This is a genomic window from Nostoc paludosum FACHB-159 (genome assembly GCF_014698835.1).
Lineage (GTDB): Bacteria > Cyanobacteriota > Cyanobacteriia > Cyanobacteriales > Nostocaceae > Nostoc > Nostoc paludosum.
In genome coordinates, this window is record NZ_JACJTU010000034.1 from 1 (window position 1) to 57,671 (window position 57,671).

44 protein-coding genes are annotated in these 57,671 nt (G+C 41.4%); 17 read left to right on the forward strand and 27 right to left on the reverse strand.

Features of this window, described 5'->3' with window-relative positions:
- A partial coding sequence (locus H6H03_RS27015; RefSeq protein ID WP_190958137.1) for a Uma2 family endonuclease occupies nt 1–781 on the reverse strand: 781 nt, incomplete at its 3' end.
- A 398-nt stretch (nt 782–1,179) separates the two neighbouring features.
- On the opposite strand from H6H03_RS27015, the gene recA reads away from it, so the two are divergent.
- Nucleotides 1,180–2,259: a recombinase RecA gene (gene recA / locus H6H03_RS27020; RefSeq protein ID WP_190958138.1), complete on the forward strand. Its 1,080-nt coding sequence runs from the start codon at nt 1,180–1,182 to the stop codon at nt 2,257–2,259.
- Between the two features lie 218 nt (nt 2,260–2,477).
- Here recA and H6H03_RS27025 read toward each other — a convergent pair whose 3' ends face one another.
- The 4 genes from H6H03_RS27025 to H6H03_RS27040 form a co-directional block, all read right to left on the reverse strand.
- Nucleotides 2,478–3,212, reverse strand: coding sequence for an FHA domain-containing protein (locus tag H6H03_RS27025; RefSeq protein ID WP_190958139.1), 735 nt, complete (start codon nt 3,210–3,212; stop codon nt 2,478–2,480).
- Between the two features lie 604 nt (nt 3,213–3,816).
- Nucleotides 3,817–5,403, reverse strand: a complete 1,587-nt coding sequence (locus H6H03_RS27030) for a serine/threonine-protein kinase (protein WP_190958140.1) — start codon at nt 5,401–5,403, stop codon at nt 3,817–3,819.
- A 554-nt stretch (nt 5,404–5,957) separates the two neighbouring features.
- Nucleotides 5,958–6,788: a squalene/phytoene synthase family protein gene (locus H6H03_RS27035; protein WP_190958141.1), complete on the reverse strand. Its 831-nt coding sequence runs from the start codon at nt 6,786–6,788 to the stop codon at nt 5,958–5,960.
- A 1,075-nt stretch (nt 6,789–7,863) separates the two neighbouring features.
- The gene (locus tag H6H03_RS27040; RefSeq protein ID WP_190958142.1) at nt 7,864–9,393 is read right to left on the reverse strand and encodes an FAD-dependent oxidoreductase; all 1,530 of its coding nucleotides are present in this window, start codon (nt 9,391–9,393) and stop codon (nt 7,864–7,866) included.
- A gap of 824 nt (nt 9,394–10,217) precedes the next feature.
- Between H6H03_RS27040 and H6H03_RS27045 the strand changes: the two genes are divergently transcribed.
- Entirely contained in the window at nt 10,218–14,594 is a 4,377-nt protein-coding gene (locus H6H03_RS27045) for a PAS domain-containing hybrid sensor histidine kinase/response regulator (protein ID WP_190958143.1), read from the forward strand.
- A 175-nt stretch (nt 14,595–14,769) separates the two neighbouring features.
- On the opposite strand, the gene H6H03_RS27050 is transcribed toward H6H03_RS27045, so the two are convergent.
- From H6H03_RS27050 to H6H03_RS27060, 3 genes are all read right to left on the reverse strand, one after another.
- The gene (locus tag H6H03_RS27050) at nt 14,770–15,036 is read right to left on the reverse strand and encodes a DUF2934 domain-containing protein (protein ID WP_199339106.1); all 267 of its coding nucleotides are present in this window, start codon (nt 15,034–15,036) and stop codon (nt 14,770–14,772) included.
- A 310-nt stretch (nt 15,037–15,346) separates the two neighbouring features.
- Nucleotides 15,347–15,775, reverse strand: coding sequence for a type II toxin-antitoxin system VapC family toxin (locus tag H6H03_RS27055; protein WP_190958144.1), 429 nt, complete (start codon nt 15,773–15,775; stop codon nt 15,347–15,349).
- Nucleotides 15,776–15,777: 2 nt separating this feature from the next.
- Nucleotides 15,778–15,990, reverse strand: coding sequence for a transferase hexapeptide repeat containing protein (locus tag H6H03_RS27060; protein WP_190958145.1), 213 nt, complete (start codon nt 15,988–15,990; stop codon nt 15,778–15,780).
- A gap of 442 nt (nt 15,991–16,432) precedes the next feature.
- Here H6H03_RS27060 and H6H03_RS41475 point away from each other — a divergent pair, with 442 nt between their 5' ends.
- The 3 genes from H6H03_RS41475 to H6H03_RS27070 all read left to right on the forward strand — a co-directional run bounded on the left by H6H03_RS41475 (nt 16,433) and on the right by H6H03_RS27070 (nt 22,611).
- Nucleotides 16,433–16,555 (forward strand): hypothetical protein, encoded by a 123-nt coding sequence (locus tag H6H03_RS41475; RefSeq protein WP_277926185.1) that lies wholly within the window; start codon nt 16,433–16,435, stop codon nt 16,553–16,555.
- Between the two features lie 8 nt (nt 16,556–16,563).
- Complete coding sequence (locus H6H03_RS27065) at nt 16,564–18,792, forward strand: COR domain-containing protein (protein WP_190958146.1); 2,229 nt, start codon at nt 16,564–16,566, stop codon at nt 18,790–18,792.
- A 627-nt stretch (nt 18,793–19,419) separates the two neighbouring features.
- Nucleotides 19,420–22,611: a leucine-rich repeat domain-containing protein gene (locus H6H03_RS27070; protein WP_190958147.1), complete on the forward strand. Its 3,192-nt coding sequence runs from the start codon at nt 19,420–19,422 to the stop codon at nt 22,609–22,611.
- Between the two features lie 15 nt (nt 22,612–22,626).
- On the opposite strand, the gene H6H03_RS27075 is transcribed toward H6H03_RS27070, so the two are convergent.
- The 4 genes from H6H03_RS27075 to H6H03_RS27090 form a co-directional block, all read right to left on the reverse strand.
- The gene (locus tag H6H03_RS27075) at nt 22,627–23,007 is read right to left on the reverse strand and encodes a hypothetical protein (protein ID WP_313931930.1); all 381 of its coding nucleotides are present in this window, start codon (nt 23,005–23,007) and stop codon (nt 22,627–22,629) included.
- Between the two features lie 7 nt (nt 23,008–23,014).
- Nucleotides 23,015–24,730 carry an RluA family pseudouridine synthase gene (locus tag H6H03_RS27080; RefSeq protein ID WP_190958148.1) on the reverse strand — a complete coding sequence of 572 codons (1,716 nt, stop codon included), beginning with the start codon at nt 24,728–24,730 and terminating at the stop codon, nt 23,015–23,017.
- Between the two features lie 228 nt (nt 24,731–24,958).
- Nucleotides 24,959–26,311 (reverse strand): hypothetical protein, encoded by a 1,353-nt coding sequence (locus tag H6H03_RS27085; RefSeq protein WP_190958149.1) that lies wholly within the window; start codon nt 26,309–26,311, stop codon nt 24,959–24,961.
- Between the two features lie 373 nt (nt 26,312–26,684).
- Nucleotides 26,685–27,524 carry an SDR family oxidoreductase gene (locus H6H03_RS27090; protein ID WP_190958150.1) on the reverse strand — a complete coding sequence of 280 codons (840 nt, stop codon included), beginning with the start codon at nt 27,522–27,524 and terminating at the stop codon, nt 26,685–26,687.
- Nucleotides 27,525–27,615: 91 nt separating this feature from the next.
- On the opposite strand from H6H03_RS27090, the gene H6H03_RS27095 reads away from it, so the two are divergent.
- Together H6H03_RS27095 and pip are read left to right on the forward strand one after the other, a co-directional pair.
- Complete coding sequence (locus tag H6H03_RS27095; RefSeq protein WP_190958151.1) at nt 27,616–27,969, forward strand: MerR family transcriptional regulator; 354 nt, start codon at nt 27,616–27,618, stop codon at nt 27,967–27,969.
- Nucleotides 27,970–28,170: 201 nt separating this feature from the next.
- Nucleotides 28,171–29,121 carry a prolyl aminopeptidase gene (gene pip / locus H6H03_RS27100; protein WP_190958152.1) on the forward strand — a complete coding sequence of 317 codons (951 nt, stop codon included), beginning with the start codon at nt 28,171–28,173 and terminating at the stop codon, nt 29,119–29,121.
- 218 nt (nt 29,122–29,339) lie between these two features.
- Here pip and H6H03_RS27105 read toward each other — a convergent pair whose 3' ends face one another.
- A complete protein-coding gene (locus H6H03_RS27105) occupies nt 29,340–29,780 on the reverse strand; it encodes an NUDIX hydrolase (RefSeq protein ID WP_190958153.1) in 441 nt (146 codons plus the stop codon).
- Between the two features lie 289 nt (nt 29,781–30,069).
- On the reverse strand, nt 30,070–30,972 hold the full coding sequence (locus tag H6H03_RS27110) for an AraC family transcriptional regulator (RefSeq protein ID WP_190958154.1): 903 nt from the start codon (nt 30,970–30,972) through the stop codon (nt 30,070–30,072).
- 265 nt (nt 30,973–31,237) lie between these two features.
- Between H6H03_RS27110 and H6H03_RS27115 the strand changes: the two genes are divergently transcribed.
- Nucleotides 31,238–31,945: an SDR family oxidoreductase gene (locus H6H03_RS27115; RefSeq protein WP_242058009.1), complete on the forward strand. Its 708-nt coding sequence runs from the start codon at nt 31,238–31,240 to the stop codon at nt 31,943–31,945.
- Between the two features lie 169 nt (nt 31,946–32,114).
- Here H6H03_RS27115 and H6H03_RS27120 read toward each other — a convergent pair whose 3' ends face one another.
- From H6H03_RS27120 to murG, 7 genes are all read right to left on the reverse strand, one after another.
- Nucleotides 32,115–33,284, reverse strand: a complete 1,170-nt coding sequence (locus H6H03_RS27120; protein ID WP_190958156.1) for a zinc-dependent alcohol dehydrogenase — start codon at nt 33,282–33,284, stop codon at nt 32,115–32,117.
- Nucleotides 33,285–33,327: 43 nt separating this feature from the next.
- Complete coding sequence (locus H6H03_RS27125) at nt 33,328–34,497, reverse strand: zinc-dependent alcohol dehydrogenase (RefSeq protein ID WP_190958157.1); 1,170 nt, start codon at nt 34,495–34,497, stop codon at nt 33,328–33,330.
- A 6-nt stretch (nt 34,498–34,503) separates the two neighbouring features.
- Nucleotides 34,504–35,007, reverse strand: coding sequence for an SRPBCC family protein (locus H6H03_RS27130; protein ID WP_190958158.1), 504 nt, complete (start codon nt 35,005–35,007; stop codon nt 34,504–34,506).
- Between the two features lie 672 nt (nt 35,008–35,679).
- A complete protein-coding gene (locus H6H03_RS27135; RefSeq protein WP_190958159.1) occupies nt 35,680–36,036 on the reverse strand; it encodes a DOPA 4,5-dioxygenase family protein in 357 nt (118 codons plus the stop codon).
- Between the two features lie 275 nt (nt 36,037–36,311).
- Nucleotides 36,312–36,848, reverse strand: a complete 537-nt coding sequence (locus H6H03_RS27140) for a universal stress protein (RefSeq protein WP_190958160.1) — start codon at nt 36,846–36,848, stop codon at nt 36,312–36,314.
- A gap of 683 nt (nt 36,849–37,531) precedes the next feature.
- Nucleotides 37,532–38,839 carry a hypothetical protein gene (locus H6H03_RS27145; protein WP_190958161.1) on the reverse strand — a complete coding sequence of 436 codons (1,308 nt, stop codon included), beginning with the start codon at nt 38,837–38,839 and terminating at the stop codon, nt 37,532–37,534.
- Between the two features lie 250 nt (nt 38,840–39,089).
- Nucleotides 39,090–40,163, reverse strand: coding sequence for an undecaprenyldiphospho-muramoylpentapeptide beta-N-acetylglucosaminyltransferase (murG, locus tag H6H03_RS27150; RefSeq protein WP_190958162.1), 1,074 nt, complete (start codon nt 40,161–40,163; stop codon nt 39,090–39,092).
- Between the two features lie 84 nt (nt 40,164–40,247).
- Here murG and H6H03_RS27155 point away from each other — a divergent pair, with 84 nt between their 5' ends.
- A complete protein-coding gene (locus tag H6H03_RS27155; protein ID WP_190958163.1) occupies nt 40,248–41,078 on the forward strand; it encodes a nuclear transport factor 2 family protein in 831 nt (276 codons plus the stop codon).
- A 60-nt stretch (nt 41,079–41,138) separates the two neighbouring features.
- On the opposite strand, the gene H6H03_RS27160 is transcribed toward H6H03_RS27155, so the two are convergent.
- Nucleotides 41,139–41,282, reverse strand: coding sequence for a hypothetical protein (locus tag H6H03_RS27160; RefSeq protein ID WP_190958164.1), 144 nt, complete (start codon nt 41,280–41,282; stop codon nt 41,139–41,141).
- Nucleotides 41,283–41,364: 82 nt separating this feature from the next.
- Here H6H03_RS27160 and fni point away from each other — a divergent pair, with 82 nt between their 5' ends.
- From fni to purU, 6 genes are all read left to right on the forward strand, one after another.
- The gene (gene fni, locus H6H03_RS27165) at nt 41,365–42,414 is read left to right on the forward strand and encodes a type 2 isopentenyl-diphosphate Delta-isomerase (RefSeq protein WP_190958165.1); all 1,050 of its coding nucleotides are present in this window, start codon (nt 41,365–41,367) and stop codon (nt 42,412–42,414) included.
- A 94-nt stretch (nt 42,415–42,508) separates the two neighbouring features.
- Entirely contained in the window at nt 42,509–43,495 is a 987-nt protein-coding gene (locus H6H03_RS27170; RefSeq protein WP_190958166.1) for an ABC transporter ATP-binding protein, read from the forward strand.
- Nucleotides 43,496–44,305, forward strand: coding sequence for an ABC transporter permease (locus H6H03_RS27175; protein ID WP_190958167.1), 810 nt, complete (start codon nt 43,496–43,498; stop codon nt 44,303–44,305). It begins immediately after the preceding gene.
- A gap of 190 nt (nt 44,306–44,495) precedes the next feature.
- Nucleotides 44,496–46,232 carry a GldG family protein gene (locus tag H6H03_RS27180; RefSeq protein WP_190958168.1) on the forward strand — a complete coding sequence of 579 codons (1,737 nt, stop codon included), beginning with the start codon at nt 44,496–44,498 and terminating at the stop codon, nt 46,230–46,232.
- A 135-nt stretch (nt 46,233–46,367) separates the two neighbouring features.
- Nucleotides 46,368–46,994, forward strand: coding sequence for a DUF4340 domain-containing protein (locus H6H03_RS27185; RefSeq protein ID WP_190958169.1), 627 nt, complete (start codon nt 46,368–46,370; stop codon nt 46,992–46,994).
- 193 nt (nt 46,995–47,187) lie between these two features.
- Complete coding sequence (purU, locus tag H6H03_RS27190) at nt 47,188–48,042, forward strand: formyltetrahydrofolate deformylase (RefSeq protein WP_190958170.1); 855 nt, start codon at nt 47,188–47,190, stop codon at nt 48,040–48,042.
- Between the two features lie 43 nt (nt 48,043–48,085).
- Here the strand turns inward: purU and H6H03_RS27195 are convergent, their stop codons facing one another.
- The 3 genes from H6H03_RS27195 to H6H03_RS27205 form a co-directional block, all read right to left on the reverse strand.
- The gene (locus H6H03_RS27195) at nt 48,086–48,412 is read right to left on the reverse strand and encodes a DUF3140 domain-containing protein (RefSeq protein ID WP_190958171.1); all 327 of its coding nucleotides are present in this window, start codon (nt 48,410–48,412) and stop codon (nt 48,086–48,088) included.
- A 9-nt stretch (nt 48,413–48,421) separates the two neighbouring features.
- Nucleotides 48,422–48,637 (reverse strand): hypervirulence associated TUDOR domain-containing protein, encoded by a 216-nt coding sequence (locus H6H03_RS27200; protein WP_190958172.1) that lies wholly within the window; start codon nt 48,635–48,637, stop codon nt 48,422–48,424.
- Nucleotides 48,638–48,859: 222 nt separating this feature from the next.
- Entirely contained in the window at nt 48,860–50,503 is a 1,644-nt protein-coding gene (locus H6H03_RS27205) for a lipoxygenase family protein (protein ID WP_190958173.1), read from the reverse strand.
- A gap of 773 nt (nt 50,504–51,276) precedes the next feature.
- Between H6H03_RS27205 and H6H03_RS27210 the strand changes: the two genes are divergently transcribed.
- Complete coding sequence (locus tag H6H03_RS27210) at nt 51,277–51,960, forward strand: ATP-dependent Zn protease (protein WP_190958174.1); 684 nt, start codon at nt 51,277–51,279, stop codon at nt 51,958–51,960.
- Between the two features lie 87 nt (nt 51,961–52,047).
- On the opposite strand, the gene H6H03_RS27215 is transcribed toward H6H03_RS27210, so the two are convergent.
- Entirely contained in the window at nt 52,048–53,073 is a 1,026-nt protein-coding gene (locus tag H6H03_RS27215; protein ID WP_190958175.1) for a diguanylate cyclase, read from the reverse strand.
- 1,336 nt (nt 53,074–54,409) lie between these two features.
- Nucleotides 54,410–54,610 (reverse strand): heavy-metal-associated domain-containing protein, encoded by a 201-nt coding sequence (locus H6H03_RS27220; protein ID WP_190958176.1) that lies wholly within the window; start codon nt 54,608–54,610, stop codon nt 54,410–54,412.
- Between the two features lie 326 nt (nt 54,611–54,936).
- Here H6H03_RS27220 and alaS point away from each other — a divergent pair, with 326 nt between their 5' ends.
- The gene (gene alaS, locus H6H03_RS27225) at nt 54,937–57,639 is read left to right on the forward strand and encodes an alanine--tRNA ligase (protein WP_190958177.1); all 2,703 of its coding nucleotides are present in this window, start codon (nt 54,937–54,939) and stop codon (nt 57,637–57,639) included.
- Nucleotides 57,640–57,671: the final 32 nt, after the last annotated feature.

Here is a 57,671-nt window from a genome sequence, read left to right on the forward strand (position 1 = left end):
CCAATACCAATTCAATATTGAAGCCTGATTCCATTAACTCTGTAATGATTTCCGATGCTAACTCTATTTTAGTTTTGTATTTATCTGACTCCTTTAATGTTCCTTTTATCGTTGATATTATCCCCAGGTGTAAATATTTGAAGCACTCATAATTCCTTACTTCTTTAAATAACTCTTTATACTCTGCACAATATTCATCTACGATCGCAACTGTTGGGTGGGCGTCTCTAGCCAAATGTTTCAGGATTTGTAATTCTACATCCATGCCCTGCTTACCTTCCAGAGTTTTTTCTTTTAATCCTTTTATTAAGAATACTCGGAAAGTGACAGAAGAGGGGTAGTGCTTGACTTTTGTTTGTCGGTCTTCCTTGCGATAACGGGGAGAAACTACTTCAATAATCAACGAAGGACGCACCCCTTCTTCAGATACAACAAACTCAGTATGGTTCTGTTCTTTATTTTGAATTCCAAAAACGACAAAAGTATCTGGACAATGATTTTTCAAATTGGGAATTCCCCATTGAATAATCAAATCGCGGAAGACTCCTGCGGTGGAATCATTGGCGTAACGACGAGTCAGCATATCTTTGGTATCACCCGCCGCATCGTCATGAAAGGTACTATTAGGCAAGTGATATCCTTCTTGTGGATGGAGAAACTCTTCCGAAGTTAAGGGAATTTTTACGTAATCAATACTACCATCAGGCTGGGTGACAATTTCAGTTCGCCAGCCCCGTTCAGCTAATTCATCTGATAAATTCTGGGATGTCGTGGCTGTCATTGCTAAGACTGACCTTTTGTTTCTACTGCTGTCAGGCTAACATACTCAATCTGACTTACGAACTTAGCATCAGGGTTCTCGTCTTACCATCTATGTAACTAATTGTTAAAACAGGTTGAATGCGATCGCTCTGCTAGAATTACCTCAATATAGCTTTATAGCAATCCTATTTAAGTTGTGAAAAATACCAGTGGTGACAATCAACAGTCAACTCTGAATCCAAGTTGGTATCATTGGGCAGGACTACCCCAATCAGATAGCGATCGAGTTACGATCTTGTCACAGTTCATTTTTAATTTGAGAAGTCCTATTCCAGAAATTTCTGGTTAAAATAGTATATCTGTTCTACTCAACATCTAAACCCACACTCCTGAAAATCCATATACTTAGAGGCTCTAATGGCTATCAATACCGATACTTCTGGCAAGCAAAAAGCGTTAAATATAGTACTCAACCAGATTGAGCGCAGCTTCGGTAAAGGAGCAATCATGCGCCTGGGGGATGCTACCCGGATGCGGGTGGAGACAATTTCCAGCGGGGCACTGACCTTGGATTTGGCATTGGGAGGCGGTTTACCCAAAGGGAGGGTAATTGAGATTTATGGGCCGGAAAGTTCCGGGAAAACCACAGTAGCCTTACATGCGCTCGCGGAAGTGCAAAGAGAAGGTGGCATTGCTGCGTTTGTTGATGCCGAACATGCCCTTGACCCCACCTACGCTGCGGCATTAGGTGTAGATATTGACAATTTGCTGGTTTCCCAACCTGATACAGGAGAAGCCGCCTTGGAAATTGTCGATCAGCTGGTTCGTTCTGCTGCGGTTGATATTGTAGTTATTGACTCGGTAGCAGCATTAGTTCCCCGCGCTGAAATTGAAGGCGATATGGGTGATGCTCACGTTGGTCTCCAAGCGAGGTTAATGAGCCAAGCTTTGCGTAAAATTACTGGCAATATTGGTAAATCTGGTTGCACAGTGATTTTCATTAACCAGTTGCGGCAAAAAATCGGTGTTACCTACGGAAGTCCAGAAACCACAACTGGCGGTAATGCATTGAAGTTTTATGCTTCTGTACGCTTGGATATTCGTCGGATTCAAACCTTGAAAAAAGGTACAGATGAATTTGGTAACCGCGTCAAAGTCAAAGTTGCGAAAAATAAAGTAGCGCCACCTTTTAGAGTTGCGGAATTTGACATTATTTTTGGTAAAGGTATTTCTATCCTGGGTTGCCTTGTGGATTTGGCAGAAGAAACTGGCATCATTATTCGCAAAGGAGCTTGGTACAGCTACAACGGCGATAACATCTCTCAAGGACGAGACAATGCCATTAAGTATCTAGAAGAAAAGCCAGAATTTGCTGAACAAATTAAGCAACTAGTACGGGAAAAACTAGATAAAGGTGCTGTTGTTTCTGCTAACTCTGTATCAAAGTCTAATGAAGATGAAGATGAAGATGAAATTGAATTAGAGGAAGAAGAATAAGCAATTTTGGCCTAAATGATTTCATGTATGAAAACAATTCTGCATGATATCAAAACTCTTGTAGAGACGCTGCAATTGCAACGTCTCTAAATATAATAAATTCATAACTAAAATTGGGCAATAGCGCAATTTTCAATTATATGGTGCGTTATGAAGAGACATAAGGCACCTTTTACATAATAGTAATACGTTACCCTTGCTGTTTGCTTTTGAATTTTTTAGCTAGGATTATACGGTTTTTGTCTGCTAAAAAGACGGTCTAAAATTTCTGACTTCTGTTCTGAACTGAAGTTTTCATACCAATGGTCAATTTTATCAGCTAGTCCGGAATTTCTGAAAATCTCTAAATTGTCATTTGGGCTGTCAATTAGAATTTTTGGTCGATCGCGAGGATAAGTCAGTATTTCTGCTTTGCTATCGCTCTTTCGATTCATCAGCTGCATCAATAACTCTATTGCTACAGTTGGTAGAACGCGGCACTTATCCTCGACAAAAAAACTAAAACTTAGGCTACCTAAACGAATGCGATCGCCATCTTTGAGTTTGATCGGTTCAACAGCACGTTGCTCATTCACAAATGAGCCGTTGGTACTGTTAAAATCAATCAAGTAGAAGCCTTCCTCCTCAATATGTTGAATCGCAGCGTGGCGACGAGACATATAACTATCAGGAACGCAAATGCCACTGCTGCGACCACGACCTATTGTCCAGATCTGCTGTGGTTGTCGTAAACTTTGGGTCTGATTGTCGCACAAATTAGTCATCAAATAAACGGCAGCAGTATCGACTATCCCGTTTACATAATATGTTTTCACCCTCTTCAACGAGGGTTGATATAGGTTTTCTAGCTGAAGAATCTCGTCTAAGAGACCGCTGTGGTGTTCATATAATTTCAGAAATACTTGATATAAAGTTAATCTCCGTTCTATTTCCGTTTGTGCAAAGTCAGCCATGATATATAAACCTTCTATGACCTGATTTCGGTTGTGAATATTTTGCTTCAGCCTACAATCAGGGATAATTGTTTTTTAATTTCCGCTGCCATCTCAGAAGTTGATTGGCTTAGGAGGGTTAAATTTGGCAAATTCTGGGTGTGAAATTCCCTGTTGTTTATAGCCATAAAAATTATGGCAATCTTTATAAAAAATTATGTGATGCTTTATTTTTTATTGTAAATAATACTTTGTTATTTTTAACAGATAAAAACTATAAAGATTTCATGAAGATTGATAAAATGCCTACGTATTTTTACGCGGTAATTTTATTTAAAAAACTGCGATTACAAATACGTTAAAAAATCCCATTTTTAGGTAAAATTTACAGCATATTTTATCTCAATGAGGTACACAATGAGTGGGAAAACATCGTACAATATTTATTATATTAAAATGTTTATTTCACTTACTTGTAAAGTACTGTAGAAAGTTTTTCACAGCAATTGTGCCACTAATAAGGAAATACCGTTAAGTTAAAGATTATTTATGAATATTTGATGCGATCGCAAAAGTTTCTTTAACTGGAAGCCCCTAACTTCTGTAGTGAATGCGAACTTTCAAATCACAATAAGCCTCGTTTGCCGTTGGGGCGCACGGTCATCCAATTTGTTTTTGCTAGTGCTAGCTGTTCATCAGAAATTTTGGCATTTGTGAGATTGGCACCACATAAATTAGCTCCTCGGAGGTTGGCATTGGTGAGATAAGCATGGCTGAGGTCTGCACCTCGTAGGTCTGCCCCTTCTAGATCGGTATGGTTAAAGTATGCTTTGCTCAAATTAGCATCTTTGAGATTAGCTCTAGTGAGACTTGCTCTGCCAAAGTCACTGTTGTGGAGATTAGCTCCTTGGAGATTGGTTTTTTGTAATTGAGCCGAATGAAAATTTGTTCCTGATAAGTCAGCACCTTGCAGGTTTAGCAAACTTAAGTTGTGTAGGGCAAAATCCCGTCTTCCTTTGATATAGGCTGTTAGTAAACTTTGGGTATCTAATTTGCGCTCAACTTTAGAATTTGGAATTTGGGAACCATTACTGTTGCTGTTAGCGAAAGTTGTTGATTTGCCGATTCCAGCGGCTTCAGCCTTGGCTCGTCTAGCACGAATTGCTGCTGCTACCTGTGCTACTCCTGCGCTAGTAACAGCTGGAGAAGCATTGCTACATAAAACAGCAGAATCTTCCATACGGTTGTATGTTCGCCCTTTAACTCCAGCATCGGGAGATTTAGCCAGCAACCCCTGTGCTAAACTATCTAAGTATGGTTCTATCTCTAAGGCTCTGAGAACGTCTGCTGCTGATTGATAACGATTACGTACTGATACATCTAACATTTTCCGCAATACGTTGGTCAAGTGGTCGCTCACTTGCACTAGCTGTTCCCACATCATCTCGCCAGTTGTGGGATTGTAATCTAAATCTTTAGGAGTTTTACTAGTTAGCAAATAAATACATGTCACGCCCAGTGCGTAGATATCACTAGCATAGACTGGACGCATGGCCATTTGTTCTGGAGGTGCAAAACCAGGAGTACCAATAGCATATGCAGTTAACGCCGTCTGTCCCGATTGAGTCGCTGCACCTTGAGTAACTTGATTTTTGACAGCACCAAAGTCAATGAGTACCATTCTGGCATCTTGACTGCGGCGAATTAAGTTAGCTGGCTTGATATCTCGGTGAATTACCTTTTGCTCGTGGATGTATTGCAGCAATGGCAAAATCTCACTCAAGAATTGCTTGACTCCAGTTTCGGTTAATACACCGTTGAGTTTCACCTCTTCTTGCAAGGTATCACCGCTGATGTATTCTTGAACTAAGTAAAATTGTTCGTGTTCTTCAAAATAGTCCAGCAATCGTGGTACTTGGGGATGATTGCCTATCTTACCTAGAGTTTTGGCTTCTCGCTCAAAGAGTTCTCTGGCCATCTGTAAAACATGTGGCGAGTTGCCAGAGGGTCGTAGTTGCTTGATTACACAACTAGGTTCTCCTGGTAAAACTCGATCCTGGGCTAGGAAAGTTGCTCCAAAGCCACCTTGGCCTAATGGCTTGACTACCTGATAGCGATCGCGCAACAGTAGTCGCGAGCCACAAGACTGACACCTTTGGCTATTTACCAAATTTTCTGGATTGCGACAGGTAGGATTTAAGCAGTAGCTCATGCACTGTCAACTCGCTGCACGAAGAATCATAGGGAGTTTTTTATACTCTCCTTCAATTATTTAGATCTTAATCAAGACTTACCAGGTAATTTTTGCTGGAAATCCTTTGAAGAGTTTCTAAAGTTTAAATAAGATTACGTACAGCGATCGCTAAAACAAAATTCTTTATTATACCTACATTCTTACATAATACTTGAATAGCTTTATACTAATTTGTATTTGAGAATGTCTAATTTTAGATGATGCTATGTATAGCCTTGTTTTGCGCGAAATATACTATATAATGTGTGGTTAATTAGTTTTTTTCCAACATCTGTGCAGAAAGCGGGAAAGCTTCCTCTATGCTTACTAAAGTCTTAAAGAGCAGTCTTTAGCCAGATGCCATATTAGAGTATTGGAGGGCAGTGCCCAACACCAGTTGTGGGAAAACACGCCAGTTACTCGACTTGGGGAAACCCCAAGACTGAACTGGCTCTCCTACAGAAAATCCTGTAGGATTTTGGATGCCCATATTGGAGACAATTTAGGATCGGCTCCATTAGTTGAAGAAACTATTAGCTAGCTTTCATGTTCACACCAATCAGCTGTTCAAGAAGTGCTAAAACATCGCTGCGGCTGAGTTTTTCTTTACCATTAGCCAGGGCATCAAGGGTTCCATGTGCCAAGGTCAAGGGAATTTGGCAAAAGTCTAAGGCTGGGCCTGTGGGAAGATTTTTGGTGTAAGCTTCTGCCAAGCCTAGATTGCGCCGCGCATACTCTTGCATATTTGCTGCATTCCAACCTTCTGGAAAAAAGTCTACCCCACGTCTGAGATCTTCAGTATGATTACGCAGAATATTAACTGCTTGTAAACTCCGGCCAAACCCAATGGCTTGGGTACGATTTGTTTGTGTTCCATCGTACCAAGTCCATAAGTCCGAAAGTAATAATCCCACTGTACCTGCAACCGCAAAGGTATAACGGTCTAAATCAGATTCGGTGTAAATTTTCCAGTTGATTTCTGCCCAGTAAGCCATCCGGTCTGCCATTGCAGCAGTGGCATCCCAAATTCGAGGTGCAATGGTTTCAGGTGCTAGCAGCGACCATTCTCGAATTCTAAGAGTAACTTCTTCTAAGGAATTCTCATACTCACTAAATCCTGCTTTGAAGGCGTCTAGCGCGAAGCCATCAACTCCTGCCTGTAATGTCAGACTGATTGTGCGTAAGAGTTTTGCCTTAGTAGGGTTGTCTAGTTCTGGATGATCTTCAATTTCATCAATAGCACGCATACACAAATATGCTGATGCTACTGCTTCTTGCAATCCTGGCGGTAAAAGACTAATTGGAATATAAAAAGTTCGGCTAGTTTCTTTAAGGATTTGCAGAGCATCTCTACGTAAATTCATGTTTTCACTCCCCGCTTGATTTTTACACCACATGAAGTTTGCAGTTTTTTGATGATACTGGATATAGTTTTGACTAAACTTTAAAAACTATAGACTATAAGATACGCTAGTATTTCATCTGAAAATTAATAGTTTTTGGTGTTGCAATTAACAAAACTCTCAAATTTATTAAAGTCTAGTCTAGTATATAGGGTTTTGGTTGCAAAAAAGGTTCAGGTATAGTTCTATATAGACATCATGAAGTTTTTAGCGTAAATATAAACAATCATGCTAAGCACTAAAAGATTAAGTGGGAATCGCTACTAAAGTTTCTTGTGTTTGTACAGCTTTGATACCTCAACTTACTAGTTTATTTTTCTCAATTAGATATGCAGTGGCGTCAGCATAAAAAACGAGTACTATCTTCTGGTATCAGGCTTAACATTATCTCTCCTGATAATTAATTAGTTTTATTTATAATTATTTACAAGCAAGTTATAAATAAAACTGTATAGCTGAATACAGTTAAAGTCGCAATAACAACTACTTGGCACTACCGTCTGAGAGCATCGAGGGTATTTAATTTCAAAATTCATTGGTCTTAAAAGTGTTGCGATCGCACTGTAGATTTTTTAAATAGCTGTATTATTTAATCATAAATAATATAAGTAGATAAAAACTCCTAGCTGGCAATGAATTATAAAATAAGCTTATAAATTAAGCAGCATAGACCAACCAAAATTAGCTACACAGACTCAAATATACTGAGTGTTTGATTCTTTACAAAAACAATTTTTATTGGGAAGATTAGTGCTTAGAGGTTAATTTACCCTAAATCTGCGTTAATTTAACTACTCATAGTTTGTATATATAATTACAATTATTATTGGGAATAATAGCAACTTTAGATACCTTTAGATGCAAAAGTTACTTTGCCAAAGAGTTATGGTGGATTAAATTAGAGGCATACTGGAGCGATCACTGTTTATAAGTAGTTTTTGGTACTAAGAAATAGAGTATATTTACTGAATAATAATAAAAAAGGTGGGTGAATATCCCACTTCAGAAAACATTTGTGAATGTTTAATGAAACTTTTTACTTATCTTCCGCTGCTGCCAACCCATTAATCGCTGGGCCATTAATTACTCTTCCCTGAGTATCAAACCGCGAACCGTGACAGGGACAATCCCAGGTTTTTTCTGAGGAATTCCAGGCGACGATACAATTGAGGTGAGTACAGATTGCTGAATGTTGGTGTAGTGTGCCGTTTTCGTCTCGATAAGCTGCGACTTTTGTCAAACCACGCCGTACCACTGCACCCGTATCGGGGGCGAGTTTTTCCACAGAATCAATATCTCCTGGTGTCACCCAATTTAAATATTGGCTAGCAACGTTGAGATTTTCAGAGATAAAATCGCTTACTCCTCCGATTCTCACACGCGACGGGTCATAAAGCTCTGCCCAGGTATTTTTTCGTCCTAAAATCAAATCAGTTAACAGTATACCTGCAATTGTACCGTGGGTCATGCCTATGCCTGTATCACCGGTGACAATGTAAACGTTTTGTTCATCAAAGGGATTTTTGCCTATGTAAGCAATACCATCATCAGAATTCATTACCTGACCTGACCAACGAAATAAAACTTCCTGTACCATCGGAAAACGTTCTTGCGTCCATGTCTGGAGTTTGGCATACCGGGCATTGGCGTCGTCTGCTTGTCCAGTTTTATGGTCTTCACCGCCAACTATTAATACATCGTACTCAGAATCGAGTTTCTGTAATCTTACGTAGTGGTAAGGGTCGAGGGTATCCCAATAAAGGGCTTTGTAAACTGAATCGTGAGGGACTTTCAGACCGATGACAAAAGTCATGTATGGAGCCTGCTTAAAGTGCATAGTAGCTAAATTACTGATGGGCGAATTGGTTGCTACTACCACAGCGTCGGCTGTGACAACTTGACCACTGCTGGTTTCAACGCGGGCGGGTAAACCACCTTTGATTTTTTCTACGTGGGTTCTGGTAAAAATTCGGCCACCACGACGTTGAATGGCTTCTGCAAGTCCGGCGAGATACTTCAGGGGGTCGAATTGCCCTTGTTGGGGAAAGCGTAGACATACACCTGTATCAAAATCAGTTAATGGTGCTTTTTTGAGAATTTCTACATTAGTGAGTCCGACTCGGTGTGCAGCTTCTAACTCTTGCTGAATTTCATCCAATGAGTTCACATCCGGTGGAAACAAATAGCCATCAAGCCGCTCAAAATCGCAGTTAATATTTTCTTGGGTAGCGATCGCTTCTATAGTATTAATTGCTGTTGTATGACTTTGGGCAATAAGTTTTGCGCCTTCTTTACCGTGTATTTGCTCAAGTTCGTAGTAACGTTCGGTTAGTACATTTGATAGGTGTGCTGTTGTCCGTGCAGTTTGGCCGCCACCAATCACACCATCATCCAGCACGACTACAGACTTACCTTGGCGGGTTAAAATATAAGCAGTTGACATCCCCGCTATGCCAGCACCCACGACGCACACATCTGCATAAATATTTTCTGTAAGCGCGGCTTGTTCTGGAACTTTTGCGCTTGCCATCCAAATAGAAATAGTTTTACCAGAGTCGTTTTGCATTTTTTTGTAGAGTCTCATACCTAATTTATTTGCTGTAAATAGCTAGATCGATCTCCGAGTGACAGGAAAATCAAAACTGACAAATAACAAAAAATATTTTGATATTTTTCCTATTTAGCTTGGAGTTATGTCTATCTTTGACTCTTGTCAAGAATCAAGCTAAAGTTTATATTCCAGCTTATTCTTGTGCAAGTTTAGACTATTTTTTATAAATATTGCATCTCCACGATGGTAGACAGAAAAATATACTTTATTGAGGATGAAATTATAAAAAAATGTATTTCTTTAAAGATTAAATTATGCTGTAATTATCGGACTCAATATCGTCCAGCGACAAGTAGGAGAAAGTAGGAGATTAAACTAATGAATAGCATTGGAAAAATCTTACTGAGTATTATTGCCACTATTAACGGCTTTTTGGATGATGCTATAGTTTAGCTGAACCCTTAAAAATTTAGTTGCTCTTGCCGTTTGCTATTCCCTGGACAAAACTTAGGGATTTAGACGAGCTAAAATTAGGGTAAATTAAAGTTCAAAAGGGGCTGTGGACACCTTCAATGTCTGAAGTAATGGAATTGTTTGTGTTACTCAACAGCGCTCTTAAGACAATGGCAGCTAACATCACTTGCTATTGGGAGATCGTGAAAAAGCTTGATTTTTGAAGCACCTTTATTTCTTACTCTAAATTGTGCAATAAAAAATATGCATAGGGGTAGATGAAAAGCAACTCAAGGGGTAGCATACAATACAATGGACATAAATGATTAACCCGTAAGAAATACGGTGATTTATGACGCTAGATAGATGCGGTTAGAGAACACTCAATGTTAAAGGTTAACCGCTTGCGACTGCAAGATATATTTCAGATTCCAGCAAATTCATTTGTGGCAAAAATCGCAAGTGCGATACCCGTTTTGGTTGGTAGTTTGGTACTAGTTGGTTGGTGGTTGGGAATTGATCTTCTCAAGCGTGGTTTTCCTGGTAGTCCTGCGACGATGAAATTCAACACAGCCCTGTGCTTTGTGCTGTCTGGGATATCGCTGTGGCTATTTTTAACAAGAAGGAGAACAAAAACAACGCAGGAAAGAACAGTTAAAAATTACCTGCATTTCCCTAGTCTCCTACTTGCCAAAGTTTGTGCAATAGCGGTTACCACAATTTCTGTACTCACACTGTGTCAATATCTGTTCGGCTGGAATTTTGGTATTGATGAACTGGTGTTTCGCGACTCACCGACTAGTTTGGTGATATCACATCCAGGGCGAATGGGGGCAAACACGGCAGTGAATTTTATACTGGTCAGTGTCGCCTTACACTTTCTAATTTATCAAAGAAATCACCGCAGTTATTGGTATGCCCAAATTCTGGCTTTGTTAGCTACTTTGATTTCCTTTCAAGCGCTGATGGGCTATGCCTACAAAGTCAAAGTTCTTTATGGCATTGCCCCTTATACAACATCAATGGCGTTACACACAGCGCTGTTATTCAACATACTAGGTATAGGTATTTTGTGGGCGCGGCCAGAACAGGGGTTAATGAAAGTAGTCACGAGTGATAACTATGGCGGCTTACTTGCGCGTCGGTTATTGGTTGCGGCGATCGCAGTACCTTTTATATTAGGGTGGATAATTGTTGAAGGTCAACGCGCAGAACAATACGACCCAGCTTTTGCAGTATCAGTGTTTGCCATCGTCCTGATTGTAATTTTTACGGTTTTGATTTGGCAAAGTGCGAGGGTTATCGAACACCTCAGCCATGAACGCGATATCTCCGATAGCCTACGTTTACGTGCCCAAGAAGCACTAAGAGCCTACGAAGATAAACTGGCAAGTTTTGTAGATGCTAACGTTATCGGCATAGTCTTTGCTGACGTTTATGGCGGTATCCACCAGGCAAATGACGAATATTTGAGGATAATTGGTTACACCCAAGAAGATCTGTTGGCACGCAGATTAAGTTGGACAGAAATCACACCTCCAGAGCATCGATATTTAGACCAACAAGGTATTGCCGAAGCCAAAGCAAATCCCAAAGGTGCTTGTACGCCATACAAGAAAGAATACATTCGCAAAGATGGTAGCCGAATTCCGGTTTTAGTTGGTTACGTGCTATTGGGAGAAACACGGGACGAGTCAGTAGCTTTTATCCTCGATTTGAGCGAACGCCAGCAAGCAGAAGCAGAACAACAAAAGTTAGTATCGTTGGTAGAAAATAGCTCTGACTTTATTGGTATCGCCACACTTGAGGGGCAATTACTCTATATAAATGATGCAGGTCAAAAGTTAGTAGGGCTTGCAAGCTTAGAAGAAGTGAAGCAAAAGGCCGTATTAGATTACGTCATGCCCGAAGACAAAGATTATTTTCAACAGCGTATACTGCCGACTGTGCGATCGCAAGGGCGTTGGCAGGGAGAATTCCGCTTTCGACATCTGCAAACAGGCAAAGCGATACCAGTTGATTACAACATCTTCACCGTTACAGAGAACAACACAGGTCAACCAATTGCTTTGGCTACTGTGACTCGCAACATCAGCGAACAAAAACAGGCCAAGGAACAAATCTTACAATTAAATAAGGATCTACAACGCCGGATCGCTGAATTACAAACTTTGCTGGAGGTAATTCCCATTGGTATTGGCATTGCTGAAGATCCACAATGCCAAAGTATCAAGGTCAACCCTGCTTTTGCTAAGCAGTTGGGCATATCACCAGATGCAAATGCTTCTTTGAGCGCTCCCTTGGGTGAAAAACCGACTAACTTTAAAGTTTACCGCCAGGGAAGGGAATTGTCACCAGAAGAACTTCCCATGCAGTACTCTGCTGCTCATGGGGTCGAAGTTTTAGATTTTGAGGTTGATATAATACATGAAGACGGAAAAATAGTCAAGCTTTTAGAGCATGTTGCACCTTTGTTTGACGAAGATGGCAAGACTAGAGGGTGCGTTGGGGCATTTTTGGATATTACAGAAAGCAAGCAGGTAGAAGAAGCACTCCGCAACCAGCAAAAATGGCTGGAAGATGTGTTAAATCTAATGCCAAGACCGATGTTGTTTATTGAACCAGGAACAGCACGGGTAATTTTTGCCAATCGCTCTGCTGACGAATTGGCCGGGGGCGAATTTCCTAAAGGTGTAGCAGCAGCGGAATATCACACAGTTTACCACTATACGGATGCGGCAGGAAATGGCATTCCCAATGAGCAAATGCCAGGAGTGCGGGTGGCCCTTGGCGAACGTCTTAATGGGTTGGAGGTGGACTGGCATACTAGCTGTGGCGTGCGCTCTTTACTGATATTTGCGGATACTTTGCCAGCGATGCACGGTCATCCAGCTATCTGTATTTTGGTGTTCCAAGATATTAGCAACCTCAAGCAGGCAGAAAAAGCGCTTTCCTTGAATTACCAAAGGCTAAAGTTACTTTTTGAGACAGCTAACGATCTGCTATCGAGCCAGCAACCAGTAGAACTAATCGATAGCGTTTTCCGAAAACTCTCGGAGCAAATTGGTTTAGATGTTTACTTCAACTATTTGGTTGAGGATAACTCTGAGGTAATGCGGTTGGAGTCTTACAGTGGCATTTCCCCAGAACTGGCAAAGGAAATTCAGTGGTTGGCATTTGGTCAGGCGGTTTGTGGTACTGTAGCCCAGCAACGCCGCCCCATACCTGTAGAGAATGTGCAGCAATCAACTGACCCGAAAACAGATTTAATTCGTTCTTTAGGTATTACTGCTTATTATTGTTACCCGTTAATGACACAGGGACGGCTTTTGGGTACTCTTTCTTTTGGTAGTCGGACTCGGTTGAGCTTCACCGAAAATCAAAAAGCGATGATGCAGGCAGTTTGCGACCAAATAGCGATCGCAATGGAACGAGCTAGTTTAATTGCATCTTTGCAACAGCAGACTGAGCAGTTACAACAAGCCAACCGGATGAAAGATGAGTTTCTGGGCATATTATCCCACGAATTGCGATCGCCCCTGAATGCCATCCTTGGCTGGGCACAACTATTGCAACGCAGCAAGCTCAGCGAAACCCAAATCGCTAAAGGTATGGAGACAATTGAGCGCAACGCTAAGGCGCAAACGCAGCTAATTGAAGACTTGCTCGATATATCGCGGATGAACAGAGGTAAATTACGCCTCAATGTCCGTAGTTGTAATTTGGTGTCGATAATTGAGTCCAGCCTAGAGACTGTTAGCTTAGCCGCCCAATCTAAAGAAATCGATTTGAGATTTTCCGTCGTTCCTTCCTCAGAAACCGCATCAAAAGAAGCAGAATTCCGAAATAATCAGCATCCAAACGGCAACTGCAAAGCCGAAGATCCAATATTCTTAGTTTCAGGAGATTTCGAGCGTTTGCAGCAAATTATCTGGAATTTGCTATCCAACGCCATCAAATTCACAGCCGCAGGCGGACGAGTAGAGGTGCGATTGTCTGTAGTTACTGACATCAGCGCTTCAAGGTCTAATTTAGGGCAATCCCTTGGGCAATCCCCCAGCTTAGAACCACAGACAACCGACAAATATGCAAAAATTCAAGTAATTGACACAGGTATTGGCATCAGTGCTGATTTTCTGCCTTACGTCTTTGAACGTTTTCGTCAAGCTGATAGTTCTAGCACCAGAACCTATGGAGGATTGGGGCTGGGATTAGCGATCGTGCGTCATTTAGTAGAATTGCATGGTGGTATCATCTACGCAGATAGTCCCGGCGAACAACAAGGCGCGACATTTACAGTCAAGCTACCACTTCTCAAGAGTCCGCCTCTCAATTCCTGTGCCCCTGTGCCCCTTTGCTCCTGTGCCCCTGTGCCCCCCTCCCTGCTTAGTGTACGAGTACTGGTTGTAGATGACCAAGTTGATAGCCGTGAATTTGTCACCACAGTACTCGAACAGTACCAAGCGGAAGTTCGAGCAGTAGCATCAGTTCGAGAAGCATTGCAAGTAATTCCAGAGTGGAAACCAGATGTGTTAGTTAGCGATATCGGTATGCCTCAAGAGGATGGTTACTCATTGATTCGCAAACTGCGATCGCAGCCAGCAGAATTAGGGGGAAATATTCCCGCCGCAGCACTGACAGCTTATGCTAGGGCTGAGGATCGGATGCGAGCCATACAAGAAGGTTATCAGCTGCATTTGCCTAAACCTGTTGAGCCGGCTGAGTTAGCGACAGTAGTCGCCAGTCTGGTTGGGCGGACTTGAAAAATCAGAATTCAGAATTCAGAAGTCAGAATTCAGGAGTAAAGCCAAAGAAGCTCCTGAATTGTGTTTTGAGAAAATTATGGCAATTGAAGCATAGTTTACGACATAAACAGATCGTAAAACCACAGCATCAAAAGACTTTCTTTGCCTGTTGCCTGCTAGAAATTTTGAACTACTATATCAATTCCTTTTCAGCTTGCAGCCAATGTTCTAGAGACTTACCATCTGGATAGCCGTTTTGCTGCCAGATTTCATAAGCTCTTAAACGGATTTTATTTTCATTTGGGCGATTACTAATAAAGTCTTTGCAAGAATTAGTAGTGAAATTATAGGGAGCTTGTACAAAAAAGTTCTGACGACCGAGAATTTCACGTGTAAAACGGTAACAATTTTGTTTGATTGGGCAATTTTCTCCCGGACATAGAGTCATGTCGTAAGGCATATACACTAATCCTCTTTAATTTTTGAATTTAGTTGTAGCCTATTGGAGACATCGCTGTTTTAAGGCTAGTCGCGATCGGCAAATCATAATATAAGCGGCTCTATATCTAAGTGGGAGCGTTGGTTTCTGTAAATATACAATGCACTAAAATTACTAGCGATCGCATCCTCAACAACAGGCGATGCCTGCGGCAAGCTTCGCCAACGCTTTTTTACTCGACAGTTCGCGTTCTAAGCTGCAAGCTTCAAGTTCAAAAATTCAACAGTGAGGGTTAAAGATAAGTTTTTGACTGTTTAGTTCGCTTTGAAGTTTACACCGTCCAATCCTGTGTCATCAAGTTTGGAACTTTATTAAAGTCGCTAGTATTGCGAGTCAATAATACTAAGCCCCGTGAAAGTGCAATCGCAGCTATTCTTAAATCCATCGTGGCTATGCGAACTCTTTGCGCTCGTAATCCTTCAAATATAGCTACTGCTCCAGCATCAAATGGTAAAATTGGTGCTGCGGAAAACCCTTGAATGATTTCCATTAGCAGAGTATATCCCCGAACGACATCAGCAGATGTTTGGGAACGAGTAATAAAGGTATGAGCGCCAATTACTTGCTCGTGGAAACTAACGATAGAAAAAGCAAAATCTGTAGGTTGATGCTGGGCAATACGAGCAGCTAATATTAAAAATTCTGCTCCTGAACGTCGTTGAAGAAAACTAATATGGTCGGTGTCGAATAGATATCTCACAGTTACTCGCTAGTTTCATCTGTAGATATGTCAGCGTGGCGTAATGACCGACCATACTCTAAAGCTTTCAAAAATGCTGGTTCATCAGAGATTGAGCCAATAATCTTCTCAAGCCAATTACTAGAGGTAGGTGCATCTATAACTCGACGTTTGAGTTCCGCAACTGTTTGTTCAAGAGTCGCTAAACGTTGTTCGAGATTCGTTTCATCTAACATAATTTTCTTGGAGACTTTAGTTCTAATGATAGTGTGTCTCAATGCCTAGACACCAAGATTAACAGCGATCGCATTCTTAACAACAGGCGATCGCTTTTTTTGCTAGACAATTGGTGTTCCAAGATGCTACTTCCGAGTTCATAAGTTGGGCACTCGGTGTTTTTGCTCTACAATTTGTGTTTTCAAATGCAAGTTTTCAGTTCAGAAGTTGAATGAAGAACAAAGGTGCAAGTTCGAGGATAAAAGGTGCAAGTTCGAGGATAAAAGGTGCAACTTCGAGGATAAAAGGTGCAACTTCGAGAATAAAAGGTGCAACTTCGGGGATAAAAGGTGCAACTTCGGGGATAAAAGGTGTAACTTCGGGGATAAAAGGTGCAAGCTCCGAGTTCAGAGGTGGAACGATGAGGTTTTGAGGTTGAGTTTAGACGCGCAGGAGTCGGCGATGTTTACAACGGGCTATGTCTACGCACTAATGCAATCCTTGATACAGGCTACATTATTAATTAACTCAATTTCTCTGCTGCGCGTTCAAGCAGAAACTCGTCGTCAGACATCAACTTTATAAAACCCCAAATGACTAACGAAGAACTGCTGCAAATTATTGAACAAGCTGCCAAAGACAAGGTGACAGAATTAGACCTTTCTGGCAAAGGCTTAATAACACTGCCAGCGGAAATTGGACAACTCACTAACCTACAAACACTCAACCTCAGCGACAACCAACTGAGCAGTCTGCCAAGGGAAATCAGAGAACTGCCAAAGCTAAAAAAACTGGATCTTCGTAGAAATCCAGTCCCCATTCCAGCTGAAATTTTAGGATCGAAGAACTTAAATGAAGATCCCGGCGATATAAATGAAATTCTTAATTTCTATTTCATGATGCCAGATCCAACCGACGCTGAACCCTTCTACGAGGCAAAATTAATCATTGTTGGTGAAGAGGGAGCAGGTAGAACTTCTTTGGCGAACAAAATCAAGGATAAAACCTACCAACTCCGGCCAGATGAGGAATCAACCGCAGGCATAGAAGTCATCCAGTGGCACTTTACACTGCCCAATGGCAAAAATTTTCGCGTTAATATCTGGGATTTTGGCGTTCGGGAAATCCGCCACCAAACCCATCAGTTTTTCCTCAGTAAGTGTTCTCTCTATGCTTTAGTTGCCGATACTCGCAAAGAAAATACTGCTTTTTACTGGTGGCTGAAGGTTGTCCAACTCTTGAGCGACAAAAGTCCAGTTTTTATTATCAAAAATGAACAACAAGAGCGTCAGTGCGAAATCGATGGGGGACAGTTACGAGGAGAATTTGACAACCTCAAGGAAATTTTGGCAACCAATTTAGCTGATAATCGCGGTTTGGCAGAGATTACAAAGGCTATTCAAGTTTACATCAGCAATCTCAAGCATGTTGGTACACCTATACCAAAACTCTGGCTAAGAGTTAGAGCTGCCTTAGAGAACGGTTCACGAAATTATATCAGCTTTCATGAATACTGTACCCTTTGCCGAATTAATAATTTAACTGACCGTAAAGACATACTGCGCTTGAGCAGCTATCTCCACGACATTGGCGTTTGTCTTCACTTTCAAGAAGATTCTACACTCAAACACTACGTCATCCTCAAACCAGAATGGTTGACAACTGCGGTTTACAAAGTTTTGGATAATCAAACTGTCAAGGAAAATCTCGGTTGTTTTACCAAAGACGACCTCAAAGCTATTTGGAAAAACGACGAATATACTGATATGATAGACGAACTTCTGCAATTAATGATGCAGTTCAAACTTTGCTACAAAATTCCCAGTCCTCGTGACATTTATATTGCTCCGCAACTTCTTCCTATTGAAAAAGCTGATTATACTTGGAACGATTGCCACAACCTTATTGTCCGCTATACTTATACATTCATGCCCAAAGGCATCCTCAACCGCTTTATTGTCGAAATGTATTCTTTCATTGAAGAACAAAAACTAGTTTGGAAAAGCGGTGTTGTTCTCAACAAAAATCAAGCTCGTGCAGAAGTTATTGAAAACTACAATCAACAGGAAATAACAATCCGTATAGCCGGTAACCGCAAAAAAGAATTCATGGCAGTCATCACCCATAAACTCGATGAAATCCTCGAACATTACAAACCTTTGCAATATCAAATCCTAGTTCCATGTAACTGCAAAGAATGTCAATTAAGCAAAACTCCTTATAGTTATTTTCTAAAAGAACTGTATGAATTTCTAACTTTTAATGATTACGAAATTCAATGTAGGAAAAGCCGTAAAATGGTAAATGTAATAAGATTAATTGATGATGTTATGTTGTTGGAACCTAATAGTTTGAAAACAATAATAAGAAATCAAGTTTTCATTAGCTACAGCCATCAAGATAAAAAGTGGCTTACCGACCTTCAGAAACACCTCAAACCATATATTCGCAAACAACAAAATTTGAAACAAGATTTAGTTATATGGGACGATACTAAAATTCAACCTGGTGCAAAGTGGCGTGAAGAAATTAAAAATGCTTTAGCAGCAGCAAAAGTGGCAGTATTATTAGTTAGCCCTGACTTTCTAGACTCAGACTTTATTGCTGAGAATGAGTTACCGCCATTATTGGATGCCGCTGAAGCCGAAGGACTGACTATTATTTGGATACCGTTGAGTACTAGTAGCTATCAAGAAACAGAAATTGAAAAGTATCAGTCAGCCCACCCTCCGAATCAACCTTTAGATAGCCTGGACGAAGCACAACAAAATAAAGCTTGGGTGGAAATCTGTAAGGAGATCAAAGCAGCAGTCCTTAAGTAAAAGATAAAGAAGATTTCCTCCTGGTAGTAATGTATTAAAATACGAGCTTTCCTCTTAGATGCAAAGTTTATTTTGAGTAAGCTCAAATTATAATCACTAACTAAAAAGCAATTAAATTATAAGACTTGAGAAAATAGAAGCTGCTATTCTTAAGCTTCCGCCTGATGAATTTCAAAAACTTCTCGAATAGTTTTTGATTTGGATAATCAGCGGTAGAATGAACAGTTAGAGAAAAACATTGAAGGATGAGAAGTAAGAAGATTTAGCTCAACAAGCGTAGGCCCAGCGCGTCGAAGACATCAGTGATTTTGGCGCTAGTCGCTATTGGCTAATCTAATATAAGCTGCTACAAATTGAACTTGCATAATTAGGGTAAGTAAGATGACCATCCCACAAGAGTTTGATTAATAGCAATCGCCCTTTTTACTCAATAATTGGTGTTTTAACGTGCAAGCTTCGAGTTCAAAGATGGAATGATAAGGTTTTGAGGTAGAGTTTAGATGCACAGCAGGGGGCGATCACGCTAATGCAATCTTTGATACAGGCTACATTATTAATTAGCTCAATTTCTCTGCTGCGCGTCCAAGCAGAAACTCGCTGTCAGACCTCAACTTTATAAAACCCCAAATGACTAACGAAGAACTGCTGCAAATTATTGAACAAGCTGCCAAAGACAAGGTGACAGAATTAGACCTTTCTGGCAAAGGCTTAACAACACTGCCAGCGGAAATTGGACGGCTTACTGAGCTGCAATGGCTCGACCTCTACGACAATCAACTGAGCAGCCTGCCAGGGGAAATTGGACAACTCACCAACCTGCGGTCGCTCAACCTCTTCAACAATAAACTGAGCAGTCTGCCAGCGGAAATTGTCCAATTCACCAACCTGTACGACCTCCACCTCAGCTTCAATCAACTGAGCAGTGTGCCAGCGGAAATTGTCCAACTCACCAACCTGCAATCCCTCGACCTCAGCGGTAATCAACTGAGCAGTGTGCCAGCAGAAATTGTCCAACTCACCAACTTGCAATCCCTCGACCTCCGCAGTAATCAACTGAACAGTCTACCAGTGGAAATTGGACAACTCACCAACCTGCAATCCCTCTACCTCGGCTTCAATCAACTGAGCAGTCTGCCAGCAGAAATTGTCCAACTCACCAACTTGCAATCCCTCGACCTCTGCGACAATCAACTGAGCAGTCTACCAGTGGAAATTGGACAACTCACCAACCTGCAATCCCTCTACCTCAACGATAATCAACTGAGCAGTATGGCAAGGGAAATTGGACAACTCACCAACCTGCAATATCTCTACCTCAACGATAATCAACTGAGCAGTCTGCCAGCGGAAATTGGACAACTTACCAACCTGCAATCCCTCGACCTCAGCTTCAATCAACTGAGCATTCTGCCAGAGGAATTTGGACAACTCACCAACCTGCAATATCTCAACCTCAACGTTAATCAACTGAGCACTTTGCCAGCAGAAATTGTCCAACTCACCAACTTGCAATCCCTCTACCTCAGCTTCAATCAACTGAGCAGTCTGCCAGAGGAATTTGGACAACTCACTAACCTGCAATATCTCAACCTCAGCGTTAATCAACTGAGCAGTCTGCCAGCGGAAATTGCCCAACTCACCAACTTGCAATCCCTCGACCTCAACGATAATCAACTGAGCAGTCTGCCAGAGGAATTTGGACAACTCACCAACTTGCAATCCCTCGACCTCCGCGAGAATCAACTGAGCAGTCTGCCAAGGAAAATCAGGCAACTGCCAAACCTCAAAAAACTGGATCTTCGTAGAAATCCAGTCCCCATTCCACCTGAGATCTTGGGATCGAAGAACTTAAATCAAGGCCCAGGCGATGTGAATGAAATTCTCGATTTCTATTTCAGAGTGCAAGATCCAACCGAAACCGAACCATTCTACGAGGCAAAATTGTTGATTGTTGGCGAAGGGGGAGCAGGTAAAACCTCTTTAGCCAAGAAAATCAACCATGAAACCTACCAACTCGAGCCAGGAGAAAAATCAACCGCAGGTATTGATATTATCCAGTGGAAATTCACACTGCCTACTGGACAAGATTTTCGTGTCAATATTTGGGACTTTGGCGGACAAGAAATTTACCACCAGACGCACCAGTTTTTCCTTACCGAACGTTCTCTATATGCTTTAGTTGCTGATACTCGCAAAGAAAACACAGATTTTTACTGGTGGTTAAAGGTTGTGGAACTCTTGAGTGACAATAGCCCTGTCCTGATTATCAAAAATGAAAAACAAGATCGTCAGTGCGAAGTCAATGAACGGCAATTGCGGGGAGAATTTACTAACCTCAAGGAAACTCTTGCAACTAACCTAGCCAGCAATCGAGGTTTAGCCGAGATAAAAGACACTATTAGGCAATACATCAGTAAGCTTCCCCACGTCGGTACTCCTTTACCAAAACTCTGGGTGAGAGTTCGAGCCGCCCTAGAAAACTATTCCCGCAATTACATAAGCCTCGAAGAATATTACAGCCTTTGCCGAGTCAATAGTTTAACTGACCGTAAAGAGATGCTGCGACTGAGCCGCTATCTACACGATCTTGGAGTTTGTCTGCACTTTCAGGGCGATGTACTTTTAAAAAATACTGTCATTCTCAAACCGGAATGGGGCACCAGTGCCGTCTACAAAGTTCTGGATAATAAGCAAGTCATAAAAAACAAAGGTCGTTTTTCTAAGAAGGATCTTGCAGATATTTGGCAAGAGGTAGAGTATGCCGATATGCAAGACGAACTGCTACATTTGATGATGCGATTTAAACTGTGCTATGAAATTCCAGGTAATCCCGAAAATTATATTGCACCTCACCTACTTTCTACCAATCAGCCTGATTATAACTGGGATGAATCTAACAATCTAATCCTGCGCTACACTTATGATTTCATGCCGAAAGGTATTATTACTAGCTTTATCGTCGAAATGCATTCTTTAATTGAACAACAAACCCTCGTTTGGAAAACAGGTGTTGTTCTCAGTAAAGACCAAACTCGTGCAGAAGTTATTGAACAATATAATCAACGAGAAATAAAAGTCCGCGTCGCAGGAAAACGTAAGAAAGAACTGCTAACAGTTATTACCCATGAAATGGACAAAATCCATAAATCTTACGAACGTCTACAATATCAAACACTTGTTCCCTGTAACTGTGATAAATGTAAAGATAGTCAAATGCCTTATTCCTACCCTCTAAACGAACTTTACGAGTTCCGGGATGCTGGTGATTACCAAATCCAATGCCGTAAAGGTCGTCTGATGGTAGATGTTCGGAGATTAATTGATGATGTTTTCTTGACTTCACAAAATCCCCAAATACTTATGTCTGAACCTATAACCAGAAATCAAGTTTTCATCAGCTATAGTCATCAAGATCAACACTGGCTTACCAAACTTCAAAAACACCTCAAACCAATGATTCGCAACCAAACTTTTGTTGCCTGGGACGATAGTAAAATTCAACCTGGTGCAAACTGGCGCGAAGAAATTGAAAAAGCTTTAGCCGCAGCAAAAGTGGCAGTATTGTTAGTTAGCCCCGATTTTTTAGCATCAGATTTTATTGCTGATAATGAGTTACCACCATTATTAGATGCGGCTGAAGCTGAAGGACTAACAATTATTTGGATACCTTTGACTTATAGCGGCTATGAAGAAACAGAAATTGAAAAGTATCAGTCAGCGCACCCTCCGAATCATCCTTTAAACAGCCTGAACTCTGCACAAGAGGATCAAGCTTGGGTGAACATTTGTAAGGAGATTAAAGCAGCAATCCTTCGATAAAATTATGAATTTATCTCACGCAAAGACGCAAAGGCGCAAAGGTGCAAAGGTGCAAAGAATCAAGAAAGGTAATACTAATTTTAAAAAAAGAATACAACAAATAGACCACTTGTAGAGACCTGGCAAACTCATGGTGATGGGCGTAAATGAATCGTATCTTTGCTCTAAACGATCCAGCAAAACCTTAGCAATATCCGCTAACAAAGCGACATCTCTTCCATGTTCTGGTAGCGGTGCCATTAGCAAAATTTCTCCTGTTCGATATTTAATCCGAGGGATGGCCCGATCGCCAAGTTGCTCAGTTAATGCTTGATAATCTTCCCAAGATCCCAACATCCTTACGACTGTGCCAGCTTGGAGTTCGATTTTTTCTCGTGTAATTACGGTATTGAACATGATAAATTTAAAACGGCGTTTCTACTTCTAAATGCATTTGTCCTAATTGCGGATGCTTGAAAGAAAGTTCCCTGGCGTGTAGATGTAACCGATTAACATTTGCACGGCATCCATAAAGGCGATCGCCTAAAATTGTTACCCCCAATCCTCGCACATCTGCCGCATGAACTCTCAATTGATGGGTACGTCCTGTTAGGGGTGTAAACTCTACGCGGGTGTAATCTCCTTCCCTTCCCATCACCTGAAACTGTGTCAAACTCGGTTTCCCACGCTGCCAATCAACTTGCTGATAAGGGCGATTTTCCGGATCTCCCCACAATGGCAATTCAATTGTACCTTGCTCAACTTCCACAAAACCTGCAAGTAAAGCCTCATAAACCTTGCGAACTTGTCGCTGCTGGAACTGCTGGCTAAGTTGTCGATGAGTTTGGCGATCGCGTGCCAACAACAAAATACCAGATGTTTCTTGATCTAATCGATGTACAGATGCAAGTGTCATCCCATCAGGTAACATATTACACAAACGACTGAAAACACTATCTTGGCGATCGCGATAACGCCCAGGTACTGAAAGTAGTCCCGGTGGTTTGTCCACAGCCATCAGCCATTCGTCTTCATAAATAATGGGCACTGAAGAAGACGCGGAGAGTGGGAGACGCGGGGACGCGGTGAAAGAAGAAGACATGCCATTTCCCCATGCCTTCATGTTCTCCGTCCCCGCGTCCTCCATCTGCAACCCTGAGAGCAAAAACCCCATCAATGGCTGACATCGTTCGGCACATGCTCCATAAAATTCTCCCTGGATTTTATCTTGATTGACTGAAGAGGCTCCCCACCAAAACTCTGCCATTGCCAACGGTTTAAGATGATGTGTTGCGGCATAATGTAGTAACTTTGGCGCACAACAGTCTCCTGTACCAGTGGGTGAACCTTCTGGCATCAATTGTTGTAAAGATTGCGATCGCCCAGCAAAATTAGTCAGGCTGTAGCTAGCGTGCATCTGAGCTTGTAATTGCCGTGACAGTTCTTTACGCTGTTGTTTGAGTTCTCGAATCCGCTCATCTGCGGCTGCAATCAACTGCTGGAGGGGCTGCAATACTGCATTTTGTCGGCGTTTTAGTTGTCGTCGTTCGATTTTCTGTTGCCGACTTTCGGTGTCGAGTTGTTCAAGGGCAATAGTCAAGGCTTCTCCAGCGAGAGTATTGCAGATTTGCTGGCGTTTTTGTTGTCGTTGATGTTTGCAATGGGCGTGGCGATCGCTTATTGCTTGTAGTTGCTGTTCAAACTCACCAGACAATTTTTCGTACTGCTGGCGTTCGTTGAGTTGCTTTAAGGTGAGAATTTCTTCCTTGATGGCGTCTAACTCTGCCAAAGTGCGGGCTTCTTGGAAAGCGACTTCGTCTCTTCCAGGTATCGGTGGCACCCAGCCCTCAACCACACTGCAACCATGCAAAAGACCAGAAAAAGCTTTGAGTACTCGTTGTTCGCCATTGGGCAATTCAACTAATAATATCCCATACATTTTGCCTTCACGAGAATAATAGTTATCTTTGGCAAGATGTTGCATGAGTCCCTGGGCGATCGCTTCGGACAATGGAGTGCGGGGTAATATTAAGCAATCGCCACTTCGAGGACAAAACCCTTGATAGTAATAACTAGGCCATGAGTCACTAACAGAAAAATCGCAGTCTATAAAATCGGAAACAGGGTGCAGAATTACCATACAAGGTATGATTGTCAATCTGACTGAATATCTAAAATTATTAATCATTGCTGAACAAAAAGCTCCCTGACTTATTGAAAAAATCAGGGATCTAAGTCTTAATTTAATTCTGACTTCTGAATTCTCAATTAAGTAGGGAGACATCATTAAATATAAAATACAAAAGTTAAAAAACCTTATAAAAACTGGCTTTTACCTTCTGCCTCGTGCCTCCTGCCTTCTACTTATTTAACCAGAAGTATTAGAATAATCGCTCTCTGGTGGATTGTTTGTTTCTGTGCTTTCCGGTGGATTGTATGTTTCTGGTATTGGCTGTTGTTCGTATGAGCTATCTTTTTTGGATGTGGATTCATCCGGTGCTTTTACCATCCCATGCTGCTCTTGTCCTCTCAGTCCTAGATATGTGGCGGAACTGATTCCTTGTAGCGTCAGGAGTGTTTCATCAAATTCCGGCATTGCTAGATTTTTAGCTACCTCCCAAATAAAGAATAGTCCTATGGCAACTGTCCAAATAAATGTTTGGAATCGATGAAAATTGACTCCATTAATATCCGATAATATATCTAGGAAAAATCCTTCAGAAACGCGTTGAGTACCCTTTCTCTTCCTCTCATCTCCCTGTCCGTCAATTAACGAACTACCAAACGCCGTTACTGAATTAATTCCTAACAATACTAGAGATTGTTGGTTTAAAATATTGGTATAATCTCCTGTGATTCCGTAGATAATCATGTAGGAGGCAAAAATTATAAATGTCCAAAAAGCCAGTTGAGATACCGATAGGCTAAAAGGATTTTGATTAATTTTTTTTCGACCAAGAAAGAATTGAGCAATTCGACTTTTACGTTGTTGAGGTTCAGTGCTAACTTGTTCTGAAATCAACAATTCCTCACCATTGATCACCTCTTTTTTAGAGTAAACCCCTTCTATCCCAGAACTCCGGAGAGTGTTTCGGCAATACCTGGTAAATAATATAGCAACACCCAAAAGTAGAATAATACACAGCCAAAAGCGCCACGATAACAGAACTATTTTGATTTGCGGAGGGGATTCAGGATACTTGACAGGAATCGCAATTTTATTGGGACAGCCTACCCCCACTATCACGTTAATACTGTAGTTACTGCCTCTACCAATCAAGGCGTTCCATACCTCTTCAGATGAGTCATTACGTTCAAGCCGAAAGGCTAACCAATTCTCATCAACAACTCTTTTTTTATTTTGATCCTCAACAACAACAATGGTGGGTTGTGCGTATACATCCTCTAGTTCATAGCCATTCAAGTACAAGACTAATTGTCGAGGATCGAATGGATTTGCTTTAGTCGCGGAATTTGTGGCTGCTACCAATCCTTCAACTTTCACCTTAATGAGATCGCCCATCTTAACTCGGTTACCACGATTGTCAGCAATGACTTGTTCAGTCCTGAGATTAGCAGGAACTGAACAAGTCCGAGATGGTGCAAAATTCAGCGAAGGAACATCTGGAGTATCTTGAGCGATAACAGCAAAGTTCAGAGAAACAATTAGAGAAAACACCAACGCAAAAATAGCAGTAAATCTTTTCGTATTTCTATGCATTGAGCGGTATTCCAAAGCGATCGGTATATCGGTAGTTTAAGCATACTTCAGCCACTCCGAATATTAAAAAATTTGTCTGAAATGAAGAATAATTCAGAATCAATCAATAGGAGAGACTCTGAGGGTTCTTGCTACAGATTCCGACAACTTTGAATACGAAGGAATAAAGCAACACATAACTTCCACTAAAAAGCTGTGTCGCACTATGCCATTCCCAAACACCCAATACCTTTACTCGGCAAAGTTGCTCAAAAAACCAAAGTAGAGATGTTGCATTGCAACATCTCTACATCTGGATTCATAGCGTAATTTAGCTGTGACCAGACTGCAATGATTATTACTATCGTATTGCTCAAAGTGGGTGTAGAAAAATCTACTTAAAAGCGCGGTTCACCTTTAGTCTAGAGTCTAATTTCCCAAGCATTATCCTTTCAACTAAAGACCGCCATAATCTATCTGGAAGTATGGCGTGCAATAGAAAAAAAGCCTCGCCGTAAGGAGAGTAACGTAGTCTTGCAGAGCGATCGCTTGCTGCTCGATAAATTGTTTTTGCAACACCTTGCGGTTCTGGTAAAGAGTCATCTATCTTCTGGGTGAACTGCTTCAGATTATTCACCATCTGTGTGTAATCAGGATGCGTTGCCCAAGTTGTCCCGTGATTAATAAAATTTGTCTTGATTCCACCAGGTTCAATAATTTTCACCCGAATACCAAACTGACGTAGTTCATAACGTAGAGACTCAGAAAGTCCCTCTACAGCCCATTTGGTTGCATGATAAGAGGACGTAAGCGGGAAAGCGAGACGACCACCAATTGAAGCAACATTGATAATCGTGCCTCCACCCTGTTGACGCAAAATTGGAAGGATTGTTTGGATAGTGGATACAAGTCCGAAAAAATTAGTTTTAAACTGATGTTCTAACTGATCAGGTGTCACTCCTTCGAGTGGCCCCATAAGTGCATAGCCAGCATTATTAATCAATACGTCAATATGTCCAAAATGTTGTAATGTCTCGTGGATGGCAGAAGAAATTGTCTCCGGTTTAGTGACATCAAGATAGGGATATATCGCGTTCTTTTTCTGCAACCAATTGTCCGCTTTGCTGGGGGATCTCATCGTTGCTGCAACGTTCCAACCTTTCTGGAGGAAATACTTCGCTGTTGCTTCACCAATGCCACTGGAAGCGCCTGTAATTAGAACAGTTTTACTCATTTTTGCCGTTTAGAAAATCAAATTTTGCTATTAGACAGCTTAGACTGTGGAGTATACTCCACAGTCAAGTAAGATATTTGAGGTCGCTGTGATGTTGATTGGTGAGCTGTCCAAGAAGACGGGGTTATCAAAAGATACTATCCGCTTTTACGAAAAAATAGGGCTAATTGCTGGAAGTGATAGACAGGCAGGAACAAGAATCTACAAGGAATACACCGCAGATATAGTAGACCGTCTTCTGATGATTAATCAAGGGAAAGGGCTTGGATTTACTCTCAATGAAATCAAACAGATCCTTGATGAGTGGGGAAGTAATGCGATACCTGAAAGCGAACAAATCATCACCATTGAGCGCAAACTCGAAGAAATTACTAAAAAAATAGAAAAGCTCAATGAAATCAAATCATACTTAACTACCAAATTGACCAGACTGAAGGGAGAGTGAATGTTAATACCTTCACAAAAATTTAACGGTTGCTTCTTTTGAAAAGTCTAAATGGCTGCGAAAAAATAAAATATTCCATAAAAGATAATAATTATTATTACTTACATGCTCAAAAAATTGTTTTTTGAGACAATTTATTCTTTGGAAGTCTTTTAAAACCATAGCGATCGCTATGATTATATTCCTCATAGGATATCTAAAATGCGAGAACTTTACCCAGCGATCGAACCTTACCGAGAAGGAAATTTACAGGTTTCTGACCTGCACACTATCCATTTTGAAGAGTCGGGTAACCCCCAAGGCCAACCCATAGTTTTACTGCATGGGGGGCCTGGTGGTGGATGTCCGCCTTTTTATCGCCAATATTTCCACCCAGAAAAATGGCGGCTGGTGATGTTTGACCAGCGCGGCTGCGGTCAAAGTAAACCCCACGCTGAATTACGAGAAAACACCACTTGGGATTTAGTCAGTGATATCGAAAAACTGCGCCAATATTTAGGTATAGAAAAATGGACAGTCTTCGGCGGTAGTTGGGGTAGCACTTTATCATTAGCCTACAGTCAAACCCATCCTTCTCGATGCACGGGATTAATTCTTCGTGGTATTTTTATGCTCAGACAAAAAGAGTTGCGATGGTTTTACCAAGAAGGTACTAGCTATATTTTTCCTGATGCTTGGGAAGAATATTTAAAACCAATTCCTATAGATGAGCGTCACGATTTGATTGCAGCATATTACAAACGCTTGACTAGCCCAGATTTAGAACTTCAATTGACAGCGGCCCGTGCTTGGTCAATTTGGGAAGCTAGTACAAGTAGACTTTTTTTCGATCCAGAACTCATGCAAAAGTTTGGCGATAGTGAATTTGCCTCGGCTTTTGCTCGTATTGAATGCCATTATTTTACCAATAAAGGATTCTTTGAAACAGAAGATCAATTACTTTTAAATATTGACTGCATCCGCCATATCCCCGCTGTAATTGTTCAGGGACGTTATGATGTAGTTTGCCCGATGATATCAGCTTGGGAATTACATCGTGCTTGGCCAGAAGCCGAATTTATTGTGATTCCTGATGCCGGTCATTCCATGAGCGAACCAGGAATTCGTAGTGCTTTGATTGAAGCGACAGATAAGTTTGCAAACTTACAGTAGAATTCAGAATTCAGTAATCAGAAGTAACAGGGTTTTGCAAGTAACAATAAAAGCGCCAGTCGTCAGAATTCAGATGAAGCTTAAGTGACTGGTGGATGTGAATAAACAGTAAAACACCACACCAAATTAAAAATTTGGTGGTGCTTCTAAATATATAGATCTCAATGCCCCACACTCTTGATTCAGAATTCTGAATTCTGAATTCTGAATTCTGTTTTTCAGTAGCATCGAAATGCACAAGAGGAAGATTTGACCTGAAAAAAATCTTTCATGACTCGTTTAAGCGAACTAAACTTAACCCGCCTGATAGCCTGGTTAACTTCTACCCACTGGCGTTTTCTTTTACTTGCTTCTGGATAATCTTCACTCAGGATATCCACTGGCAATAAATACATTTTGACCTGGTAGGCTTTACCTTGTTTGCGGTATTTATAAGTGCCCAGTTGATTGGCATCCACCTGTCCAATCACCCCTGCTTCTTCCCAAGCTTCTTTGGCTGCTGAATCAGGCGGACTCATTCCTGATGGAATATCTCCTTTAGGAATTACCCAATGCTGATGGTTACGAGTTGTAATCAACAAGATTTCGACTTTACCATTGTTAACTCTATAAGGAATGACTCCAGACTGTTTAAAAACTTTACTAATTTTTCGACCCATGCGACTTATATCCTGTACTGTTTAATTGTTTTGTACAATGTTTATTTCACAAAGTCGAGAGCTGATACCGGGTAATTTTTGATTATTTTTTGTTTATGTAAGTAAATCGGCACAATAAAACCGAACTGTGTGAAAAAAAGGAAATAAGGCTCAAACCCTTTTTCTCCCGATCCTTACCCCTTGCTCCTGCGTTTTGGCAACAATAATTATTGACGCCGACGACTTACTTAAATTTCTTTTCGCCAGTTCCGTACAGACAAGGCTTAATCACATCTCTACCTACTTCCTTTTACGTTTGTTGACCACTTTTTAGCCGAGCGATGTCACGCAACGGTGGTGCGCCAAACAACCGACTGTATTCACGGCTAAACTGTGAAGGACTTTCATAACCCACATGATGGCTGGCTGTTGCCGCATCCATGCCCTGCCCCAGCATTAAACGACGGGCTTGTTGGAGCCTGAGTTGTTTTTGATATTGTAAAGGACTCATGGCAGTGACAGATTTAAAATGATGATGAAGAGATGACGGACTCATGCAGGCTTCACGAGCGATCGCTTCAATCCGAAATGGCTTTTCATAGTTCCATTTGAGCCAGTTAATCGCTCTGCTAATCCCCTGAAGGTGTTTATCGGCTAAGGCTATCTGTCGCAATCGCGCACTTTGTTCGCCTGATAGCAAACGGTAGAGAATTTCTCGTACAACCAAAGGCGCGAGGATGGCAATATCTTCGGGAGTTTGCAACAACCTTAAAAGTCGGATGGCTGCATCCAGCAGTTGGGGACTAACAGGACTTAAAGACAAGCCCGGTGGTTGTTGGTTAGCAGTAGCGTCTAGTTTTGCCTCCATCATCAGTGTACTGAGTTCTCCCGGATCTAAATCTAACCGGAGGCATAGATACGGAACAGTTGGCGTTGCTTCAATCACTTGACCGACCACAGGGAGATCGATGGACACTACCAAACATCGATCTTGACCATAAACATACAAATTGTTCGCCAACATCACCTGCTTCTTCCCCTGAGCGACAATGCATAGAGCAGGTTCATGGAGAGCATGGAGAGGCGCAGTTGGTTCGGAGGAGCGAATTAAAAACAATCGCTCGATCGCTGTGGCATGGACACCATCACCTTTACTGTTCTGTGCAATTAAAGCTGCAAGCTCAGAGTGCTGCTTTGTAATCGTCTGTTCCATAATCTTGCTTGAAATCTTTTATCAGACTAACATTCAGGGCAGCCACAATATATTCAGCCACTTGTGTCAGTCTAGCTTTTGAGCATAGGCAATAAAAAGAATGCAGGATTAGGCAAGAATTGAGCAGGTTCAGATTACCGCATCAGGTTTTGACTCTCTTAGATTAAGAGTGTGCCGGACAATCAATCCAAGGTTCGGCGCAATATCGAACTATTAGATACCTCAACTAATTGATTTTATGACTACCAACCAACAAAAAGTCGTATTGATTACGGGCGCAAGCAGCGGCATCGGTGAAGCAACAGCACGTCTACTCGCTCGCAAAGGTATCCATGTCGTGCTGGGCGCACGGCGTACTGAGCGCCTGGAAACCCTAGTGGCTGCCATCCGTTCTGAGGGCGGCTTTGCAGAGTACCAGACTCTCGATGTCACTAGTCGTGTTGGCTTCCAAGCCTTTGTAGAATTTGCTCAGAACAAATTTGGGCGCGTTGATGTCATCGTCAACAATGCTGGCGTCATGCCACTCTCGAAGCTAGAAGCCCTCAAGGTTGATGAATGGGACTGGATGATTGATGTGAATATTCGTGGCGTACTCAATGGCATCGCCGCCGGACTGCCACTAATGAAACGTCAGGGGTTTGGCCAGTTCGTCAACTTGTCTTCCATTGGTGGACACGCCGTTTGGCCAACCTGCGCCGTTTACTCAGCTACCAAGTTCGCTGTCCTAGCGATTTCGGAGGGACTGCGCCAGGAAAATAGCGACATTCGTGTAACAGTGATTTCGCCAGGTGTAACTGAGTCCGAACTGGCCGATACTATTACTGATGCCGAAGCTGGCAAAGGGATGCAGGAATTTCGGAGAATAGCACTTCCGGCTGAGGCTATTGCCAGAGCGATCGCCTTTTCCATCGACCAACCAGATGATGTGGATGTCAATGAGATTATCGTGCGCCCTACGGCTAGCCCGTATTAAACTTCAACGGAATTTTCGATTAATATCAAGCCTGATATATAGCGGATGCTGGTGAAGCTAGAGTAGTATCCACAGCCACGCCTGAATACCTAAATTTTCTGGTAAAAAATTATTTTCATATTTGGTAATATTGGGCCGGGGTCTCAATTCCCAGCCCCCAACCCCCAATTCATGGTTTGAGTACAACTTTGATACAGTTGTCTTTCCTTTGATTGAAAATTTCGTAGCCGTGGGGTGCTTGTTCTAGAGGTAGAGTATGGGTGATGACAAAAGAGGGGTCTATCTTACCATCTTCGATGTAACTGAGTAACGCAGGCAAGTACTTATGAACGTGGGTTTGTCCCATTTTGAATGTTAAGGCTTTGTTCATGGCAGCGCCCATTGGCATTTTGTCTATAACACCAACGTAAACACCAGGAATTGAGATGTGACCGCCTTTGCGACAGGCAACCATCATTTGTCTTAGGACAATTGGTCGGTCTGTTTCTAGACGTACTGCTTGCTTGGCTTGGTCGTACAAGTAATCCAAATCGATGCCGTGTGCTTCCATTCCCACAGCATCAATACAAGCATCCGGCCCGCGACCACCCGTCATTTCTTTGAGGGCTTCTCCAACATCGACCTTTTCGTAATTAAGCGTCTCGGCACCGCCATACTTCTCGGCTAAACTTAGGCGTTCGGGAATTCGATCGATCGCAATTACACGTTCAGCACCAAGCAGATAAGCGCTTCTAATGGTAAATTGTCCCACTGGCCCACAGCCCCAGACTGCGACAATATCACCGGGCTGAATATTGCAGTTGTCTGCTGCCATATAGCCCGTAGGCAAGATATCTGTAAGAAACAGTACTTGTTCGTCTGTGAGTCCATCAGGAATTTTGAATAAACCGACATCAGCAAAGGGAACGCGGGCGTATTCAGCTTGACCTCCGGCATAGCCACCCATCATATGGGAGTAGCCAAAAAGACCAGATGGAGAATAACCCATTAATTTTTCTGCCATCCAAGCATTTGGGTTAGAGTTATCGCACAATGACCAGAAATCATGTTGGCAGAAGTAGCAATGACCGCAGGAAATGGTGAATGGTACGATTACGCGATCGCCTTTCTTCAAATTCTTGACAGCACTGCCCAGTTCAACGACTTCCCCCATGAATTCGTGACCCATGATATCGCCCTTTTCCATCGTGGGGATGTAGCCGTTATAAATGTGTAAATCAGAACCACAAATCGCTGTTGTGGTGATTTTAACAATAGCATCACGCGGATTAAGGATTTTTGGATCGGGTACTGTTTCGACCCGCATATCGTTAGCACCATTCCAGCAAACTGCTTTCATTATTTTTCCTCTTGTGTATTACGCATTAAGTTGTCTAGTTAACTCAAGGCTGCAACCTGACTTTTATACAATGTTCTTTTTTGTGCTTGAACAACTCGAAGCCATGCTTTGCTTCTGTCAGAGGCAAGTGATGTGTGAATACGGTAGATGGATCGACTTCACCCTTCAAAACATAATCCAACAACATAGGCATATACTTCTGACCGAACATTTGCCCCATTCTGAAGGTCATAGCTTTGTTCATGGCAGCACCCATCGGCATCTTGTCCACAAAGCCACCATAAACACCCATAATTGACAAGGTACCGGCTTTGCGACCAGCCACCATCATTTGCCGTAGGACATGGGGGCGATCGGTTTCTAGGCGGACTGCTTGCTTGGCTTCGTCGTATACTCCTTCTAGACCGGTGCCGTGGGCTTCTAGTCCGACTGCATCAATACAGGCATCGGGGCCGCGTCCTCCCGTCATTTCTTTGAGAGCTTCCCCAGCATCAACTTCTTCGTAGTTGATAATCTCTGCTTTGGCAAAATCTCTAGCTAGTTGTAACCGTTCGGGAACTCTATCAATACCAATGACCCGTTCTGCACCTAGTAAATAAGCACTACGCATAGCGAATTGTCCGACTGGCCCACAACCCCACACCGCTACAATATCTCCAGGCTGGATATTACATAAATCTGCACCCATGTAGCCAGTGGGAAAAGCATCAGAAATCGGTAGCAGCTTTTCGTCAGGAATATCTTTGGGAACTTTGATTGTGCCCAAATCGGCAAAGGGTAAGCGCACGTATTCTGCGAAAGCACCTGCATAGCCACCAAACGCGTGGGAGTAGCCATAAATGCCTGATGTAGAAAAACCGTAGACTTTTTCTGCCATCCAAGCGTTGGGGTTAGAGTTATCGCACAATGACCACATTTGGCGTTCGCAGTAGAAGCAATGACCGCAACCAATCATTGAAGAAACAACAACGCGATCGCCTTTTTGCAATTTCTTGACTTCACTACCAATTTCAACGATTTCCCCCATAAATTCGTGACCAATAATGTCACCTGGTTGCATCGTGGGAATGTAGCCATCATAGATGTGCAAGTCAGAACCGCAAATAGTTGCTGATGTCACTTTGAGAATAGCATCGCGCGGGTTAAGTATTTTGGGATCTGGTACTGTTTCCACCCGCACATCGTTAGCGCCATACCAACACACTGCTTTCATGACAATTTATCCTTTACCTCTTGGTTGACCTTCTGTTGTGGCAATTTCGCCTGCTTCCATCAGCATTTTGAAGTGGCGTAAATCTTCTGTCAGGTTATGTTTTGGGTCTTCACCGAAGAGTTTAGCGATGCCTGCGGCGGGCTTCGCCAACACATTTCCAATCACACCACCAGGCGGGTTATATTCCCTAACTACTTTGACCTCAGTACCACGATTACCTGGCGCTGGCTTAAACTGAACTACACCAGAGTTTTGAATTTCTGCACTTTGAACCGAAGCCCAAGCAATTACTTCGTTTTCCTTATCTTCAAGGATGACTGCATCCCACTCTAAGGTTGTATCTAAGAGTCCTTCAACAATCCAGTGGGTTTTCTTCTCGTCGTAGACCTTTACTTCTTTGAGATGCTTGATGAAGCGCGGTAAATTTTCAAAGTTACGCCAAAATCGGTAAAGTTCTTCTGCTGGTTTGTTAATGGTTACAGTCTTTTCAACTTTCACTCGTTCGCTCATCGTCATTACCTCTTGTACTTGCTGGTTATATATTTTGTTGTTTTCTATAAAAGCTTGAAAAAATTTATCTACACTTCTATATTTTTTAAACTTTTATTTGGAAATTAATTGTCTTTCAATAGTACTAGTTTTTCAACATTTTGCTACTGCAAAAGTAGTAATTAAATTTTGAATACATAGTTACTTTTTTATGTTCAGATGTATCCTAAAGCTTCAGTTAGGGAAGTGACAGTAAGTATTTTTATCTGCCCTTTGGCAACCCAATTACTTCAATTTGCTAACACTAAATTTCAGCAAATAGGAATTTATAAATAGTCTACCTAGAGAAGTGAAAAATCACCTCAACCGTAGGGTAGGGTGTCTGGATTGTATCCTGCTTGTTAATTCTGCTCTTTATTAGTAGCCTAAAACTATCAATAATCAACCTTTAGGGTGATTTAATCATCAGAATACGGTGAAAATAATGCTTTTATATTTTGATTGTTTATTGCGATGTCTGAGACAAGCTTGACTAGATAGTTGCGAAATTAAGGGTGCGATCGCAAGACAATAAAATTTCCGGTTGATTCTAAATGCTATTTAGTTTGAAACAAAAATATTATAAAATATGTATTCCTAGTTTTTTCTCCCTCAATGGATTTCTCCGTGGAATCAATGGAAAATCTAAAATTACTAGGTTGTTGTAATCTGCCGAAGAAAGCCTATATTCAAATCTAGCTTATTACCTAGCCATAGTGCGCGATCGGTGTGGTCTGTTAAATCATCGCCGGTTTCAGGATGAACGAGAATATCCAAACCTTGACGATTTAGCATTAACCAGGGGACGACTTTATCAAACTGATTTGGTAAGAAAGCAACTTGATACATTCCTTGTGGGTGGGGGCCGATGGGCTGGTCAAACCAGCGTCCAAGCTTTACGTTAAATCTAGCGCCCAATCCTTCACGCACACGGGCGGCAACCTCACGAGTTGCGGCATCAAAGTAGACATGAGCGTGAAAACCAACGATGTCTGTAGTATCTTTTTCCATTGTTTTTAGCTCCACTTTTTGCTCTCAAGTCTAATTTTTTTGTCACTCAAAAAGCGTTGGGATTGTCCCAATTTTACCAACTAGCGTGGAGTTAGCGATCGCTTGCGTAATAATTATTTCTAAAAATCTTTGTAACACACCAACTGATTATAGGGGTGTACCGCTGTACGCCCCTACAAATGTTGTATCTCTATATCAACTATTTCTTAAACTCAAAAAGACGATGCATTTCAGTTAACAGTCAACAGTCATGTATGACTTACGCAATTTAATACTTAGTTAACGCTTGAAGCACTTCTAGTTTCTTTAACAAGTTCATCTTTTTTAGCGGTAACAGAAAGATGCACAATATATACTGAACAAGGAGCATGGTGAAGAACGTAGTTACTCACACTACCCAGAAAGAATTCGGTCAGCCCAGAACGACCGCGACGCCCCATCACAATTAAGTCGGCGTCATAACTACGTGCTAAGTCACAAATGAGGCGACCGGGATTCCCAAGATTTTGGGTAAATTCCGTAGTAATACCTGCTGTATTAGCTTGGGCACAGAAAGATTGTAACATTTGGATACCTTGAGTTTTAAAGCTCTCCCACTGCTTTTGGTATAACTCGAAGCTTTGACTGTTCAATCCCGGATAGTAGTCAAAATTAGATACCATAGGTACGTAAGGACTACCTTCTTCTTCTGGTGATAGAACATGCAGCAGCATTAAGCTAGCTTGTGTTAACTGTGCTAAACTTAACGCTTGGTCAAAAACCTTTTGCCCTACTTCCGACCTATCTAATGCAACTAAAATCTTTTTAAACATATAGACCCCCAGTTCTATTGGTAATTAATTGGTCTTTACGATTTGGGATTTGCAGATGCTGGATTGTTATGAATGAGCAAACCATCTGCTATGTTTGCTGACATTTTGAAGTATTTTGAATAACCATGCAGTGCTGACACTAGAAGAATTGCAGTCAAACAATCGCTGCGGGGTGTCAGTTTAGCAATTTTTGAATTTTAAATTCCTGAAACGTTTTAGTTTGATAGTTATATTTATAGCAAAAGAATTTGAGATAGTTGTGAAGAAAGCAAATGCATTTAATATTTAATCTTTCTTCAAACAGCCCCAGCCTCAAATTGAGTTTGGGACTAGGGCGTATTTATTTTGACGCTCAACAAGCTGCTTTACAAAAGTTAATTGCTAATACAGCAGATTCCAACTTGATGAGGTACAAACCAATGTTTTTAAACGCAAAGGGTCGCAGAGTCAAGCGCAGAGGTACACAGAGGTTTTCTTAGTTACGCATTAATAAAATGGTGTACTGACTAATTACATCAGGAGATTAGGAAGTGCTATTTTTATCTGAAACACGTTGTAACTTTGTAGAGTCAATGACAATTATTATACCAATACGCAATTAAGCAACACGTCCTTGGTGAAGACGCGATGAACCCTTGTCTCTACAAGTCTGGATTCTGGATTCTGAATTCTGAATTCTTAGCTTACTTTTTTACTAAAAAATATGCTGTAGCATAATCAGGTAATTGGCTGACATACTGCCCAAATTCTTTTTGATTCTTAAAAATGCCTGCCAAAAAATCGAGCTGATAAAGATTGGGTAAAAATGCTCCGCCTGTATCAGCCATTACTCCCATTTGCAGATGTTTGCGCCCTCCCCTAGTCTGCTCAATGACAATCACTTTACCTAAACCAACATTCAGAACATCTCCAGCAAAGGTAACTCCTGGTTTGATGGAAATTTTGGCATCTATTTTGTACCCATACCCTTTAATGGCATCAACTTCTCTAAAGTACCAATAACGCTTTTGTGCTGTTGGTTTTAATCCCCGGATATAAGCCATACCATTATTTCTGTCTACATTAAAAAATGCCTTATATCCATCCGTAAAATTAATCAGAACTGTTCCCTGCATCAGGGCTTCTTCTAAGCCAGTTCTGGTTAGATAAGCAAGACTTTGAACTTTGCCAAATTCTCTACCGCCTGGTTCGTAAATACCTGATAGAACATCTTGTTTTGTGTATTTAGTGTAGAACTTATCGGTATTAGAGTTGTCTTTGAGGCTATAAATTCCTGTATTGAAAGTAGAAGTTTTCTTCCGAGAACCAGTGTGAGTAAAAACTGCGTATTTAGTAATTCTTAATTGTTTTTGTTGTTTATTTTTGGGGTTGTAGGCAGTCCATTTAATAACTCTAAAATTGTCATTGATAAACTTAGGGTCTTGTAACCTAGTGGCTCGACCATTAGAAATATCTTCTTTTAAAATAGCACTCATGAAGTCCAAGGTTTGGAGGACATCTTGGACAGTAACTCCTTGAGTAGCAAGCACTCCTGTACGCTGAATATCTGGGTCTTGGGAAGCGTAGTCTTGAAAATATTTTCTAGTATTGACGAGAACAGTTAATAAATCTTTCTGATTGAAGTTAACCTTATTACCTGGTAGTTTGACTGAAGAAAAAACTTGGTTGCCTGGAACGCTATATTTATATTTTTTAAATTCATCAACAACTGGATAGGGTGTAGATGCGGCTAATAAATTCTGTGGAGATGAAGGAGCATTTTGTTTGTCTATTTTTTCTTCAGTAACAAAAGAATTTTGAAACGTTTGATTTGAAGTCAAAGAAATATGTGGTTGAAGTGAACCAGAATTTTCTTGTTGAGTAAAGCTTTGTTCTTGTGGGGCTATCTGTTTAGTTTTTGATTGAGTGTATAGATAGCTACTGGCTAAGCTGACAAGCATTAAACCAGCAGAACCTACTGTCAGCCGGAATTTTTGGTTAAATAATACCATTTGGGGTTTAAGATTTTAAATTTTGAATTATAGCAGGCAACAGGCAATAGGCAATGGGCAAGAGGGTTGCGAAAGTTTTTTGGTATCTGGGTTTTCTGGTAAGCTTATGTCCTAAACTATGCTTTAACCACTTTATCCAAGAGTGAGGAAATCAGCTTTTTGTGATTTGTCTGTCGCAATGATTTTTAAAATTGCTGGAAAAGAAATTTTTATTGTTTGTTATTATTTTCAACTTTTAATTTTGAATTGTTTACGTTTCTATCACCTCACGCACTAACTGTGCCAATTTTTCGGCACTATCGGGAACTGCGATCGCTTTGGCTTTTTCCCCCATCTTGGCTAACTCTAGGGGTGAGTGCAATAAGTTCAACACATTACTTTGCAATTCTTCTGGTGTCAACTGCGATTGCTTGAGGGTTATCGCCGCACCAGCTTTGGTGAATACTTCCGCATTGTAGGATTGATGGTCTTCTGCGGCAAAGGGATAAGGAATCAAAATCGCTGGTGTTCCACACACTGCCAATTCTGTCAAGCTACCGGCACCAGAACGACTAATGGCAATAGTCGCCCGCCGCAACAATGCCGCCATATTGTTGTAAAAAGGTAAGGCAATGTATTGTGGATGTTTGAGAGTATCTGCTTCGGGATCGCGATCGCCAGTCAAGTGTACTACATAAGCCCCAGCATCGAACCAAGCATTTGCCGCTTCACGCACTAATTTATTGATACCAACGGCACCTTGGCTACCACCAAAGACGACAATTAAAGGAACATTTTCGGGAATAGCTAAATCCAGCGGCGCATTGATTCCACCATCTAGGAATTGCGCTCTCACAGGAGTGCCAACGCAGACATTTTTGGCACGGGGTAAATACTTAGCGGCGACTTCAAATCCCAAGGCTACCACACTACACCAAGGGCCAAAAAAGCGAGTTACTTTACCTGGCAAGGCATTAGATTCGTGGAAAATCACGGGTAACCCAACCGAACGCGCCGCAATTACCGCAGGGCCAGCAATATAACCCCCTGTGGTAAACACTCCTTGAAAATTTCCCTGTTTGAGAATTCGCCTGACTTGGAAAATCGAACCCGCGAGTCTAGCTAAAGTGCGAAGCGAAGCAATGCTAAACCCTTGCTGAAACCCTTCAACTGCAATAGTATTCAAGGGATACTCTTTAGGGACAAGTTCAGTTTCTAGCCGATTGGGTACTCCCAGCCACTCTATTTGATAATCTGGCAGTTTTTCGGCTAGTGCGATCGCTGGAAACAAATGTCCACCAGTTCCACTGGCAGCTATTAATAATTTGATTGGTGTGTTTGCCATCAAACCTCTACCGTTTAGCGTCTAGGTTAACTAAGATAAAGCAATTTCCTTACCTTCTCTAATCAAATCAGTAAACTCTTACCAATGAGTAACATTTTAGTGAAACGCAAACTTAGATTATCAACCAGCATCGGGCTGATTTCATTCCTGCTGACACTCGGTTTAACAAGTGCTTGGCAAGCCACTCAAGCCAGTACACCACAGCAATTAGCCCAAGCAACTACAGCCCAAAATGCACCAGCCGAACTGAAAAACTTGTTGACACAAGTTGATGCTGCTGCAAGCAAAGGCGATGCCAAAGGCGTGTTACAGTTTTACGCCCCCAATTTCACTCACGGAGATGGGTTAAATCTCCAAACCTTGGAAAAGTCGCTGGTTTCACTTTGGCAAAGATATCCTAAATTGCAATACAGTACTAAATTACTGTCTGCAAAATCTGAGGGTAACGCCATTATCGCCGAAACAGAAACTAAAATAATCGGCTCACCCTCCGCTAACAGTAAGAATTTGGCTCTTGATGCCACAATTAAATCACGTCAGCGTGTCGTTGGTGGAAAAATTGTCCGCCAAGACATTTTATCAGAACGCACGCAACTTACCTCTGGAACCAACCCGCCGCAAGTTGATATTAAATTGCCACAGCAAGTAAAAGTTGGACAGAAGTATAATTTTGATGCGATCGTTAAAGAACCACTTGGGGATGATTTTCTCTTAGGAACAGCACTAGAGGAACCCATTCGACCAGATAAATATCTCAGCCCTACATCCGTGGATTTACAATTACTCACATCTGGTGGAGTGTTTAAAGAAGGACAAGCACCATCTATTCCTGGGAACCAATGGGTTTCTGCCGTCATCCTCCGGGGTAATGGAATGACGATGGTAACTCAGCGCCTGCAAGTGGTGAAAAAGTAGAGACGCGATTCATCCCCCTTGTAGAGACGCGATGAATCGCGTCTGTTAACAGTTAGTGCGCTAGGCTACTACTAGCGTACTAGAAATATTGATGTCGGTTACCTTGAATCCATCGTTATTACGTTCATTAAAGCCTTTGGCGAGTAGCGATCGCTCTTTGATTCTCGGATAAAATAAATTTCTTTGCAATTGCCTATTGCCCATTGCCTATTGCCTGTTCCCTACTATACCTGAGACTGTAACAATGTAACAATAGCGATCGCAACCCAACAATTCATCATCACCAGTGAACGCACCTACTAACGTCTCCGCGCAAACTCAAAATCGCAAAGCAGATCACATTCGCATTTGCTTAGAAGAAGATGTTCAGTGTCATGAAGTCACCAACGGACTAGAACGCTATCGCTTCACCCATTGTTGCTTACCAGAACTAGATTACACCGACATTGATATCAGTACAAATTTTTTGGGTAAACACCTCGGCGCACCTTTATTAATTTCTTCCATGACTGGCGGAACCGAACAAGCAGGAATGATTAATCAACGCTTGGCCGAAGTCGCCCAACACTACAAAATTGCAATGGGTGTAGGTTCCCAGCGAGTAGCCGTGGAAAAACCCCAGGTAGCTGATACTTTTGCTGTTCGCAAATATGCGCCGGATGTTCTACTATTTGCTAACTTGGGGGCTGTGCAACTTAACTATAAATATGGCTTGGATCAATGTCTGCGGGTAGTCGATATTCTAGAAGCTGATGCGTTGATTTTACACATTAACCCCCTGCAAGAGTGCATTCAACCAAAAGGTGATATTAATTTTAAAGGTTTAATTGACAATATTTCTAAAGTATGTTCTAAAATGCCAGTACCAGTAATTGCCAAAGAAGTGGGTAATGGCATTTCAGCTGCGATCGCCAAGAAACTTTTAGATGCTGGAGTCACAGCCATTGATGTCGCTGGTGCGGGTGGTACTTCCTGGGCGAAAGTGGAAAGCGAACGAGCTGAAAATGCCTTGCAACGTCGCTTGGGGAGAACATTTGCCGATTGGGGTTTACCGACAGCAGAGTGCATTACGAGTATTCGAGCCATCGCCCCGGATGTGCCATTAATTGCTTCGGGAGGATTGCGTCATGGACTAGATGCAGCAATGGCGATCGCTTTAGGAGCAGATATCGCCGGTTTCGCAATGCCCTTCCTGAAAGCAGCAGCAGTATCACAGACAGCAGTAGCCGAACTAGCTGAAGTATTAATTGCTGAAATAACTACAGTATTATTTTGTACTGGTAATGCTACTTTGTCTCAGTTAAAGCACTCTGGTAGTTTACAGCACATAGAATAAATTTAATACCAATTCTGGCGTTGCTGAATTTGAATACGAAATGTAAAAATCAACTATCCTATAATCTTAAATCGCCACTAACGCCACTAAACTGATGATTGAAGTTGAGCATCTGAGTAAAATATACGGTTCTACCCCAGCGATTACTGATGTCACTTTTAACGTGGAACCAGGGGAAATTTTAGGGCTGCTGGGGCCGAATGGCGCTGGTAAAACCACAACTATGCGGATTCTAGCTGGTTATTTACCGGCAACCGATGGCAATGCCCGCATTGCTGGTTATGATGTCCATGAAAATTCCCTGGCTGTGCGCCAAAGAATTGGTTATTTACCGGAAACGCCACCGTTATATCCAGAAATGACGGTGGAGGCATTTTTGCATTTTGTCGCCCAAATTAAAGGAGTTCCAGCAGGCGATCGCAATCAGAAGGTAACAGGGGCGATCGAACGCTGTAATTTAGAAGATAAGCGGCGGGTAATTATTCGCAAACTTTCTAAAGGATATCGCCAACGGGTGGGAATTGCTCAAGCGATCGTCCACGATCCTCCAGCAATCATCCTCGATGAACCTACCGTGGGACTAGATCCAAGGCAAATAATTGAAGTGCGGAATTTAATTAAAAGTCTCGCTGGTACTCACACAATTATTCTCTCTACACACATTCTCCCAGAAGTGAGTATGACTTGCAGCCGTGTTGCCATCATTAATCGCGGTAAAGTAGTCGCAACTAATACACCAGAAAATTTGATGACCCAGTTGACAGGCGGTTCAGGGTATGAAGTGGAAATAGAAGGAGAAGCCGCCCTAGCGAAACAAGTATTACAAAATATTGCGGGCGTGAGTTTGGTAGAATCAATTCCGACAGCGGGAGGTCATCAACCCCAGGCAAATCGGGCTTACCTGCGGGTGATATCCCAACCAGGGAAAGAACCAGGAAAGGATATTGCCACAACCTTAGTACGAGCAGGATTCGGTTTACATGAATTGCGGCGAGTTAACGCTACCTTAGAAGATGTGTTCTTGCAACTGACCACAGAAGAAAAGAATTTAGAAGCAGCCACACAAGGAGAAGCCGCATAAATGGGTGTAGTACTGGGTAATATTATTGCCATTTATCGCCGAGAGTTACAGAGTTATTTTGTATCACCTTTGGCCTATGCGATCGCCAGTGTATTTTGGTTCGTCGCTGGATTATTTTTCGTGATGATTTTAGTAGGGCCAAATGGCATTTTTGCAGCAGCAGCGACAATCGATGGACAAGCGCAACAAGGGTTATCAACACCAACAATAGATTTCGCCTACGAATTTGTGCGAGCATTTTTGGATTCAATGGGTGGGTTGCTGTTATTTATCCTGCCAATTCTCTCAATGGGACTTTATGCCGAAGAACGTAAGCGGGGCACTTTAGAATTATTAGCTACGTCACCAATCACCAATTGGACGGTAGCTGTAGGTAAGTTATTAGGTGTGGTAACGTTTTTTATCACAATGATTGTGCCTGTGCTAGTGTTAGAAGCATTTGCCATCAGTGGAGCAAATCCACCAATGACGCCCTCAATTCCCTTAGTGGGTCATTTTGGCTTAATCTTACTCGCAGGGGCAATCTTATCTTTAGGAATGTTTATTTCCTCATTAACAGACAGCACAATTCTGTCTGCTGTTCTCACCTTTGCAGTAATATTATTACTGTTATTTTTTGATACGATCGCCAAAAATATCCCTGGGCCTGTAGGTGAAGCCTTAGGTTATCTATCGTTACTGAAACATTACAACACCTTCATTCAAGGAATTTTCGATACCAGCGCTTTGATTTTATTTGCCAGTTACATTTTTTTGGGCATCTTTCTCACAGCTCAATCCATTGATGCACTGCGCTTTCAAAGACAGTAGTCATCTGAGTTATGAGTTAAAAGTTAGGAGTGAAGAGTTAAAACTATAAACTTCTAACTCCTAGTAATCACAATCAGTTATGAGTTAAAAATTAGGAATGAACAATTAAAACTATAAACTTCTAACTCCTAACTCCTAACTCCTAATTCCTAACTCCTAATTCCTAACTCCTCACTTCAGTTTAATTAATATGAAGATAGTTGCAAAGAAAAAACTGTGGAAATATCTGTTTTGGCTAGGCCCATTCTTAATTACTGTGGGGTTAACAGTCGGGTTAGTCTCTGAACAGTGGGGATTAATTTCACTAGCATTCTTGATTGCGGGAATTACCATTATTGGGTCGTGGATAATATGGCAAAGCTACCAAACGAATTTATGGAAGCGCCGTTCTACCCAAGCTGGAACTAACGCCTTAGTGGCAACTCTAGCACTATTAACAATTTTGGGATTAATTAACTTTTTGGGAACTCGCTATAACTTCCGGGCAGATTTAACAGAAACTCAATTATTCACCCTTGCACCTCAGTCGCGGGAATTGGTGAAATCCCTGCCACAGCCAGTAAAAATCTGGGTATTTGATATTAACCAGAATCCCCAAGACGTGCAATTATTAGAAAATTATCGTCGGCAAAGCTCAAAGTTTAATTTTGAATATGTCGATCCCCAACTTAAACCAGGACTAGCAGAAAAAATTGGTGCAAAAGATTATGGCGAAGTTTACCTAGAATATGGGGATAAAAGAGAATTAATCCAAACACTCAATCAAACTGAACGTCTTTCAGAAATCAAATTAACTAGTCGGCTACAAAAACTAACAAGTTCAACAACAACCAAAATTTACTTACTCCAAGGTCATGGCGAAAGCCAACTTTCACCAGCTAAAGGTGCAATATCACAAGCAATTGAGGGATTAAAAGATAAAAATTACATAACAGAACCGCTGAGTCTAGTAGAAAACCCGAAAGTTCCTCAAGATGCAGCTGTAGTCATAGTCTCTAGCCCCAAGCGGGGACTGTTTGAAGCCGAAGTCAAAGCTTTGCAAGAATATCTTAATCGAGGTGGTAACTTGCTGCTGATGATCGATCCTAATACCGATCCCAAACTTGACAGCTTGCTAAAAGAGTGGGGCGTTCGTTTGGATAATCGTTTAGCAGTAGATGTTTCAAGTGAAAACGTCGTGGGACTTGGTCCTGCTGCACCTTTGGTGACAGAATACGGACAACATCCCATTACCAAAGATTTCCGCAACGATATTTCTTTTTATCCCATTGCCCGACCTCTGGAAATTACATCTGTACCCGGTATCGAAGCCACTCCTCTACTGCGAACCAAACAGTATCCACTTAGCTGGGCAGAAAGCGACCTAGAAAGCGAAAAATTGGAATTTAATCCAGATAAAGACCTCAAAGGGCCTCTCACCTTAGGCGTTGCCTTAACAAGAAAACAAACACCCAAATCTAGTTCCCCTACAGCGACACCTACGCCCCTACCATCACCAACTACCCAAAACAAAACTTCACCCACACCTACATCGCTACCATCACCAACTACCCAAAACAAAACTTCACCCACACCTACATCGCTACCATCACCAACTACCCAAAACAAAACTTCACCCACCCCCTCATCTCCCCCCTCTCCCTCATCTCAAACACCTACCGAGTCAAGGTTGGTCGTTTTCGGAAACTCCAACTTTGCCACCGATGGCTTGTTTGATAGGCAACTAAATGGAGATGTATTTCTCAACTCAGTTACTTGGCTCAATCAACAAGATAAGCAACCCCTTTCTATTCGCCCCAAAGAACCAAAAAATCGCCGGATAAGTCTAACAACTACCCAAGCCAATGTTTTAACATTGTCATCTTTATTACTTTTACCCCTCAGCGGATTTGCGGCAGCAGTTCTTCTCTGGTGGAAACGAAGGTAAAAAGGGAGTCGCCAGTGCGGGAGGCACAGGGGCAGAGGAGACCATTCAAAATTCTTGCATTAAAGAACTTCTGCCTCCTGCCTCCTGCCTCCTGCCTCCTGCCTCCTGCCCAATGCCCAATAACAAATTAAAAAAATGAAATTGCCACGAACAACTTTAATTTTGGTATTACTAGCGCTGGGTTTAGGCAGTTTTGTTTACTTCTATGAAATTAAAGGTGCCACTCAGCGACAAGAAATTAAAGAGCAAAAGCAGCAAATTTTCTCTTTTGCCGAAGATGATGTGCAGGCTTTAACAGTAAAGACAAAAAAACTCACTCTGAATTTGGAACGTAGCAATCAATCTAATAACCCCAAATGGCTAATTAAATCTCCAATATCAGAACCAGCAAATGACGCTATTGTTTCTTATTTGATGGATTTGTTGGTTAAAGGTAACAGCGAGCGCACTTTGCCAACTCCAGCAAGTCAACTTGGACAATTCGGTTTAGATCAACCACAAGCAACTATTAATATTACCCTGAAAAATCAGCAAAGGCATCAATTAATTTTAGGAAAACATAACTTTAACGGCTTTCTTCTATATGCTCAAACTGACCCAGTGACAAAACCCGATGGCAATGTAAATGTGCTATTGGTACCTATAGATTTTGAAAAGGCCGTAGATCGGGAATTATCCGAGTGGAAACAATCCGAAAGTAATGTTAAATCAACACCTTTGCCAAGCAATCTGCCTCTACCGACTCCGACAAATGCCAAATAGGCAATCATAGAGTTCTCCTGTCTGTTAATATAACCTTCAATAGTGGCTAACAATTGTTAGCCCCTACTTCAAATATGGCTATTTTTTCTAAGTTATACAAATTTTAAAAAAGATTACGAAAGATGAATTTACTAAACTCCGATTCAAAATCCTATTTGTAATCTAAAATCTAAAATCTAAAATCTAAAATTATATGACCAATCCGACAGCAACATTGCTAATTTCGTGCCCCGATCGCCGGGGATTAGTGGCGAAATTTGCCAATTTCATCTATTCTAATGGAGGTAATATTATCCATACAGATCAGCACACAGATTTTGCTGCTGGGTTATTCCTCACCCGCATTGAGTGGCAGTTAGATGGATTCAATTTACCGCGAGAGTTTATTGCACCGGCTTTTAATGCGATCGCTCAACCTCTAGGTGCTAAATGGGAACTACATTTTTCTGATACTATACCCCGTATTGCTATTTGGGTAAGTCGCCAAGACCATTGTTTATTTGACTTGATTTGGCGGCAACGTGCCAAAGAATTTCTTGCTGAAATTCCTTTAATTATCAGCAATCATTTTAGTTTAAAAGGAGTGGCCGAGCAATTCGGTATCGACTACAAACATATTCCCATTACTAAAGAAAACAAACCCGAACAAGAAGCCCAACAATTAGAATTACTCCGCCAATACAAAATCGATTTAGTTGTATTAGCGAAATATATGCAGATTGTAAGCGCAGATTTTATTAAACAATTTCCGCAAATTATTAATATTCATCACTCATTTTTACCAGCTTTTATAGGAGCAAATCCCTATCACCGAGCTTTTGAACGGGGTGTCAAAATTATTGGTGCAACTGCTCATTATGCCACTGCTGATTTAGATGCAGGGCCAATTATCGAACAGGATGTGGTGCGAGTCAGCCATCGCGATGAAGTGGAAGATTTGGTGAGAAAGGGCAAAGATTTAGAGCGAGTTGTATTAGCAAGAGCAGTGCGATCGCACTTACAAAATCGTGTCTTAGTCTATGGTAATCGGACAGTAGTATTTGAGTGATATTTTGGATATCTCAAACAATACTACTTGTCCCAATTTGCTATCACTTGAGTGGATCGTGCCCCCAATTTTTTAAAGAGTAGTACCAGCGTGTGTGTTTCACATCACCCGAAGGTTGCTGTGCGCTGTGACGGTGAACGTAACTAACAACTTTCTTCATGTGCGATAAATCATCGTCGCTGTAGTCATCTTTTTTGTCTAACAATTCGATAATATGCCGTCCGGATTTATGACCAATTGACTCGTCGTCGCCATCTTTTTGTCCTACACTTTGTGACTCATCCGTATCTAGCCAAGCCTCTAGTTCCTTGGATGTCATATTGACAGCTTGGTGAAACTCGTCAATCACTGATTTCACATTTTTACTCATGGCTGAGCATTACTCCTCTACTTTTTTCAAAGCATCAGGCTTGTGAGCAGCCTCTTTTCCTGTCTTATTGCTTTCGACTATGTACTGGGGGTTATCTTCACTAGCTGCGACATGGTGCTTTTTAATATCTGTTGGTGAGGTGACTTTCTTCACTACTTCGCCAGTTGTCTCGCCTTGTGAAGTTTTCCATTCAACGCGATCGCCTTTTTTAAATTCCTCAGCCATAATCATCTCTTGTTTGATGTTTTATACTTCCTCTCGTTACATTCTGTCTGCGATTTCAAAAGCAGCCATCATTCTATTGATAGATAAAACATGTGGTATTAAGCTATATCTTTTGGTTAGGGAAGAGGGATAGCCAACTACTAAATAAAAACATCTGCAAAAATTTTCAAGCTTTTGGGTAGCTAGTTTTGCAGATGTTTAATAAACTTAAATGGCATTAAATTAGATGCTGATACTATTAGTAACAAGCCTTGGTTTGAGGTAGTTATATTTTATTAAACGACTCTTATTGTTTAACTCAATTTTACGTTCTACCTCGTTCAAATCTTGTTGGAATGTAACTAAAATTTGTTGAGCTTCTGGGTCTGGAAAGTTATTATCATAGTAGCCTAATCTGTCATAACGGTAAGCTGAGAGAATGAATAAAATTGACAATTGATCGGCTGTTTGCTTCGGTGGTGGCAGAAATGATAATAGGCTTTTGCGGTCAGGAATAGTACCTTCTGATGTCATTTGTTTATAACCAGCAAGGGGCATATTCGGCATGAAGGTCATATATTCATATTGTGGGTAGTTAACAGCAGCGTGTTGCGGCCCACAAGTGAACATTACCGCAGTAGCAATGTCAATTAATTGTTCTAATTTTTCAATGCGATCGGGAACACCTTTAACTCGTCCGCCTGATTGAGAAACTAGTTCCTGCGCCCAAGCTTGTAATTCAAAGTCTGCTCTCAAATCTTCGGGAGTTTTGTAGTATAACTTCAAATATTCAGACACAAAGTTTTTAATGGCATTCCACAATAGCATTCCATCGTCTCGATAGGGATAGTGAGGCAATTTTTCTGCATCATCTACACCGCGATTTTTGATTTCCGTGGGTAAGGCAAACTGATCCAAGCTCCATTCTTTATAGGCGTTGACAACAATTTGTAATGATTCTTGCAGAGTTCCAGCTAGCAATTCATCAACAGGACCGCCCCTATTAACTAAGCGCTTGCGACCCAAGTCATTATTAGCCAACATGAAACGGAAGTGGGGTTTTAGTAATATGTTAAGAGGATGATTATCAGCTAATTGACGGGCTGTGACAATGGCGAAAGGTTCCATAACAAAGTGAGTTCGACAAAGATGGCTACTCATTTCATGATGGTTAGCATCAGCGATTTGAACGCATAGTTTGGCATGAAACCAAGCCAAAGGATCGTCAAAAGGTGTGATTAATTGGCTTTGTTTGCCGAGTGCGGGATTGAGTTGAATGGCAATAGGTACGAGTTGACCGCGATCGCTAAAACCAGAACTACGCCAACAGAAAAAAGCTAGGGGAGTTGGTAAATACTTTCTACCTCTTTCGTAAGTGCCTCCTTTAACAAATGAAAGTGGTCTGTAATCAGTTATGTATAAATTTCCATTGGCAAGTTTTTCTGCCAAATCGATAGATTCGCCAAATTTTCTTTGTAATTCTTGAATAGTAAACTCAAAGTCCAAAGGCATCTCTTTAATTTGGCGTAAAGCCATAGGATTTGCCCCACACAGGCGTTGTTCACAAAACGAGTCATCAGTTTGGTATGTTTTAATGACATTAGGTTTAGGCAAGACTGGAAAATAATCTTCATAGTCTTGCAATTCATCCAAAGGGTCCCATAAACCACGGGTTTTAACAGCCAACATGTTGATAGGAAGATCTGCCGTTTCTACTGCACGTTCAGCAATATACTTGGTAGAAAAATTTTCGACGGCAGGTACATCTTTAAGCATCGCCATCGGCGGTAAAAAGTCATAATCGAATTCGTATTCTTCTAACTTACGCTCTAAGAAATATTTGCGTTTTGTTGGGTCGGGATCGTTTTGAGGAAGGTATGGTTTCATAACTCTTTATGAAGTTTAAAGTAAGCAAAATAATAAGTAAGCTAACTAGTCAAAACTGAATTAACTAACTCAGCAAGCTTTTTATTGAATTTGATAAACTGTTATTGCCCTTTAAAAGTACTCACGCGATTATTTTTAAAGGATAACTATGTCGTAAATCATCTGATGAAACTTTGATCCAACGCTGAAAAATTAATAAATTTGTAATAATTCATAATGGACTATGTCCCCCTGCACTAACACAATTTAGGAGTCAGAATGAGTCGAAAATCTAGCTTTATATAGTAATTTGTTGTGATTTATTAACTTAATTGCGTGGTGCGTGAAGCCCAGCACAAGGATGGGAGAATCAAGCTTTTATACTTGAAAGAGAGTTTTTTGATGCAAATAAATATGGGTCTATAGAACTAATGATTGAAATCAGATTATTAAGTTTGTGTATTAAAATCTCCTGAATTATTAATTATTAACAGCGTTCATTAAGATTTGTCTGTAAACTGCAAAATCTCTAGTTTGAAACTACTAATGACGAATCAGGATTATTGATTGTTTTTATGCAGAGTATCTATTTTTTGTAAAAATTCTTCACTAATAGCAGGCAATAGGCAATAGGTTTAAAAGTCTGTTGGTTTGGGTGTTTGACGATGAGTTTATGTCCTAACCTAGCTGGCAACTGCTATGTAATCAAATCCCAGTCCCAAAGCGAAGGTGTAGCCGATGGTAGACATGGCGCATAATGAAGAAAGATTAAGCAGATTCTCAGAAAACCTTCAATGAGCAAGACTAGCCTAAATTTAGTTGCAATATCTATCTTTCTCATGACACTATCGGCACTGTTGGGGCCATTCTTCAACTTATCGCCAACAGTACCGGCGCTTGCTACCTTCGCTATTTTGGGAATAGCGACTTTTGACAGCTTTAGCTTACAAGGTAGGGGCGGTACTATCTTTTTAGATTGGATTGCTGGTTTTAACAGCGAACACCGCGATCGCATTATCCACCACGAAGCAGGACATTTCTTAGTTGCTCACCTGTTGGGTATTCCTGTTACCGGCTACACCCTCAGTGCTTGGGAAGCCTGGAAGCAAGGGCAAGGTGGACAAGGCGGCGTTACCTTTGATGATAGTGAATTAGCATCTCAACTAGAAGTTGGTAAAATTAGTGCCCAGATGCTAGATCGCTACTGCACTGTTTGGATGGCGGGTATTGCTGCGGAAACCTTAGTTTTTAATAATGCTGAGGGTGGAGCTGATGATAAAAATAAGTTGATAAAAGTCTTGACAATTTTAGGTTTTTCTGAATCAGTTTATCAACAAAAAATGCGGTTTCATGCCCTGCAAGCAAAAAACCTACTACAAGAAAATTGGTCTAACTATGAAGCTTTAGTTAATGCCATGCGACAACGCAGTTCGGTAGAAGATTGTCGGGAAAAGTTGGGAGTGGGGCACGGGGCATAGGGCATGGGGAGATGGGGAGATAGGGAGATGAGGGGAATAACCAATGCCCAATGCCCAATGCCCAATGCCCAATGCCCATTCCCACTTTTACGAAGAAACAGCCTTCAAATGTGAAACATGAGGTAAATACTTGGAGCCAATAACACGATTACGGCCAGTAGTTTTAGCCTGTAGTAAGCATTGATCGGCACGATTGAGCAGACTTTCTCCTTGCTCGTCATCGTCGGCTTCTAAACAGGCTGTGCCTAAACTAATGGTGATATTAATTGTAAGTTTATTACTGAGTGCAAATGGTTCTTCGCTGACTACACGATTGAGACGGTTGGCTACAATTAGTGCTTCGTCACCGGTAGTGTTAGCCAGAAGAATTACAAATTCTTCACCACCATAGCGAAATGCAGTGTCTTGAAAACGCAGGTTATGTCGTAGACGCTGACACAATAGCTGCAAAAGGCGATCGCCAACTAAATGCCCATAAGTATCGTTAACTTTTTTGAAATGATCTACATCCAAAATAATTAAACTTAGGGAAGTTTTCTGAGTTCTCGCTTTTTTAATCTGCCTGGGTAAATCCCATTCTAAAGCACGGCGATTATTTAATTCTGTTAATGAATCAGCTAAGGCGATCGCTGATAATAAATCATTAGTCCGAATCAAATCTCGGTATTTATGCGCTTTCCGCAAGCCAACGCTCAATTGAGCAAGTATTAGCCCATGATTGGCAGCCAATTCTGCCAAGTTATGCTCTGTTGTTTCATCAATCAGATGCCAAATATAAGCATCGGCTCCTTGCTTTAACACCGCAGCAGTCATTTCTAATTCCCTGTGCCAACCATATTTTTTTCTATCAGTTAGCTGTTGGGGACGATCTTCAAACAGAATACAGTAGATCCACGATAGCTTTGTCTGGTCTTTCAACCAATTGCACAATTCCATACTGCCATCTAAGCTAGCCTGTACAAGTATGATATCTGGAGGTGTCATTTGGATGTGCGACACCGCCTGATTTAGATTATCGATAACTTCTACATTAAAAGCGATCGCATAACGTATCTGATCTGGAAGTGTGTTGCGAAAGTTATTATTTCCAAAAACCAAAATGGAAATATTCATTGCTTTTTTACAGGATTTCAACTTTCAGGAGATTAATTAAAGTAAAACTTGTTGCTCTTGTTACCTAATAATAAATTTACCGAATTGGGCGAAAGTAAAAATTTAAAAACCAAAAAATAAGAAGTAACAATGGTTCCCAGACCATAACTTTATTTCAGGTAATTTTGTTTTTTATTTGAGCTTTTTACTTTTAATAATCATTTCGGCTCACTTATGTTTCTTGCTATATAATTTTTTAACGCTAAATTTAAAAATAACTCTCATTTTTAATCTCCTCTTAAGACTTTCTAGCTATTAGTACGATTGCTGAAACTTACATTTATAATAACTAATGTCTTCTTTACAGAATATTTTTCAAACAGTAAAAATACTGAATATTTTACGGTTGTATATAAAGCATTGCTGTAGTTTCTTGGATGTTATTTACCTGGGGTAATTACGAAAATAAATAGCTTTTAATCATCAGTAAATATGCCAGCAAAATTGCTGATAAGCTAAATTAAAAAAAAATCAAAAATTTTTAATTCAACCGTAAAAACCGAAGTATTGTAAATTTGAAGAAGGCAGGAGTCAAAAAGTAGCTATGCTGAAGGCAATTAGTGAGGCGCAGCACCACACTAATTGTTTTGCACTAAATCATAGATTTAGAGGGGGTCTTAAACCCAGTTTGGGCTGCGGCTTCAAGGCATACCTTAAAACTATTCTTTTCCCTTGTGCCCTCTGCTCTGGAGCCTTCTGCCTTGCCCGAAGGGCAGATAAAAAACACTAACTAATTCAACCAAATTCAATGTCATCCCTTTAAACGCCACGTCTCTAACAAAAGAGGCTTTTATTCCGCCTGAAAGCTTCAGTAAGTGGGTTCGGAGGTTAGGTCTGTTTTGTTTGATATTTGTTCGATTTGATCTATTTACTTTGCTACCATTTGAGTTTTTTCACTTAGAGACTAGCCTTCCATCGCCTATTATAAAAAAAGGTGAATCAAATACTGCCAAACTACCTCCAGTAGGAAGAAGTTTTGCAGATCCAGATGTACCCTAAAATTACACAGCGGACTCGTAGGGCAATAAATTCACTATTGAAGTCGTGTTAGCAGCAAAAAGTTTTTTCTACTTAGGTTTTTCGTGTTAGTTTACTTAATTCACATTTTTTATTTGCGAGAAATACTATCGATGTACAAAAAGACTAAATAAAAAAACGAGATGTCAAAATTTACCCCTAATTTGGGGAAATTAATTAAATTCCACTCCTGAATAGAAGCGGATATCAAAGAAAAAGATTTTGTTAGCGTAGCCTAAAATATTAAAATGTCAACTTTTGTAAAAAACGAAAATTGAATTTAGTAACCTTCAACGGTATAACCAGCAGCAACAATTACCTGCTTGATTGATTCTTCAGATGCTGCGGATTCCACGGTAACGGTTTTAGCGTTAACATCGACATCCACCTTGGCATCAGGTTCCATAACATGGATTGATTCAGTAATTGTTTCTGCACATCCTTCACAAGCAATATTTGATACTTTCAGTTTTAGTGCCATTTTTTACCTCAGCATGGGTTTTTTAAATTATTTCTTAAGGATTAGGATAAACCAGTATCTAGCGATCGCACATCCTACCAGAGTCAGGAAATCGCCTAAAACCATCACAATCGCTGCATTAATCTTCCTAGCTCACACAGATGGCTGGCAGCAATATGGAACAAAATGCAAAAATATATAAAGCTGCTTATGGAAATACACTTAATGCCAAAGCAAAACTCAAAAGTCAGATAATAGTTAACTGTTGACTGTTCGTCGTCATCAGTCAACCGTCATCAGTCAACTGTCATCAGTCAACCGTCATCAGTCAAAAGTTAAAAACTCCCATGTCTTCAAATCCCCAACACCTCAGCGGTAACGAAATTCGCCAAATATTTCTCGACTTCTATGCCCAACGGGGTCACCAAGTTCTGCCAAGTGCCTCCCTCGTGCCTGAAGACCCAACCGTGCTGCTGACGATCGCGGGGATGCTACCATTTAAACCGATATTCCTGGGACAGCGCACACCAGAATTTAAGCGGGCTACGACTTCCCAAAAGTGTATCCGCACCAACGACATCGAAAACGTCGGACGCACCAAACGCCATCACACGTTCTTTGAAATGCTGGGTAATTTCAGCTTTGGTGATTATTTTAAAGAACAAGCGATCGCTTGGGGTTGGGAAATTAGTACACAAGTCTTTGGTTTATCCCCAAAAAATCTTGTCGTCAGCGTTTTTCAAGATGATGATGAAGCCTTTGCTATCTGGCGGGATCAAATAGGTGTGCCAGAAGCGAGAATTAAACGCTTGGGCGAAGATGATAACTTTTGGGCATCTGGCCCCACTGGCCCTTGTGGCCCTTGTTCTGAGATTTATTACGACTTCCATCCAGAACGCGGCGACGAAAATATAGATCTAGAAGACGATACCCGGTTTATCGAGTTCTATAACCTCGTCTTCATGCAATATAACCGGGATGCTAGCGGCAATTTAACGCCACTGCAAAACAAGAACATCGACACCGGCATGGGTTTGGAAAGAATAGCGCAAATTCTCCAAAACGTGCCGAATAACTACGAAACTGACCTGATTTTCCCAGTTATCGAAACAGCAGCCAAAATTGCTGGCATTGATTACCACAAAAGTGACGATAAAACCAAAGTTTCCCTAAAAGTTATTGGGGATCACATTCGTTCTGTCGTCCACATGATTGCCGATGAAATCCGCGCCTCCAACGTCGGCCGGGGTTATGTGTTGCGGCGATTAATTCGGCGCGTGGTGCGTCATGGGCGATTGATTGGGATTAGTGGTGAATTTACTACCCAAGTTGCCCAAACTGCGATCGCTCTTTCAGAATCAGCTTACCCCAACGTGCGGCAACGGGAAGCAGCAATTAAAGCTGAGTTGCAACGCGAAGAATCTAATTTCCTCAAAACCCTGGATAGAGGGGAAAAACTGCTTGATGAGGTTATAAATCGTATATCTCCAATACAACAAGAGAACGAGCTTCCCTCTCCGATACGCGAAGAATATTATCATCCTTCTCCTTTACCAAAACAAAAAATTTCTGGACTAGATGCTTTCACCCTCTACGATACTTACGGCTTCCCCTTAGAACTAACGCAGGAAATTGCAGCAGAACAGGGACTAGAAGTTGATGTTGAGGGTTTCAATGCCGAAATGCAAAAGCAGGTGGAACGCGCCAAAGCAGCACACGAAACCATCGATTTAACTGTCCAAGGTTCCCTCGACAAATTAGCAGAACATATCCACGCCACCGAGTTCTTAGGCTACAGCCAATCTGCGGCGACGGCGAAAGTCGAAGCGATTTTGGTAGAAGGCGTTTCCCAAGAAGAAGCAGAAGCAGGAACACAAGTACAAATTGTGCTTGACAAAACGCCATTTTATGCTGAGTCTGGGGGACAAATCGGCGATCGCGGTTATATCTCCGGTGATGGCATCGTGATTCGCGTAGAAGACGTGAAGAAAGAATCTGATTTCTTTGTTCACTTCGGACGCATCGAACGCGGTACACTCCGTGTAGGAGATGCTGTAACTGCCCAAATCGATGCAGCTTGTCGCCGTCGCGCCCAAGCTAACCATACCGCAACCCACTTGCTACAAGCGGCGTTAAAGAAAATTGTCGATGATGGGATTTCGCAAGCAGGTTCTCTGGTTTCCTTTGACAGATTGCGCTTTGACTTCAACTGTCCCCGTGCATTGACAGCAGAAGAAGTCCAACAAATTGAAGAACAAGTAAATACTTGGATTGCACAGGCGCACACCGCCAAAGTAGAGGTATTACCTTTAGCTGAAGCCAAAGCTAGGGGTGCTGTTGCTATGTTTGGCGAAAAATACGGAGAAGAAGTGCGAGTAATCGACTTTCCCAGCGTATCAATGGAACTGTGCGGTGGTACTCACGTAAGTAATACTGCTGAGATTGGCGTCTTTAAGATTATTTCCGAAGCTGGAGTTGCTTCTGGGGTGCGACGTATCGAAGCTGTTTCCGGCCCAGCAATATTAGATTATCTCAACGTCCGGGATAAAGTAGTTAAAGATTTGAGCGATCGCTTTAAAGTTAAACCCGAAGAATTACCGGATAGAATCACAAGTCTGCAAACCGAACTGCGAACAGCCGAAAAGCAACTAGAATCATTGAAAGGACAGTTAGCGATCGCTAAATCTGACAGCTTGCTACAAACAGCGGAAACTGTCGGCGATTTTAAAATTATCATCGCCCAATTAGAAGACATTGACGCAGAATCGTTGAAAACCGCAGCCGAACGCTTATTGCAAAAAATCGGTAATGGTGCGGTGGTGCTGGGTTCTGTTCCCGAAGCTGGGAAAGTAAGTATAGTTGCGGCCTTTAGTCCAGAAGTTAACAAAAAAGGACTGCAAGCTGGTAAATTTGTGGGAGCGATCGCTAAAATCTGCGGTGGCGGCGGCGGTGGTAGGCCAAACTTAGCCCAAGCCGGCGGTAGAGATGCGAGTAAGTTGCCAGAGGCGTTGGCACAAGCGAAATCTGAGTTAATTACTGGGTTGGGTTAATTTCTTGTAGGGCAGGCATCTTGCCTGCCTTT

Bases quoted from the DNA above. Each gene is read 5' to 3' on its own strand.
- H6H03_RS27085 (WP_190958149.1), bottom strand. From the start codon at position 26,311: ATGCATAGAAATACGAAAAGATTTACTGCTATTTTTGCGTTGGTGTTT.
- H6H03_RS41475 (WP_277926185.1), top strand. From the start codon at position 16,433: ATGTTTACAACGGGCTATGTCTACGCACTAATGCAATCCTTGATACAG.
- H6H03_RS27080 (WP_190958148.1), bottom strand. From the start codon at position 24,730: ATGGTAATTCTGCACCCTGTTTCCGATTTTATAGACTGCGATTTTTCT.
- H6H03_RS27120 (WP_190958156.1), bottom strand. From the start codon at position 33,284: ATGAAAGCAGTTTGCTGGAATGGTGCTAACGATATGCGGGTCGAAACA.
- pip (WP_190958152.1), top strand. From the start codon at position 28,171: ATGCGAGAACTTTACCCAGCGATCGAACCTTACCGAGAAGGAAATTTA.
- H6H03_RS27060 (WP_190958145.1), bottom strand. From the start codon at position 15,990: ATGTTAGATGAAACGAATCTCGAACAACGTTTAGCGACTCTTGAACAA.
- H6H03_RS27050 (WP_199339106.1), bottom strand. From the start codon at position 15,036: ATGCCTTACGACATGACTCTATGTCCGGGAGAAAATTGCCCAATCAAA.
- recA (WP_190958138.1), top strand. From the start codon at position 1,180: ATGGCTATCAATACCGATACTTCTGGCAAGCAAAAAGCGTTAAATATA.
- H6H03_RS27195 (WP_190958171.1), bottom strand. From the start codon at position 48,412: ATGAGTAAAAATGTGAAATCAGTGATTGACGAGTTTCACCAAGCTGTC.
- H6H03_RS27045 (WP_190958143.1), top strand. From the start codon at position 10,218: ATGTTAAAGGTTAACCGCTTGCGACTGCAAGATATATTTCAGATTCCA.
- H6H03_RS27110 (WP_190958154.1), bottom strand. From the start codon at position 30,972: ATGGAACAGACGATTACAAAGCAGCACTCTGAGCTTGCAGCTTTAATT.
- H6H03_RS27040 (WP_190958142.1), bottom strand. From the start codon at position 9,393: ATGCAAAACGACTCTGGTAAAACTATTTCTATTTGGATGGCAAGCGCA.
- H6H03_RS27070 (WP_190958147.1), top strand. From the start codon at position 19,420: ATGACTAACGAAGAACTGCTGCAAATTATTGAACAAGCTGCCAAAGAC.
- H6H03_RS27170 (WP_190958166.1), top strand. From the start codon at position 42,509: ATGATTGAAGTTGAGCATCTGAGTAAAATATACGGTTCTACCCCAGCG.
- H6H03_RS27025 (WP_190958139.1), bottom strand. From the start codon at position 3,212: ATGGCTGACTTTGCACAAACGGAAATAGAACGGAGATTAACTTTATAT.
- H6H03_RS27210 (WP_190958174.1), top strand. From the start codon at position 51,277: ATGAGCAAGACTAGCCTAAATTTAGTTGCAATATCTATCTTTCTCATG.
- murG (WP_190958162.1), bottom strand. From the start codon at position 40,163: ATGGCAAACACACCAATCAAATTATTAATAGCTGCCAGTGGAACTGGT.
- H6H03_RS27065 (WP_190958146.1), top strand. From the start codon at position 16,564: ATGACTAACGAAGAACTGCTGCAAATTATTGAACAAGCTGCCAAAGAC.
- alaS (WP_190958177.1), top strand. From the start codon at position 54,937: ATGTCTTCAAATCCCCAACACCTCAGCGGTAACGAAATTCGCCAAATA.
- H6H03_RS27160 (WP_190958164.1), bottom strand. From the start codon at position 41,282: ATGGGCAATAGGCAATTGCAAAGAAATTTATTTTATCCGAGAATCAAA.
- H6H03_RS27125 (WP_190958157.1), bottom strand. From the start codon at position 34,497: ATGAAAGCAGTGTGTTGGTATGGCGCTAACGATGTGCGGGTGGAAACA.
- H6H03_RS27135 (WP_190958159.1), bottom strand. From the start codon at position 36,036: ATGGAAAAAGATACTACAGACATCGTTGGTTTTCACGCTCATGTCTAC.
- H6H03_RS27140 (WP_190958160.1), bottom strand. From the start codon at position 36,848: ATGTTTAAAAAGATTTTAGTTGCATTAGATAGGTCGGAAGTAGGGCAA.
- H6H03_RS27200 (WP_190958172.1), bottom strand. From the start codon at position 48,637: ATGGCTGAGGAATTTAAAAAAGGCGATCGCGTTGAATGGAAAACTTCA.
- H6H03_RS27030 (WP_190958140.1), bottom strand. From the start codon at position 5,403: ATGAGCTACTGCTTAAATCCTACCTGTCGCAATCCAGAAAATTTGGTA.
- purU (WP_190958170.1), top strand. From the start codon at position 47,188: ATGACCAATCCGACAGCAACATTGCTAATTTCGTGCCCCGATCGCCGG.
- H6H03_RS27035 (WP_190958141.1), bottom strand. From the start codon at position 6,788: ATGAATTTACGTAGAGATGCTCTGCAAATCCTTAAAGAAACTAGCCGA.
- H6H03_RS27155 (WP_190958163.1), top strand. From the start codon at position 40,248: ATGAGTAACATTTTAGTGAAACGCAAACTTAGATTATCAACCAGCATC.
- H6H03_RS27185 (WP_190958169.1), top strand. From the start codon at position 46,368: ATGAAATTGCCACGAACAACTTTAATTTTGGTATTACTAGCGCTGGGT.
- H6H03_RS27180 (WP_190958168.1), top strand. From the start codon at position 44,496: ATGAAGATAGTTGCAAAGAAAAAACTGTGGAAATATCTGTTTTGGCTA.
- H6H03_RS27105 (WP_190958153.1), bottom strand. From the start codon at position 29,780: ATGGGTCGAAAAATTAGTAAAGTTTTTAAACAGTCTGGAGTCATTCCT.
- H6H03_RS27090 (WP_190958150.1), bottom strand. From the start codon at position 27,524: ATGAGTAAAACTGTTCTAATTACAGGCGCTTCCAGTGGCATTGGTGAA.
- H6H03_RS27215 (WP_190958175.1), bottom strand. From the start codon at position 53,073: ATGAATATTTCCATTTTGGTTTTTGGAAATAATAACTTTCGCAACACA.
- H6H03_RS27075 (WP_313931930.1), bottom strand. From the start codon at position 23,007: ATGTTCAATACCGTAATTACACGAGAAAAAATCGAACTCCAAGCTGGC.
- H6H03_RS27130 (WP_190958158.1), bottom strand. From the start codon at position 35,007: ATGAGCGAACGAGTGAAAGTTGAAAAGACTGTAACCATTAACAAACCA.
- H6H03_RS27220 (WP_190958176.1), bottom strand. From the start codon at position 54,610: ATGGCACTAAAACTGAAAGTATCAAATATTGCTTGTGAAGGATGTGCA.
- H6H03_RS27175 (WP_190958167.1), top strand. From the start codon at position 43,496: ATGGGTGTAGTACTGGGTAATATTATTGCCATTTATCGCCGAGAGTTA.
- H6H03_RS27095 (WP_190958151.1), top strand. From the start codon at position 27,616: ATGTTGATTGGTGAGCTGTCCAAGAAGACGGGGTTATCAAAAGATACT.
- H6H03_RS27205 (WP_190958173.1), bottom strand. From the start codon at position 50,503: ATGAAACCATACCTTCCTCAAAACGATCCCGACCCAACAAAACGCAAA.
- H6H03_RS27145 (WP_190958161.1), bottom strand. From the start codon at position 38,839: ATGGTATTATTTAACCAAAAATTCCGGCTGACAGTAGGTTCTGCTGGT.